Below are 57,671 nucleotides of genomic sequence, written 5' to 3' on the forward strand. Positions count from 1 at the left end.
TCGGGGAAGAGCAGTGGACGTATCATGTGTTACAAGAGAAAGTCGACCGGCTGGCGGCTTCTCTTCAGCAGCGAGGTGTGACGCCGCATGAACCAGTAGGACTGCTCATGGACAGGTCGCCTGAAATGATTCTTGGGGTGCTGGCGATTGTGAAAGCAGGAGGCGCCTATGTGCCGATTGATCCTGAATATCCAGATGCACGCATTGATTTTATGCTGAGAGATACAGGTATTCAGCTGTTACTGACAAAAAATGAATGCCTGAAAAAGGTGTCCATCAGTCAAACCGAACTCATTTGTCTTGATGAAGGATATGAAGAATTTTTATCAGAAGCAGAACTTATACCTGCTGCCCTAAAACCTGATGGACTCGCTTATATCAATTACACTTCAGGGTCAACTGGACAGCCAAAAGGGGTTTTGATTCCGCATCAAGCAGTCATCCGGCTTGTCTGTGAAACAGACTATGTCACTTTTGATGAACATACGCGCATTTTACAAATGGCCAGCTTCTCCTTTGATGCCTTTACGTATGAAATATGGGGAGCTCTTCTAAACGGGGGAAGGCTGATTCTTACCGATCGAAATACAGTTTTATCAATGGATACACTGGCTGACACGCTGACGTCATACAAGATCACAACAGGATTTCTGACAGTGCCGCTGTTCAACCGATTGACGGAGGAACATCCAGAAGCTTTATCTGGATTCGATGCATTGTTGGTCGGTGGTGATGCGCTATCAGCAGCTCATATTCGCAAGGCACTGCCATATTTACCTGAAGGTCTTTTAAACGGCTATGGACCAACTGAAAATACGACGTTCTCTTGTGTGTATCACATTCGCTCATTAGACGAAGAGCAGACGACCGTCCCTATCGGTCAGCCAATTGCTTATTCACAAGCCTATGTATTAGACGACCAGCTGCAGCCGGTTCCGCAAGGTGTCATTGGAGAGATTTATGTTGGCGGAACAGGGCTGGCACTAGGTTATCTTGGAGATGAAGAAAAAACATCGCAATCATTTATCCCGCATCCTTTCTATAAAGGAGAGCGTTTATATAAAACAGGTGATATGGGCCGCTGGCTCCCAAATGGCATCATCGACTGCCTTGGAAGAATCGATCATCAAGTGAAAATACGCGGACATCGCGTCGAATGCGGCGAAATTGAAGCCGCTATGTTGAGTGTTGAAGACATCATAGAATGTGCGGTCATTCCGCATCAGCATGAGAGTGGTCATAAGCGCCTCATCGGTTACTTTGTCCAAAAAGGTGCATGGACCCAGCAAGACCTTCGCCGCAAGTTAAAAGATCGACTGCCAGATTATATGGTACCGAGCCTATTCATAGAGCTCGAGGAACTGCCGCTCACGCCAAACGGCAAGGTAGATCAAAAGCGTCTCCCGCCGCCAGTGTGGAGACAGGAAGAAGCAGACAAACCAGCAGATCAGGCGCTCAGTGAGGAAGAACAAGTACTTGAAAAGGTGTGGACTCAGCTTCTGGGCATTCCTTCAATCGGTGTTCATGATAACTACTTTGAGCTTGGCGGAGATTCTATTATTGTCATACAAATGGTGGCACGCCTAGCACAGGAAGGCTACATCATACAGCCGAGAGATGTATTTGAAAAACAGACCATTTCACAGCTGGCACGCGCGATGAAAAGAGCAGATGTGTCTGTGTCTTATGATCAATCACCTGTTACGGGAAATGTACGTCTGCTTCCAATCCAATCTTGGTTCCTTGAGCAATCGATGACAAACCAAGATTATTGGAATCTATCAGCTCATATTGAAATCAAGCAATCTATACAACCCGAACTGTTAACACAAGTTCTTTCAAAACTTGTCGATCATCACGATATGCTGAGAGCCATTTATACAAAAGCAGCAGACGGCGCATGGATTCAAACCATTCGTGCGCCCGGCATCATTCCTTGTGTCACATTCTTTGATTTGACGGATGTGTCTCACGAGGAAGCGATAGAGCAAATCCGCATGGAGACAAGTGCTTGTCAAGGAACACTGTCATTAGAGAGAGGAGAATTGATCAAATTTATTCTTTTTCAGACAAGTGATCGCACGTCTGAACTCTTCATCGCAGCCCACCATCTTGTGATGGATGGAATATCGTGGCGCATCATACAGGAAGATATCTTAAACGGGTTGAAGCAGGCTGCGTTAGGGCAGGAGATCACGTTTGCTAAGAAAACCGCTTCCTATCAGCAGTGGGCAGAGGCACTCTATGAATATGTACAAACTGATCAATTACAAGAGCAGGTTCCTTTTTGGCAAAAAATCATCGATCAAGAGGAAGAAGGTTCTCCTTTTCAAACACCTGCGCTTTTCAATATAGAAGAACATGCAGAGGTCCTGACTGTTCAACTGACGAAGGATCAAACAGACATTTTACTAAGGCACGCATCACAAGCGTACCGAACAGAAGTGAACGATTTACTCTTATCAGGACTCGCGCAAGCTGTTGGAAAGTCATTACTGATCACGTTAGAAGGGCACGGACGCGAAGATTTATTTGAACAGATGGATTTGTCACGGACAGTCGGCTGGTTTACAAGCTCTTATCCTATTTTTATTCCTTTTATTCAAACCGATGTTGAGAGGCAAATCAAAGATGTCAAAGAAACCTTAAGAGCTGTGCCGCAAAAGGGGATCGGCTATGGCTTACTCCAATACATGACAGCAGCGCGTTTACTTAAAACGGCAGCGCCGCAGGTGAGCTTTAATTACCTTGGACAGTTAGATCAAATAGACGGTGAGGCAAATCTGTATATAGCAGATGAACGAAATGGGCATGTACATGATCCAAAAGCAGAAAGACAGCATTTGATCGATGTGTACGGATACGTTGTCAATGGGCAGCTTCAGATGAATTTTATGATCAATCGTGAACTGCTTCAGGAGGAAGAGGTGCGTCAATTACCTGACCGATTTAAAGAAAAAATGGAGGATATTCTGACGCATTGTGTAGAGACAAAAGGCGGCTTTACGCCATCTGATTTTCCTATGGTCCAGCTGACGCAAAAGCAAATAGATGAGCTCCCAGACAATGTGGTAGATGTGTATCCACTATCTCCGATGCAGCAAGGGATGCTGTTTCATGCACTGTTAGATCAAGCGTCACAGGCGTATTTTGGTCAGGTGCATATGACGCTCGAAGGTTTAACGGACGGTGAAGCCTATGAAAAAGCATGGAATCTGCTTGTAGAACGTCATTCGATTTTACGGACAAGATTTGCTTGGGAGGGGCTAAAGGAGCCTGTCCAATTGATTCAATCAGAAGGAGTCATTCACCTCATTCAGCACGATGTGCGCCGCCTGAGTGAAATGGATCAGAAGAAAACCATTGAGCAGTATTTACAAACCGATCGTTCAAAGGATTTCGAATTAGAAGATGCGGCTGAACCGCTCATTCGTATCGCTCTATTCCATCGTGATGAGAAAACGTGCACGTTTGTTTTTAGCTTTCATCATATTTTAATTGATGGCTGGAGCCTGTTCGGCTTGATTGAGGAATCCTTTTCAATATATCGCTCGCTTGTGGATGAACGAGAGATGAACCTTCCTGCTGTGCGTCCATATAAAGATTTTATTGAGTGGCTGCAAAAGCAGGATCAAAAGAAGGCGCAAGAGTTCTGGAAACATTACATGTCAGGAGTAGAGGAAGCCACACCACTACCAGGAGACGGAGAGCAAGCTTCGGAAAAAGGAGCAGGTATTGATCAAATTAGTATCAAACTGACACCTGACATGCAGCAGAAGCTGGAGAAAATGACAGGGACACAGAAGGTCACGATGAGCACACTGCTTCAGGCGGCGTGGGGTCTGCTCTTGCACCTTCATTCAGGCTCAGAGGATGTTGTGTTCGGTGTCACAGTATCTGGCCGGCCGGCGGACTTACCAGAGGTTGAAAGCATGACAGGTCTCTTTATTAACACCTTGCCGCTCCGTTTGCCGATCACACGAGACAAGACCATTGCCGAGCTGCTGACACAGACGCAGGAAACGGTTTTCCACATGAGAGAATTCGAGTATACCGTACTGCCAGATATTCAGCAGATGACCCAAATTCCGAATGGAGAATCATTGTTTAACAGCATTGTCGTGTTTGAAAACTATCCGATTGAATCTGTAGAACCATATGGTGTACGGATCTTAGACATAGCCAGTCATGAAGAAACAAACTATGACCTGACCCTTGTGGCTGTCCCGGGAGATACGCTGGAGCTTCGGGTCACATACCGCTTCAATCAATATACAGAGAAACAAATACAATCACTGATGCAGCAGCTGGTCCATACACTTGAAGCCATGACAGAACAAGTGGAGACACCACTCTCTTCCTTCACGATCGTGACAAATGAAGAAAAAGAGCGGATGATCACCGATTGGGCGAAAAATGCACAAGTCAGCGTGCTGTATCCAGATCAAGAAGAGGTCTACTCAGGTGTGCATGATCCTTCGTGTGAGACAGAAATCTATGTCCTGAGCGAAGAGCATCAGCTCATGCCAGTAGGATTTCCTGGAGATATTTTTATCGGTGCAGAGGGTATCAAGGCACTTTGCGGAGAGCTTGCCGATTGGATGGAGACGCATAAAATTCCGCATCCATTCAAACATCAAACAGGTGAATACCTCTATCCGACAGGGGATGTCGGCGTTTGGACTGAAAAAAACAAGATTCAGATTTTGGATTGGGTGTAGGAGGAGAAGAACGATGTTAATAAGTAGAAGAAAAGGCCATGCAGCAAATCATATCGTCAGAATCAACGGAAAACGAATCGATCTCAAAGCATTAGAACAGGTCATGATGCTTCATTTTCCGCTAAAGGAATGTGCATTCATCCCGAAGAAAAATGAAGAAGGCAGCCTCTCGCTTGTGTTATTTGCACAGGCGAAGGACCCTTCGCTGACAAGAGAGGATCTGATGACAGGCGTGCTTCACCCTGATGAAGTGCCAGCCGCTCTCGTCTTATTGCCTTCCTTGCCAAGGGCAGAAAGTGGAGCAGTCGATACAGAAGCACTGCTTTCGATCGACATCATGGATGAAGAGAGTTTGAGAAAGATAGAAGAACGTACGAAAGCCATAGATGGAGTGGATGAAGCGGCCGCTCTTATTGAAAGCCAGACAGAAAAACAAACGCCTTATCACCTAGATGATCTATTTCCTAATCGGCAGCGTGCGCAAGGGAACGTATCGATCTCGAAGGGTGAAGAGGGCGAAATAGTGCAAGCATCTGCCCATGAAAAGCCGCCCGCACTAGTGTATGGCGGGGATGTCATCAAAAAACCAGGCACACCTGTCACACTGACAGAGGTGTTGATTCGATCAGCCTTTATGTCACCTGAACGCGGGGTAACCTATATCAAAGAAGGCGGGCGCACGTTGACCCAAACCTATCCTGAGTTACTCACAAATGCAGAACGGATTCTGTCTGGTTTAAGGAAAGCAGGGCTGACAAACGGTGATCAAGTGTTACTTCAATTGAAAGATCATCAAGATTTCATCACTGTGTTTTGGGGCTGTATTCTCGGTGGCATCATTCCGACCCCAGTCTCTGTACCGCCTGTTTATGATGAAACGAATCAAGCTGTGAACAAGCTGAAAGGTGTGTTTCAGCTTCAAAATGAACCGTTCATTATTACGAATGAAGCAAGTGCTGAGGACATTGCTGGGCTGCGTGAGGCATTTGAAGCAAAAGACATGCCTATTTTAACAATCGAAACATTGCTCTCGTGTGAGCCGGATGAACAGCATTATGAGCCAGAGCCAGATGAGCCTGTGCTTCAGTTGCTCTCTTCAGGAAGTACGGGTGTGCCAAAGTGTATCCGTCACAACCATCAAAGTATTTTATCTAGAATCATCTCCTTTGAGCAGACAAATGGCTTTACGCATGAGGATGTGTCGCTTAACTGGATGCCGCTTGATCATGTAGGAGGCATTGTCATGTTTCATGTGCATGACGTCTACTTTGGCTGCCAGCAGATTAGTCCATCCATTGATCAATTTATCGAACGGCCGATGGTGTGGCTAGATTGGGTAGAAACATACGGCGTCACAAGGACATGGGCACCGAATTTTGCTTTTGCGATGATGAATGAATATGAGGACGACATCCGCAAGGGGAGATGGGATCTCTCTACACTGACTTATATCATGAATGCAGCTGAAGCAGTTGTACCAAAAGTGACGCAGCGCTTCATGCATATGATGGGTCAGCACGGATTAAGCCGCCATGCGATGGTGCCGGCGTATGGCATGTCTGAAACATCTTCAGCCATTGTTCAATCAAAGAAATTCATGCGGCATGATGATCAGGATGGACAGCTGACGATTGATCAGACTTCGTTAACAGGTGAGATCCAATATGTGGCAGAAGATCATCCGCACAAAATGACATTTACAGAAGTCGGCGCACCGATTCCGTCTGTATGGATTCGGATTGTAGACGAGCATCATCATGTGCTGCCAGAAGATCAGGTCGGGCGCTTGCAGGTGAAGAGTCCGACGATTATGATGGGCTATCATCAAAATGAGGAAGCCAATCAAGAGGTATTTGCGGAAAACGGCTGGTTTCACACGGGAGATTTAGGGTTTATTCACGAAGGGCGTCTTGTTCTGACAGGTCGAGAAAAGGACATCATCGTCATCAACGGAGCCAACTATTTGAATTACGAAATTGAAGCAGTTGTGGAAGAGGCGGACGGGGTAGAAGTCACCTTTGCCGCTGCGTACGGCATTTACAATCCTGAATCAAGCAACGACACACTTGCCGTCTTCTTTGTCACACAAAAGGATTCGCTAGAGGAACAAATCACGATGATTCAGCAGATTAGAGCAGCCATCATTCGTAAAATTGGCATAGAGCCTGATCACATCATTCCAGTGGAAAAGAACCAATTTCCGAAAACAGAAAGTGGAAAGATCCAACGTGCTCAGTTAGGTGCGGCGCTAAAAGAAGGGGTATTCCGTGACATTGAAAGGGCACTGGACCTTGCTTCTGAAAATGAACAAACACTGCCAGATTGGTTTTTCAAACGCACTTGGGCAAAGGAGCAAATTGGTCCGTATCAGCCTGCTGCTGATCATGTACTCGTTTTCGAGGATGAAAAAGGGCTTTACCAATCACTTTACGCCCAATTGGAACAAAGAAATCAACCCTATGTTTCTGTGAAAAAAGGACATGAATTTTTGCGTCTGTCCAAAGGGATGTACCAGATGAACCCGAGAATCAAGGGGGATTATGTCAGGCTCGTTGCAGCACTTGAAGCAGATGAATTAAAGACAGGGTGTATACTCCACCTGTGGAATGTGACAGACAAAGAAGCCATCGTTGAGCCTGCGCAGTTCACAGAAGTGCATGCGAGGTCCAATCAATCGATTTTGTACTTGTATCAAGCATGGAGGCAAGAAAACAAAGAGACAGTCCGGCTTGTTATCGTGACAAAGGGTGGTCAATTTGTAAGCCCTGAAGACGATCTTCATGTGGAGAAAACATCGCTCGTTGGTTTGTTAAAAACCATCCCGCAAGAATGGGAAGGAGCAGAGGTGTCCCATATAGACATTGAAGCGGAGCAAGTGGAACAGGATGCAAAGAACATTGTTGATGAGCTGTCGGCGATTCATATAAAAGCAGAGGTAGCATACCGAAAAGGGCACAGGCTCGTACCAAAGCTGGAAAAAGTCGATATGATGCAAGCACCTCAAACAGAAGGATTTTTAGAATATGAAGGACTTTATTTGCTGACTGGAGGACTTGGCGGTATTGGGTTTGAACTGTCTAAGCAGATGCTTCAATTTGGCCTAAAGCTTGTATTGATTGGAAGAACTTCTCTGGAAGCCAACATTGAAAAGAAAGAAGCGTTCTCACAGCTAAAAGACCTCGGTGATGTCATCTATGTACAAGCAGATGTGACCGATTTAACTGACGTCGAGCAGGCGATTTACAAAGCAGAAAAACATTTTGGGCAATCCATCAGGGGCGTGCTGCATTTAGCTGGAGCGGGCAATGTGTCTGAGCATTTTCAGCAAACGAATAAGTATACATTGGCGCATACGTCAGAAGAGGATTTTATGAAGGAATTGTCAGGGAAAGCAGACGGAGCGTTTGTCCTGCAGGAAGCCTTCAAGCATGACCCGGCAGTACCACTCGTCTTTTTTGGATCAGTGAATGGCTTTTTTGGCGGCACAACATTCGGGGCTTACTCTGCGGCCAACAGCTTTTTAGATGGGCTTGCGCACACGCTCACCTTTCAAGAAGGAAGACGGGCGATCTCTTTGAACTTCAGTATGTGGGATAATCTTGGTTTGTCAAAGGGACATACCGGCGCAGCCCTTACCGTCCGAAAGGGATTTCAATTGATTGGAAAGAAGCAAGGTCTCCATTCATTCTGTCTAGGTGCTCGGCTGAATGAAGCGCATCTATTTGTCGGCCTAGACGGAGCCAACCCAGAAATCGCAGCGTATCTTCAGCCAGCGCCAATACCGACTTTTGAGAAAAAGCTTTTTTACACAGTTCAGCCTGGCAAAGAGGTGCATGTTGAAGAAATCGCAGGTGGAACAAAAGGTGACTGGGATATTCAGCAAGTACAAGAAATACCAAAAAAACTAGATGGCACTATTGACCATGAAGCCCTCAAGCTGAATCATCACAAAAATGGACAACCTCTTGAAAAACAATTGCCAGAAACGACAACAGAGCAATTGCTTGCTGCCATATGGGAGGACATTTTAGACGTTGATCGTGTATACAAAGAGGATCAATTCTTTGACCTTGGCGGACATTCATTAAAGGCGACTCAAACCATTTCACGGATCAATCATGAGTTTTCAATCAAGGCGCCTTTAAAAATATTATTTGAAAGCAAGCATTTGGCACATTTGGCGCAAATGGTGGATGACATCAAAGAGGCACCGGCTGTTCAGGAAGCCAATATCCCAAAGCTGGAAAAGCGAACAAGCTATGAGCTGTCACATGCTCAGAAGCGTATTTGGTTCTTATCCACATTAGAAAAGAGCCATCATTACAATATATTAGGTGCTTGGAAGCTGACAGGACAATTGCACATTCAAGCGTTAACAAAAGCGATCGGTCTATTAACGAAACGTCATGAAGCACTGCGTGCAACTTTTCAATCGCTTGGCGGCAAGCCGGTTCAACTGATACGTGAAGACCTTCCGCCATCCGTCACAGTTGCGAACTTCTCATTATTTAATGAAAAAACAAGAACGAGAAGACTCAAGCAGCTTATTCAGCAAGAAGCGAATCGCATTTATGATTTAGAAAGAGGGCCTCTTGCGCAGTGGACGATTGTAGATATGGGCAATGAAGAATTTTATCTTCTTTGCGCGCAGCACCATATCATTTCAGATGCATGGTCGCTCAGCCTGCTCATTCAGGAATTAGAAGCGGCATATGATGGGCTTCTTGCAGATGAATCGCCGCAGCTCCCAGCGCTGGAAATCGAATGGACAGATTATGTCCATTGGGAAAATGAGCAAGTAACGCATCATCAAGCAGACCAAGCCTATTGGCTCGATCATTTACAAGGTGATCTTCCAGTGTTAGAGCTGCCGTTTGATCGTCCTCGTCCGCCAGTTCAAACATTTAACGGCGCTACAGAGCAAATCGTTTTGGAAGATACGCTTATCCGTCGTTTGCAGGCTTTGTCCAAGCAGCAGGGCACAACGCTGTTTATGACGATGCTGTCGGCGTACTACGTCCTGCTTCACAAGCTGTCTGGACAGACAGATATCATCATTGGCTCACCGATCGCAGGGCGGGATGCCAAGCAATCAGAGAAACTTGTTGGAATGTTTGTGAATACACTCGCACTGAGACAGGATATCTCCACATCAGCTACGTTTGCTGATGTCATAGAAAACGTGAAAGAGATGACATTAAAAGCATTTGAGCATCAGCGTTATCCATTTGATAAGCTTGTCGATGATCTTTCGTTAGATAGAGATTTAAGTCGATCACCTATTTTCCAAGTGGCCATGGGGTATGTAACAGATTCTCTCCATGTCAATCTCAAAGGGCTGACAAGTGAACATGTGATGGTCCATCATACAGTGTCTAAATTTGATCTCACCTTGCATGTATTTGAACACGGAGATCAGCTGTCCATCCATGTTGAATACAATACAGATTTATTTGATCAAGAGACCATTCATCGGTATATGAATTATTATCTTCATCTGCTAGATAGTATGACGGCTCAGCCTGAACGTACATTTTCTGATTATTGCTTAATGGATAAAGCGGAACAGGCTGCGATGATTATTGGGAAAAACCAAACGGCTACGCCATATCCAAAACGGACCATTCAAGAGCTGTTTGAAGAACAGGTGCAGCGTGATCCGCACCGCATTGCCTTGTCTTATTTGGAAGAGCACATGACGTATCAAGAGCTGGATGAGAAGGCCACACAGCTTGCTGCTTACTTGCAGTCAAAAGGAGTTGGACCGGGTTCACTTGTACCGATGCTTTTTGATCGTTCCTTTGACATGATTGTCTCAGTGCTAGGCATCGTCAAATCTGGTGCTGCATATGTTCCGATGTCACCAGAATATCCAGATGCGCGAATCCGACTCATTGTTCGCGATACGCAAAGTGATGTGATCATCACTCAGTCTCATTTAATAGAGCGTCTAGTAGACTTTACAGGTACAAAGATTGACATGGACAAGCCATTACCAGAAACAGATGCAGTGTATCAAGGAGAACAATCAATCATTGGAGAAGACCAGTTAGCCTATGTCAACTACACATCAGGTTCAACAGGTACACCAAAAGGCGTCATGCTCCCTCATGCAGGAGTTGTCCGTCTGGTGAGAGAAACAAATTATATGAAACTAGGTCCAGATGATAAGATGCTTCAGCTCTCAAACTATGCTTTTGATGCCTTTACATTTGAGTTATGGGGCATGCTGCTGAATGGCGGTCAGCTCATTCTAATTCCGAAATATGCCGCACTGAATATGGATGAATTATCACGGCTGATCAAAGCATATCAAGTGACAGCCAACTGTCTGCCAACCGCTTTATTCAATCGGCTGGTAGAGCACGATCCAAAAAGTGTAGCAGGCTACCGCACATTACTCGTTGGCGGAGAAGCGATGTCCAGCGAGCATGCACGAAAGGCACTGCAGCATATGGAGGGTGTACTCATCAATGCTTACGGTCCTACAGAAAACACGACCCTAGCCACAACACATCAAGTCACGCACATGCCAGAGGAAGCAAGGTCAGTTCCAATTGGTGTCCCAGTATCGAATTCAACTGTCGTCATACTAGATGATGCGCTCAATCCAGTGCCAGCAGGCGTCAAAGGAGAAATTTACATCGGCGGCACAGGGCTGGCAAAAGGCTACCTTCATGATCCAGAGCGGACGCAGGAACGGTTTATAGACAATCCATTCCCTGAACTAGGGGGAGACAGGCTGTATCGTTCAGGTGATCTTGGTACATGGCGTTCAGATGGCACCATTGAATATCTCGGCCGAAAAGACAACCTCGTGAAAATTAGAGGCTACCGGATTGAATGTGGAGAAATAGAGACAGCTCTCCTCAAACATCCACAAGTAAAAGAATGTACAGTCATCGCCAAAACGTATGGCAGCTCAAAACGGCTGGCGGCCTATCTTGTCACAGACGGAGAGAATCCTGATCCAGGGTGGAAAGCATTTTTACAGGAAAGCCTGCCAGGCTACATGATTCCAAGTTACTTTATTGTCATGGACGAAATGCCAGTCACAACAAACGGAAAGGTTGATCAAAAAGCACTGCCAGAGCCGACAGAAACGATCTCTCATTCTCAGGGAGATGACAAACCAGTCACTGAAACGCAGGAACAAATTGTCACAGCTTTCAAGGATGTACTTGGTGTTAAACAAGTAGGCATACATGACTCATTCTTTGATTTAGGCGGCGATTCAATTATGAGTATCCAAGCCGTAGCCAAATTAAAAGAAAAGGGGATTCGGATTGATCCAAAATGGATTTTCATGCATCCAGCACCGGCTCAGCTAGCCGCACATGTGGACGCAATGCCAGAGGACGGGGAGCACGCCGAAAGGTCTCCAAAGGACTATGTGATTGAGCTGAAAAAAGGCGATCCAGCCGAGCCGAGGATTTTCTTTGCACCGCCTGCCGGTGGAACGGTGATGGGCTATATTGATGTGGCTAAGCTGATGACACATCAAGGTGCTGTGTACGCCTTGCAGTCTCCTGGCTTATATGAGGATGAAGAACCGCAATTTCTTCATTACACAGAGCTTGTGTCTATATTTGTTGAAGCCATTGAGACCTTCTATCGACCTGGTGTTGACTATCTAGCAGGGCATTCAATGGGCGGGCACCTAGCCTACGGAATGAATCAGCGGCTCTGCCATGCAGGAAAAGCGCCGAAAGGACTCATCATTTTAGATACGGTCCCGGTGTTAAGAGATGAGGCTGATCAGGCGCTCCATGCGGATATGAACGAAGAAGAAGTAAAAATGCTTGCACTTGTCCTTGGAATGGGAAATCTCGTCGGTATCCAGCCAGAAGCATTACAAGGGCTGAGCTTCCAAGAAGTGAAGCAAAGAATACTCAAAGAGGCAGAAAAGGATGAAGTGGTTCATCAATTTATGAATGATCAGTATTTAGATAAATATTTGCAAATGCAAACGCATAATACGATCATGTCACAAGCCATTGAATTAGAAAAAGAACCATTCGATGTGCCATTTTATATTGTACAAAGCAGTGATCACGCCATTGATTTCCAGAAGAAGTTCTCAGATTGGGAGGCTTATACGAAAGGATCGTGCTCGTATTATCACATCAAAGGAGACCATGTCACCATGATGAAAAGGCCGCAGGCGGATGAACTGGCACGAATTCTTCAAACGATGATAAAGGGGTAAGAACGTATGAATCATTTATTTAAAACCTTTGAAAAAAAATCAGACCTTATTCAGCTTATTTGTTTTCCTTTTGCAGGTGGTTATTCCGCTTCGTACCGCCCGCTTTTTGAACAGCTAAAAGACACCGCTGAAGTAATAGCAGCAGAACCACCAGGTCATGGAACCAATCTCATGCCGCTCGAAACGAGCATTGACCGATTGGCTAATATGTACAAAGAAGGGCTTTCGGGCAACCTGAACCGTCCATTTATCCTGTTCGGACATTCCATGGGAGGACTTGTCGTGTATAGACTGACGCAGCTGTTAGAAAAGGAAGGAATTGATCCTGCAGCAGTCGTGATCTCGGCCATTCAGCCGCCGCAAACAAAACGACAGATCTTGACCCATTTATCGAATGAAGCATTTGTTCAGCATATTGCCGAAATGGGCGGGATACCAAAGGAATTATTAGAGAACAAACCAATGATGGATTACTTTACGCCATCCTTACGTGCAGACTATCAGGCGCTGGAAACCTTCCAGCACAAAGATCAATCCATCATCGAAACACCTGTTTATTTATTCAATGGAACACAAGATGAAAAATGCATGCAAGATGCAAACGGCTGGCTGCCATGGGCAAAAACCATCGAACGCACCAATTTCGAAGGAGGGCACATGTATATCAACACACACCTCAAGTCCTTTGCAGAACAGATGAGACATGTGATCGACCTTGCAAACAAACCACAATTAATGAAACATTAAAAGAAAGCGGTCCTCCTTAAAGGGACCGCTTTTTCTTATGAATTCCGCTTCTTGACTACATTCCCGCCAATCACTCCGCCAATGACCAGCACACCTCCGATGAGATGATACCAATCGATTGTTTCATGTAAAATGAGGACCCCAGCGGCGACTGTAATAAACGCAGATAAATTGTTAAAGATGCTGACCTTTGCCGCTTCAAGCTGAGAAAGGGCATAGTTTGATAAATATGCCGTGAGAAGTGAAGAAAGAATGCCTAAAAAGAGCATTGACCATACAAAGGATGGTTGTGTAAATGGGCTGAAAAATTGCAGCGTTGTTCCGTTAACTGAATGCCGGATGAGCGCAGCGGCATTGAAGAAGACAAATCCAAAGAATGTCATCACGAAAGTGAGTTCAATCACATGGAAGCGCCGTGTAATCACCCGGGCAAATACACTGTATGCACTGGAAGATAAGGCTGAAAGCAATATCAGCACATAGCCGGCCATGTGTGTATGTTTTACATCAATTCCCTTCATAACGAAGAGAAGCATCACTCCGCACACCGAAAGAATGGTAAACAGCACTTGGATCCATGTCGCGCGTTCTTTTAAAAACCACGCGGCCAGCACCATTGTCAAAATAGGAATCGTTGCCTGAATAATACCAGCCTCTGACGATGAGGTATACATCAGCCCCCATACTTGAAAAGCAAAAAACAACACAGGGTAAAGCAAGGAAAACGGTACGATGTAGAGAAGATCACGCCATTGAATGGAGAGGCGGATCTTCTTTCGTAAAAATGGAAACAGCAATAGTGCGGCTGCAAAAGAAATGGTAAAGCGATGTGCCAATAAATCAATCGGGTTTGCTGATTCTAATGCAATTTTGACAAACAAAAATGAAAAACCAATGATCGTCGCGTAGCCTATCGCGGCAGCATACGCCTTCTGTTTTGAAATGTCCACAAGATTTGACTCCTTATACGAGCATGCATGCTTCAGATGAATTGACCGGTTCTGTTCTTCTATCGTAATCGGATCATCTAAGGTGTACAATAAGAGAACATGATAACTGTACCGGTACAAGGGGGAAGCGGTGTGAGGAAATATGATCAGCTTGTTCTCAGCTTAAAAGAGAAGATGACGTCTGGTGAATACCATGCAGGCATGAAGATCCCTTCTATTCGCCATTTGGCGGCTCAATATGCAGTGAGTAAAAGCACTGTCATCAAAGCACTAGACACATTAGAACGTGAACATCTGCTGTATTCTGTAGAGAGAAGCGGCTATTATGTCGTGAAAACAAAGCAGTCAGCTGGGAAAGAGGATAGCACATGGATTGATTTTGCTTCATCTGCACCTGATCCCGTCGTGTTTCCATATGTTGATTTCCAGCACTGCATCAACCAAGCCATCGATCTGTATCAAAATGACTTGTTTATTTACGGCACAACCAACGGATTACCATCGCTGCTGCCAGTCATTTCTAAGCGATTAATGGATTATCAAGTGTTTGCAAATCCAGAACAAATCGTCATGACTTCTGGTATTCAGCTGGCGTTATCCATTTTAAGCACCATCCCTTTTCCGAATGGCAAACAGACCATACTAGTCGAACAGCCAGGCTATCACCTATACCTTCAATATTTAGAAAAAAATCAACTGCCTGTGCGGGGGATTCAGCGGACGGAAAAGGGAATTGATCTTCAAGAATTGGAGCGCATCTTTCGAGAAGAGGAGATTCGTTTTTTCTATACGATGCCAAGGTTTCAAAACCCGCTTGGAACGAGCTTGTCAAAACAAGAGAAAAGAACGATTGCAGCTCTTGCCGAAAAATATGATGTCTATATCGTTGAAGATGATTATATAGCCGATTTAGAATTCGATGCAAAAAGAGACCCAATCTATTCATACGATCAGGCGGGGAAGGTCATTTATTTAAAAAGCTTCTCCAAAATCATTTTTCCAGGACTTCGAACAGGTGCGGTCGTCTTACCCGAGGAGCTGATTAGACCTTTTAGCGAACACAAACGGCTCATTGACATCGACAGCTCCATGCTGTCACAGGCAGCCTTAGAAATATACTTAAAAAGCGGGATGTTTGAACGGCATCGAGACAGAATGCAGACAACCTATCGCAACCGATCCAAACAGCTAGTGACATGCCTGAAAAGCGATCAAATCGCTTATCAACTAGGAGAAGAGGAGCCAGCTACTCATACACATGTACGTCTCGATCGGTCAATTCCGATGAACCAGCTCATTCAGCAGCTGAAAAAGGCATCTGTTTCCATTCAGTCAATCGACCGCCATTATCTATCGACCTATCAAAAAGACCCCATTCTTCAGTTGAACATTTGGCATGTGAAAGAAGAGCAAATCACACGTGGAGTCGATTTGATAAAGACAGCATTTCAGCAAATTGGGCGATATTAAAGACGAGACAGCACATCACGGCAAGAGAGGATCTCAACTCGTTCAGCCGCAGAAGGCTTTCTTGTACACACCGCCATTTGGTAGGCAGGATCAAGTGAGTATGTTTGAACAAAGCAGGGCGCTTCATGATCAGGTAATGCAAGCGTCGCCTGTCCATCCTCTGACAAGCGGGCTGTAAAGGAAGAAAGACCATAGGATAATCCCTTTCCAGTCAGCTTGATAAAGGCCTCCTTCATTGACCATAAATGAAAGAAGTAGGCTTCCTGCCGTTCTGCCGGTTGTGAAAGTAAATCCTCATACTCATCTGCTGAAAAAAATCGTTTAGCAATCGCTAGATCAATCGGTTTGATCTCCTCAATATCAATACCTACGGGTGCATCGTCTATTGCGCATACGACCCAATCACCGGAGTGAGAAAGATTAAAATGAAAAGAAGGAATGTGCCGCACGACAGGCTTGCCATTGCCCTCTGTTTCAAAATCGATCTGATCAAAAGGCAGATCGTACATATCATGGATCACCTGACGAACCAGCACCTCACCTAACAAGGTCCTTCTTGCGTCGATTAAAAAACGAAAGCGCTCAGCCGCAGCTCGCTTTTCAGGTGAAACAAAGGGTTTCAGACGCTCTATTTGTTGTCGTTCATTGATTTCATCTAAGTGCTGTAATTGAATAGCAAATATCTTCATAACAAACCTCTAATTTTTTACATTGATTGTACCATTGGAGAGCACCGTACAAAAGGGAAATCCTCTTCACAAATAGTAAGTCCTTCTACGTCTGTTTCAGGATATGAACCCCATTCGGATCTTTCGCATCTAATCCATCGCAATCAGTCATGATCACGTTAAGTAAGGAGAGGCGTTCTCCTTTTTGCCAGTGAATGGGCTGATTCAAAGAAAAAAGCAGCTGATCCACTTTAAGTGTCTGTGACAAATCAGGAACAGCAATTGTCATGGCTTGAAGCATAGCGTTCCCAGTCTCAATGACATCTGTACGCCGCTGTAATTCAAGTCTTAAACGAAGAGGTGTTGAAAGAAACGTTCTTCGTTCTCCTTCTTGAACCGGCCAGTTGAGCTCTTTTGCCTGTGAAAGCAGCTTCTCATATTCTTCGTCTGAGACAAGAAAGCCAATATGATCAAAAAGGACTTTTTTACTATAACCGACAGTGATATTGATTTGTCCCTTTCTCATTTCGACGATTCGGAAGGTCGGCTGCTCTTCTCTAAAATCATCCCATGTGAGCGGCGGATGAAAGGAGCCATCCTTTGTGAAACGCGCCTTTACTTCAAAGCCTAACAAGCGATACGACTGCTCAGTCTCTTCAACAAATGGTGTCCAGTAATGATAGTGGAAAAGTTGCATGAGGTCTCAACTCCAATAATAGAATATTCTGTTTATTTATTTTAACACAAGAAAAGCCATTCTTTTTGTAGAATGGCTTGTTCTTATCGGATAAGTGTCTGAACAGGTTTCTCTGCTGTTTTTGTAATAAGCAGCTGCAGAAGCCGTGTCGATTGCGGCAAGGAGAATCGAAGGACGAGACCTGTGAAAATAGCCGTCAGAATCGTGCCAACGCCAATTGGTCCGCCGAGCATCCATGCAAATAAAAGCACGGTTAACTCAATGCCATTTCGCACCCACTGCACGTTCAATCCTGTTTTCGCTGAGATGAGCAGCATTAATGAATCCCTTGGTCCGGCTCCAAGATTCGCTGAGACATAAATGCCAACACCATAACCTGAAACCACAACGCCCGTAATAAACACATATAAAGCGGGTAAATACCCGTGTGGTGCAGGCAATACCGCATTAAAGAAATCTATAAACATACCAATCAGCACCATGTTCAGTAATGCGCCGATCTTTGGAAATGATTTCGTAAAAACAGAAGTCAGTGTCACAATGAGTGCACCAATAATGATGGACCACTGTCCAATTGTCAGTCCAAAATGCTGAAACAGTCCGTAGTGGAAAGCGTCCCAAGGACCAATCCCAAGAATCTTTCCTTTCACTGTCAGCGATAGTCCAAAAGCTAGTACGATCAATCCAACAAAATAAAAAAACCAACGTAAAAGATGTTCCCGCTTCAAAAGCTTTCCCTTCTTTCTTAAACAATCGAATTCAATCGTAACATACTATCACACCCCTTTAAATGACTTTGCTTAATTGTAATCGCTTACTTTTAAAAAGATGAAAAAAGGCTGTCCTCATCACGTGAGAACAGCCTTTTTTCATCATACTGGATTCAAAATCCGGTTTAAGAATTGTTTTGTTCGTTCTTCCTTTGGTCGTTTGAAGATTTCTTCTGGAGGACCTTGTTCGACGATGACGCCGCCATCAATAAAAATTACTTCGTCTGCCACTTCTTGTGCAAACTTGATTTCATGTGTGACGACCGCCATGGTCCAGCCTTCCTTCGCTAGATCCTTCATGACCTTTAAGACTTCCCCGACAAGCTCAGGGTCAAGTGCTGAGGTTGGTTCATCAAAAAGCATGAGCTCTGGCTGAATAGCAAGTGCACGGGCAATACCGACACGCTGCTTTTGACCGCCTGACAGCTGGAAGGGATACAAATCTTTTTTATCCTCAAGTCCTACCTTTTGCAGGAGCTGAATGGCTTCTTTTCGCACCTCTTCTTTTGGCCGGCGCTGAACTTGGACTGGACCTTCCATCACATTCTCAAGAACAGTACGATGCGGAAACAGGTGATAATCCTGAAACACCATTCCTGATTTCCGGCGAAGCTTCAGCAGATCAGCTTGTTTATTTTTTTTAGAAAAATCAATCGAGAAATCATCGAAGGTAAAGGAGCCGGCATTTGGAATTTCAAGCGCATTTAAACAGCGAAGCATCGTTGTTTTTCCTGAACCTGATGGACCAAGAATCGCCACAACCTGCCCTTTGTTGATCGTAAAATCAATCGACTTTAAAATTTCATTTTCACCAAAGGATTTGTTTAAGCCTTTGACTGTTAGCATGTCGTTCCCTCCTTACCTTGCGACATATCGATCAAGTCGTTTTTCAATTTGATGCTGAACGAGCGATAGAATGAAGCAGAATACCCAATAGATCAGGGCTGCTTCCATATAAATGAACAAGATCTGATCCAAGTTCGCCGCAGCAATTTCCTGTGATTTACGGAACATCTCTGCCACGAGAATTTGGGAGGCAAGGGATGTATCCTTCACCAAACTAATGAATGAATTAGATAGTGGCGGAATCGATACACGCACAGCTTGCGGTAAAATTACACGTACGAGCGTTTTACGATGCGTCATCCCAATTGAATAACCAGCCTCCCATTGTCCTTTAGGAACAGACAGGACGGATGCACGGATAATTTCCGATGCATACGCACCTACGTTTAATGAAAAAGCAATAATGGCACTTGGATATGGATCTAGTGTGATATTAAATGTCGGAAAGAAATAGAAAATAATAAACAATTGCACAAAAAGCGGCGTTCCACGAACGGCCGACACATAGATGGAAAAAATCCATCTGAGGGCTTTGATTTTAGACATTCTAGCAAGAGCTGTCACAAGCGCGATAAAAAGACCAATAATAAAGGCAATGATGGCGAGGGGGATTGTATAATAAATCCCCTGCATCACCATTGGCCAAAAAGATTGCTGAAGAAGATCCCAAGGAATGACGACTCCCAGGGTATTACTTTGTAACATCTTCACCAAACCATTTCTTAGAAATCTTAGCAAGTGTACCGTCTTTTTTCATTTCTTTTAATGCGCCATTCACTTTGTCAACGACTTCGCCGCTGCCTTTTCTGAATGCAAAGTAAGTTTCTTGAGGATCTCCCGTTTCAAATGCAACTTTTAGGTTTTTGTTCCCGCTTGTTTTCAAGTAATTCAATACAGCCAGCTTGTCATTGAATGTCAGATCAGCACGTCCTTGCTGAATCAATTGAATCGATTGTGCAAGACCTTCAACGCCTTCAATTTTAGCACCAGCATCTGTTGCTAGTTTATTGTAGTTACTTGTTAATGATTGTGCTGCTTTTTTGCCTTTTACATCAGATAGTTTCTTGATGTCGTTGTTATCTGATTTTGTCACAACAATGGCTTGAGACGTTGTGTATTTATCAGAGAACTCGTATTGATTTTCACGTCCAGTTTTACCAACTTGGTTCGCTACAACGTCAAAACGTTTTGAATTCAGTCCAGCAAACATGCTGTCCCATTGTGTTTCTTTGAATTCAGGTTTTAAGTCAAGGCGTTTTGCTACTTCTGTGATGACTTCTACATCGTAGCCAGTTAATTTATCTGTCTTTTTGTCATGGAATGTGAAAGGAGCATAAGTACCCTCTGTTCCGATCGTCAGAACACCTTTATCCTGAATGGATTTCCAAAGGTCGCCTGATTCCTTAGACCCAGTTTGTTTATTCGCGTTGTCGCTTGCACCAGATCCACATGCAGTGATCAATGCAACACAAACGCCTAACATAATGGCAAAGAACATTTTTTTCATTTTATTCCCCACTTTTCTTGTTGGTATTTACAACATATGATCTTACAGAGAAGCAACCTAAAAGTAAAGCATTTGAAACTAGCTTGAGCGAATCTCACCAACTTTATGCCCGCTGCCCATTTCTTTCAAACCTCTCACGTCTACAAAGCCTTTCATCTTTTATTTGTGCGAACATTACTAAAATAAAGACTTTGAGACAGTGACCATAGAAGGAAGCATATTTATTATAAAAGATGTATAATTAGTAGGTTGTTTTGAAAATGGAATGAATCACATGGAGGCATGTTTTGATAAAAGAACATCTTAGAAGAAGGAGGGCATCATTGTGGATGTTGGACAAAATCAGCCTGAGCAATTGAAAAGGGCGATGACCTCCCGTCATTTATTTATGATTTCACTTGGCGGTGTCATTGGGACAGGCTTTTTCTTAGGAACGGGCTATACGATTGGACAAGCAGGGCCAGTTGGAGCCGTTCTTTCTTATATTGTGGGCGGATTGATTATGTATTTAACCATGCTGTGTCTTGGAGAGCTGTCGGTCGCACTACCTGTGTCCGGGTCGTTTCATACGTATGCGACGAAATTTGTCAGCCCAGCAGCGGGTTTTGCGGTTGGCTGGATTTATTGGCTTGGCTGGGCAGCAACGGTCGCCCTAGAATTTTTATCAGCAGGACAGCTGATGAGGCGCTGGCTTCCGCAAGTGGATGTGTGGATTTGGTGTCTCATATTTGGACTGTGTCTTTTCTTATTAAATGCCCGGTCGGCGAAAGCGTTCGGGGAGTCGGAGTTTTTCTTTTCAACCATTAAAATTATTGCGATCTTACTCTTTATAGGTGTAGGCGGCGCGGCGATGTTTGGTTTTATTGAAACAACGAGCGGTGAACCTGCCCCTTACTTCAGTCATTTTGTGAGTGATGGGCTGTTTCCAAATGGATGGCTCGCCGTGGTGGTCACGATGATCACTGTGAACTTTTCATTCCAAGGAACAGAGCTGATCGGGATTGCGGCAGGAGAAAGTGAAAATCCTGAAAAAACCGTTCCCCGTTCGATTCATCAGACTGTTTGGCGTACACTCGTCTTTTTCGTCCTATCTATCTTCGTCTTAGCAGGTATGGTGCCTTGGAAGGAAGCGAGTGTGCTGCAAAGTCCGTTTGTTACTGTATTTGAGAGAACGGGCATTCCTTTTGCGGCAGACATCATGAACTTTGTCATTATCATCGCTTTATTATCTGTTGCCAACTCTGGCTTGTATGCATCGACGAGAATGCTTTATTCCTTATCGAAAGAAGGAATGGCAGGAAAAGCATTCAGACGCGTGAATCAGCGTGGTATTCCGATGAATGCCTTACTGCTCACGTTCCTGTTTACAGGAATTTCGCTATTATCCGGGTTCTTTGCAGAGAAAACTGTATTTGCTTGGATCGTGTCCATTGCCGGTATGAGTGCCCAGACTGGCTGGATCACCATTACCTTATCACAGATGCTTTTCCGCAGAAGATATCTTCAAGCAGGCGGAAAGCTGGAAAACTTAAAATTTAAAACCCCTCTCTATCCGGTGCTGCCGATTGTTGCGATCACGCTGAATACCATTGTTTTGGTCAGCCTTGCCTTTGATCAAGAGCAGCGCATCGGATTATATGTCGGCGTCCCTCTCATGATCATTGGGTATGTTGTCTATCACCGCTATGTGAAAAAGCATCAGGCGAAAAGTGAACCGCTTAAGCTGCAAATTCATGGAGATGATGAGATACGGTTTTAAACTAGAAAAAAGAAGCCAACCCAATGGGGAGGCTTCTTTTTTTATTTAATGAATACCTTTCATCGCTTTCTTAATCACTGGTGTTAAGAGCAGCATTACACCGCATAAAACGATGGCGAGCAACCCAATGATACCGAAATAAACGGTTTCTGGCACTTTATCAAACAGTTTGACCACTTGCGCGTTGATCGCCTGTGCCATCGCATTTGAAAGGAACCAAAGGCTCATTGTTTGTGCTGAGAAAGCAGCAGGTGCAAGCTTTGTTGTTGCTGACAGCCCAACTGGTGATAAGCAGAGCTCTCCGATCACGACAAGGAAGAAGCTCAGAACGAGCCATAATGGACTCACAAGTGTATTCGGACCAGACATGTAGGCAGGAATGATCATGATGATAAAGGATAATCCTGCAAACAGAAGGCCAAGTGAAAACTTAATCGGGGTAGACGGCTGTTTCTTTCCAAGTCTGATCCACAACCAAGCAAATACAGGAGACAATAGCACAATAAAGATGGGGTTCAATGATTGGAACCACGAAGAGGCAAGTGTCATCCCAAGGAAATTCAAGTTTGTTCGTTGATCTGCATATGTGGCTAAAATGTTTGAGCCTTGTTCTTGAATTGCCCAGAACATCACGGCAGCAAGAAACAATGGAATATAAGCGAGGACCCTGGATTGCTCCACTGGGCTCGTCTTTTTACTGAAATACATGACGATGAAATAGACAATCGGAATGAGCACCCCAAGAACACTGACAAACCAAGTGAATAGATTAATCGTGAGTGCGCCTGTTTGAATGCCAATGACGACAAAAACAGCGAGTACAATGGCAATTAATGTTCCGAAAATTTTGAAGTTCTTGCGTTCAGCAGCTGATAACGGATTTGTCACATAAGTACCGGCAAGACCAAGGTTCGGTTTTTTCGTGATCACAAATGTAATTAGACCAATAAGCATCCCAACGGCAGCAAGTGAGAATCCGAGGTGGAAGTTCACTTTTTGACCGAGTGTTCCGACAATTAATGGGGCAATAAAACCGCCCATGTTGATCCCCATGTAGAAAATACTAAAGCCAGAATCCCTGCGTGGGTCTGTTTTGGAATACAGGTCGCCCACAATGTTTGAAACGTTCGGCTTCAGAAGACCTGTCCCAATAATAATCAGTCCCATACTAATAAAGAGCGCTGTTGCTCCGCTTGGCAAAGCCAAAATGACATGTCCAAGCATAATGAACACCCCGCCATAAAAGACCGTACTAGACGAACCGAATACCCGGTCGGCGAGCCATCCTCCAATAATGCCTGACATATAGACAAGCGCACCATAGACAGACATGATCGAATTGGCTGTCGTCTGATCAAAACCAAGACCGCCTTTTGTCACCTCTGTGTACATATAATAAATAAGCAGTGCACGCATGCCGTAATAGGAGAAACGCTCCCAAAATTCAGTGAAAAACAGTGTGTAAAGTCCTTTAGGATGTCCAAAAAACCCTTTTTGAGGAACGCTTTTGACAATTTTATCGTGGTCAATTGTAGACATGGCATAGATCCTTTCTTAAAAAAAGAGATATGAGAAAAATGATATTCTTGTATAGTTCTTGTGTCAATATAAAACTATTCTAAAACAGGAAAAAGTTAGTTCAATAGGCATAAAGTCTCAAAAATATGAAAAATTCTCTCAAGTGAGAATGGTCAGAAAGTTATATCGAAAGAATTTATTTAAAATTTGAAGGATTGTACAAGCAAACCTTTTACACATGCATAGGATGACAAGAGGATATGTGTGAAAAGGAGGGGTTTAGGTTGGGGGAATTGAATGAATCTGATCTAAAAAAGCCTGTTGTCAATGTACAAGATTTTGGTGTAGTGGCGGATGGGAAAACGGACTGTACAGCGAAGCTTAATGAATGCTTAGAATGGACGAAAGCACAGGGGTATTCCCACGTCTGGCTGCCGAGCGGCACGTATGTCATCGATGCAGTGTACAGAGGAGATCAATTTTTTCCTTTCCGGGGTGCGGGTATACGTGTGCCAAGTCATATAACCATTGAGATGGCACAGGATGCCGTCATTAAGGTGAAACCAAATGATTCGTGGGGGTATGCGGCCTTTTATATAGGAAAGGTTCAGCATGTAACCATCCGGGGCGGGCGAATCGAAGGGGATCGTCATGAGCATGTGTATAAGTCGCTTCCCCCTGAACGAAAAACCCATGAGTGGGGTTTTGGGATATGTATTGAAGGGGCATCTGATGTAGATGTGAATCGTGTGCAAATCAAAAATTGTACGGGAGACGGCATCATTGTCAGTCCCCACGGTTTATTATCACAAGCTGAATCGTACTCGCCTGCTTCGTCGATCCATATTGCTGGTTGTCACATTACAGATTCAAGACGAAACAATATCTCGATCACAGGCTGTGATGGGGTCATTGTAGAGGACTGTCTGCTGGAGAGAGCAGGAGTAAACGGAGTCGAGCCAAAAATGGGCATTGATATTGAAGGCTACGGGGAAAATGCAGTGAATATGGAGGAACCGCTGAATATTCAAATTCGAAACAACATTGTGAGAGGTGGCGCCGCAAGCTCCATTTACAACTTCAATGGCTATGGTGTCATCATCGAAGGCAATCATACAGATAGCAGCATCTCCTATGGCTTTGCCACGGAAACAATCATTGCCAATAATTTGATCCGTGCAGTAGGAGGAGGCGTCACAAAAGCAGGAATTACGAGCTTAGGCATCTCTCTTGGTCAAACGGAAAACAATGTGATTATTATTGGCAATATGATTGAAGGATTTGAAAAAGGGATTGATGTGAGGGGCGACAGTGTTCACATTACAGGGAATAAGATCAGTCTGTTTGAAGATGCGGCTTTGTCCGTTTATATGGCGAATCGTATTCTAATAGAAGGAAATCATATTGAATCGGGGACGAATACAGGGCAAAGAAGCGTAGCACTGCGTATCTATCAATCGGATAGCGTCGTCTTTTCAAACAATACCATTTATTCGGTGATCGATGGGGCGATGGTGAGAGGAACGAATATCCTGATCCAGCACAATCAGTTCAAAGATTTCAGTAGAGGGATCTGGGTGCAGGAAGGGGAAGCTGGGATCAACGGCAATCACTTTATTCAAGAAGGACATCCAGAGCTTGGGTCTTCGTATACGATCAGTGTCACTGGAAATGCAAAGGCTTTCATTTGGCATAATCGCTTTAAGCACTACCAAAACTACGCCGTATACAGCAGCACGACGGGGCCATTAGAAATCAAAGACAATTCCTTTGAAGAATCATCTTTATATGTCGTGATGTATATTAAAAACGGTTCACCACAAATCGGAGATAACCGCTTTTATTTAAATCGTTCATTCGGACAACCGACAGCGATCTTTATTGACCAGGCTGCCTCAGCCCGTGTGCTGCGCAATAACATCATCAATGTATCACCTCAAAAAGCGATTGCCATCCGCACCGCAAACTCCACTCATTCCGTAATCGCCCATAACATGCTGGAACGCAGTCAAATGGTGACACATACTACAGACCGGCTCATCGGAAATATTGAAATCGATACACCGTGATAAATGAGTAAAATCCCTAATTTTGGAGGTTCAGAAGGCGGTTGACAATCCTGTAAAAAGGGCATATAGTAATAATTATTTTTCATTTTTCGCAACATTTGCCCTTTTTTTATTGATAAAACCGATTAATTCAATCAGAAAAATGTATCTTCTGAGGACTTCAGTTTGATACAACAGGATATAGAAAGGATGAAGAACAAGTGTCACAGCCAAAAAGGAAGCTCAAGCTAGGCGTATTCATCGCAGGAACTGGACATCATGTTGCCTCTTGGAGACATCCGAACGCCGTATCAGATGCAGCCATGAACCTGGATTATTTTAAACAATTAGCGAAAAAAGCAGAGGAAGGAAAGCTGGATTTACTCTTTTTAGCTGACAGCTTATCCATTAACCAAACCTCTCATCCGAATGTACTCACGAGATTTGAACCGCTCACCCTGCTTTCGTCCATTGCTGAGTCTACTTCATCAATTGGTTTAGCAGCAACAGCATCCACTACATACAGTGAGCCTTTCCATATTGCAAGACAGTTTGCTTCCCTTGATCATTTATCAGGCGGAAGAGCGGCATGGAATGTGGTCACATCTTCTATTGAAGAAACAGCGAAAAACTTTAGCGGAGAAGAGCATTTAGCACACCATAAACGATACGAGCGAGCAGAAGAGTTCGTTGAAGTCGTCAAAGGTCTTTGGGATTCTTGGGAAGAAGACGCCCTTGTCAGAAACAAGGAAACGGGAGAATTCTTCGAATCTAGTAAGCTGCATGAGCTCCAGCATAAAGGGGAGTTCTTCTCAGTACGAGGTCCTCTCAACGTATCACGCACGCCTCAAGGGCAGCCAGTGATCATTCAAGCAGGATCATCCGAAGATGGTCAAAAGCTTGCAGCGAAAACAGCTGAACTCATTTTCACAGCACAAAACGATCTCAAAAAAGCGAAGGAATTTTATCAAAGCTTAAAGGAGAAAGTAGAGGGTGCTGGTCGTGCTAGAGAGGACGTCAGCATCATGCCGGGGATCTTCCCGATTATTGCTGATACAGAGGAAGAAGCCAAAGCGAAATATGAAGAATTACAGGAGCTGATTGTTCCTGAGATTGGGCTGAGCATTTTGCAAAACTACTTAGGTGGGATTGATTTGTCTCAGTATCCTTTAGATGGTCCGCTTCCAGAGATTGATCCAAGCGCGTCCAATGCGGTAAAAAGCCGTTTTGATCTCGTGATGAATATGGCGAGAAAGGATAACCTGACCATTCGCCAGCTCTATCAATCGGTTGCCGGCTCTCGTGGTCATAATATTTTCATTGGCACACCGCAGCAGCTCGCAGATGTGATGGAAACTTGGATCAATGAAGAAGCAGCAGACGGCTTTAACGTCATGCCTCCGCTATTGCCAGAAGGGCTGGACATGTTCGTAGACCGCGTCGTCCCAATCCTTCAGGAGAGAGGCTTATTCAAAACAGAATACACAGGAAAAACCTTGCGAGAAAATCTTGGATTAACTGAGCCAAAAAATCGCTACACGACATAAAGGTGAGGTGACTAACGTTGGGATACACGTTTCGTCTGGCAACAGAGGCAGATATAGAGGCACTGCTTGAACTGACAACAAGAGCCTATGAGCCAATTCGTGAGCTCGGCATCCAGTTCCAAGCAGCACATGCTGATTTTGCTCTCGTTCAGAAAAATGTACAAAAGAATCTCTGCTATGTGATGGAAGAAAACGGAGAGCTTCTATCCACCTTGTCACTCCGTATGCCTTGGGGAGAACAGCCAGGCCCGCTCGGCGTCCCTCACATTTGGTGGTTTGCCTCAGAACCATCCGCCCAAAAAGGGACAGGCTCTATCTTGCTGGAGTGGGTGGAAACCGAATTGCTAAGGGATACCTTAAAGGTGCCATACGTATCTCTAGGTACAGCTGATAAGCATCCGTGGCTCATAGACATGTATGAGCGCAAAGGCTACGTCAGAGCAGGAGAAAAGGATTTAGGCAAGGGACACATCACGGTTTATTTGAAAAAACAACTAAGATCAGATATTACACAACCATAAGAGGAAAGAAGGGTATACGAACATGAAAAACAAAAAGTGGCTAGTCGTTCTATTTGCAGCAATGCTGGCAGTTTTAGCAGCTTGCGGCGGGGGCAATCAGAGTGAAGGCAAAGACGAAAAAGTGTTAAAAGTAGGTGCCACAGGGCAAAGCTATCCGTTTGCTTATAAAGACAATGGCAAGCTTGTTGGCTTCGATGTTGAAGTAACTGAAGCTATCGCAAAAAAGCTAGGCTACAAACTAGACTGGCAGCTGAGTGAATTCAGCGGACTAATGGGGCAGCTGACATCTGGTAAGCTGGATACAGTGTCAAACCAAGTCGCAGTCACAGATGAGCGTAAACAAACGTTTAACTTTACTGATACGTACGCATATGCAGGAACACAAATCATCGTGAAAAAGGACAACAATGACATCAAAGGTCTTGATGATTTAAAAGGAAAAACAGTGGCGGCAGTTCTTGGCTCTAACCATGCCAAAAACTTAGAGAGCAAAGATCCGGACAAAAAAATCAATATTAAAACATATGAAACGCAAGATGGTGTCTTAAATGAAGTGGCAAATGGCCGCGTAGATGCTTATGTCAACGGACGCAGTGTATTACTTGCTCAAATTGAAAAAACAGGTCTGCCGCTCAAAATCGTCGGCAACCCAATTGTGTATGAAGAAGTAGGCTACCCATTTGCCAAAGATACAAAGCATGACAAGCTAAGAGAAGAATTTAACAAAGCAATCAAAGAATTAAGAGAAGACGGGACACTGAAGAAATTGTCTGAGAAGTATTTCAAAGATGATGTCACGGTGCCAATTAAAAAATAACGACAGCGGCGGTGAAGAGCAGACATGAACAAAATTGATTGGCAGTATATGGTGACCGTTTTTCCGACATTGATCCAATACTTGCCGATAACGATCTTCATGGCGATTGTCTCCATGGTATTTGCCATTATCATTGGTGTGGTATTCGCTCTCATTACGAAAAACCGGATACCTGTTTTGTACCAATTTGCCAAGCTGTATATTTCTTTTTTCAGAGCGGTTCCAACCTTGGTTCAGCTCTTTCTCATTTATTTTGGTCTTCCGCAGCTATTCCCTGCGATGACCTCAATGGATGCTCTAACAGCGGTCATTATCGGATTAAGTATTAAAAACTCAGCATACTTAGCAGAAATTTTCAGAGCTGCCCTCAACTCTGTAGATGAAGGGCAGCTGGAAGCTTGTCTATCTGTCGGCATGACAAGATGGCAGTCTTACGTCAGAATTATTTTCCCGCAGGCAATTCGAAACGCGATTCCAGCGACGGGGAATACCTTTATCGGTCTTTTAAAAGAAACATCTCTTGCCTTTACGATTGGTGTGGCAGAAATGTTTGCACAAGGGAAGATGATTGCGTCGGCGAACTATAAATACTTTGAAACCTATTTAGCCGTAGGGATTGTGTATTGGGTGATGACCATCATTTATAGCTTCCTTCAAGACCTATTCGAACGAAAAATTAGCAAACCTTACCGGAATTAAGGAGGTGTGGACATGATTAAGCTCACCAATTTGAAGAAATCATTCGGCGACCTTGTCGTCTTAGACGGAATCAATCTCGATGTGCAAAAAGGGCAGGTTGTGGCCATTATCGGACCTTCTGGCTCCGGTAAATCCACCTTGCTGCGCTGCTTAAATTTATTAGAAATACCAGATGAAGGCACGATTGAAATTGGCGATGCGAAGCTCGATGCGTCTAAATATACACGAAAAGAAGCCCATCACCTGCGTCAACAAACGGCCATGGTGTTTCAAAACTACAATCTGTTTAAAAACAAGACAGCACTGCAAAATATCACAGAATCACTGCTTGTGACGAAAAAAATGACGAAGCAGCAGGCAAATGAGATTGGAATGAAGCTGCTGAAGCAAGTAGGATTAGAGCAAAAGGCTGACAGCTATCCAGTCACGTTATCTGGCGGACAGCAGCAGCGAATCGGGATTGCCCGCGCATTAGCGGTTGATCCACATGCGATTTTACTCGATGAACCAACGTCAGCACTTGATCCAGAGCTTGTCTCAGGTGTGCTTCAAGTCATTAAGTCCATTGCGATTCAAGAAACAACGATGATCATCGTCACACATGAAATGGCGTTTGCTAGAGAAGTGGCAGACCATGTGATTTTCATGGCGGATGGTCATATTATTGAACAGGGCACACCAACTGAGCTATTTGATGAAACGAAGAATGAACGGACAAAACGATTTATCCAAAAAGAAGCAGCGGCTGAAGAAGCATAAGCTGCTTTTTACTCTTTAGAGGGGTGAGTATCAGTGAAATCATTAGGAAATGAAGCATTAAACAAACGTTTAATTAACATTCGCCGAGCGCTTCATGAGCATCCAGAGCTGGCGTTTGAAGAATATGAAACGACAAAAAAACTGCGCCGCTGGTTAGAGGAGGAGGGGATCACCGTACTCGATTTTCCAGCTCTTCAAACAGGTGTTGTCTGTGAAATCAAAGGAGAACAAGAGGGACCAAAGATTGCCCTGAGAGCTGATATTGATGCACTTCCGATTGAAGAAGCATCTGGCGAACCATTTTCCTCAAAGGTACCGGGAAAAATGCATGCTTGCGGTCATGATTTCCATACAACTTCTATCTTTGGAGCAGCTCTTTTATTAAAAGAACGAAAACACGAGCTCAAAGGAACGGTCCGCATTTTGTTCCAGCCGGCTGAGGAAGTCGCGCAAGGAGCGAAACATGTCATAGAGGCAGGCGTTTTAGATGGAGTGGATGCCATTTTTGGTATGCACAACAAACCAGACCTGAAAGTTGGCACTATAGGCATTAGAGAAAAAGCATTGATGGCAAGTGTAGACCGGTTTGAAATCGATATTAAAGGAACGGGTGGTCATGCAGGTATTCCGAATCACACGGTAGACCCGATTGCCATCAGCGGGCAGATCACAAGTGCTCTTCAGCAAATCGTCAGCCGCCGCATCAGCTCTTTGCATCATGCAGTCGTCAGCATTACACGCATTCAAGGCGGTACATCATGGAATGTGATTCCTGATCGTGTTGAGATGGAAGGAACTGTTCGGACGTTTGAGCCTGAAGTGAGAGCGATGATTCCCGAGCTCATGAAACAAATCGTGAGCGGGATTGCCGAAGGGTTTGGGGCAAAAGGCGAAGTGAAATGGCATCCATATCTGCCTTCTGTGTTGAATGACGATCGTTTGACAAAGGTGGTCGAAGAAACGGCAGGTGCGCTGGATCTCACAGTCGTTCAGGCTGAGCAGTCACCGGGCGGAGAAGATTTTGCCCTTTATCAAGAACGCATTCCAGGCTTTTTCGTATGGATGGGGACAAGCGGTACCGAGGAATGGCATCACCCTGCCTTTACATTAAATGAAGACGCACTTCCGGTTGCCGCTGCCTTCTTTGCCGAGCTTGCTGTTCGGGCATTGGAGTCACGATCATGGAATTAACAAAACAATTGGCAGAGGCTGTACTGTCTGCTGATCCACTTCAAGATCAGCGGGCGGTAGAAATGGCTCGAAATGGTCTGTTAGACGCTACGGCAGCAGCGCTTGCTGCGAAAGAGGACGAAGGAATTCAAAAGCTCATGGGACTTGTGGAACAAGAAGGCGGAGCAGCTCAAATTCCTGTCATTGGACAAGGGAAGAAGGTCAGCCGTCAATCCGCAGCGATGCTGAACGGCTACTTGATCCACGCCCTTGATTATGATGATGTGCATTCAGACGTGAGAGGACACCCAAGTGCAGTCATTATCCCAGCCTTGCTTTCCCAGCTAAGAGACGGGGAGGTATATGGGGATCGATTTTTAAGTGCCTACATCACAGGTGTTGAAGTGATGGCAAGGCTTGGCGAATCTATCGGCAAAGCGCATTATGAGCGGGGCTGGCATAATACCGGAACCCTTGGAGCCATTGCGGCAGTATGTGCGATTGGATATTTAAAACAAGTCTCGCAGGAAGAGCTGATGAAGGCAATCGGCTTTGCTGGAGCGCAATCTGCCGGAATGCGAAAGCAGTTCGGCTCTGATATGAAACCATTACAAGCTGGCTTAGCGGCTAAAACAGCCGTCTCGTCTATGGACTTAGCTTGTTCAGGTTTTGGCGGCAATGACTCGGTTCTTGATGGCGCACTTGGTTTCTTTTCACTCTACGGAGATCTGGAACTTGCGGAAAGTCGTTTACTAGAGGGCTATGGTTCTACATGGCGTATCGTTTCACCAGGGCTGTGGTTCAAAGTATATCCATTCTGCTCAGCTGCCCACCATGCAGCAGATGCGATCCAATCCTTAATGAAAGAGCGTACTTTCTTACCGGAGCAGGTGAAACAAGTAGATGTCCTGTTCCCGCCTGGCGGAGATGCAGCGCTTATTGAGCGGGCACCTTCGACTGGAGAAGAAGGACGATTCAGTGTCGAATACGTGATCGCACTTGCCGCGTTTGGACAGTCGCTGACGCTCGATGCCTTTACGAAAAAACACATTCCATCACACATGTGCACTTGGATGAAACGAGTGAAGAGAGAATATGATCAAACGATAGAACCCCATCCAGACGCTGTCCCAAAAGGTCGCTTTACGATTGTGAAGCTCACCTTATCTGATGGCACCATCATTAGCAAACGAGTCGATATTCCGCGAGGCGCACCGGGCCATGCACTATCGACAGAAGACATCATGCAAAAATTAAACAGTGTCACAGACGCATCACATGCACAGAAGATTGTACAAGTTATTGAAGACGGAAACGATTCTTCTTATTTGCAGCTGTTGGCATGATTTAAAAAGAAGAAAAGGGCTAAAATTGATTTAGCCCTTTTTGTGTCTATCATTTCTTATTCCGTTTTGGTAAATGTTAAGCCAATATGAGCAAGTGCCTGCGGCAAGTCTTTCCGAATGGTGATGTCTTTAAATGATATATTCGATTGAATCGCACTTAAAGCAAGATCTTGCTTAATCCCTGTTAAAACAGCCGAAATCCCTAAAAGTCTCAGCGTTTGTGCATAGTTGACCAGATATTGAATGCTCTGTTCATTCAGGCGTTTTGTTCCTGATACATCAATGACCAAATGAGAGAGCGACAGCCTGTAGCTTTCCTGTAAAATGGTTTCTAATATATGCTGAGCACGTGTCTCTTCGATATCACCAAGTAGTGGAAGCACGGCGACACCGTCAACAACTGGGACGATCGGTACAGATAATTGCTGAATCTGCCGGTTGGCACGGTCTAGTTCAAGGACGTAGCTTAATAGAGAAGCCATCGTTTCAAACATATGCACATGCTCTTCTGTGAATTGCTGCGGCCTTAGATCAAGCCCGCAGATCGTTCCGTAGTTCGTACCATCTGTAAAATCAATCGGCACTCCGATGAATGATCCGCCTTGAAGACGTTTCGTGACTTCTAAGGATTTAGAACGATCATCCAATGATATATCAGGGATCACAAGCGTATCGTGATGATCGACCGCCAGCTTGCAAAATGTCTTCTCGTAAGGAATTTCTTCCCCTTCTTCAAGAAGCTGCTCGTCATGATTTAACACCTTTACAATCTGATTGGTGGTTTGATCGTTTTTAGCAATAAACAGTGTATTCACATCAGTGAATTGACTCATCATATTTAGAATACTCGTAGAAGCATCATGAAAGTTGCGAAACTGTTTTAATAGTTGTTGACGAGGCATTGTTTTAGGACTCCTTGTAGCTCCGCTCATAGGCCGGAACAATAGTTGGTTTGTCTCTATCATACAAAATCAAACGAGAAATAGATACACTTTAATGCGTAAATCCATGTGAATCGGGTGAGAACAAAAAAGACTGCCGATCCTGAGATCTGACAGCCTGCTGATTAAAGAGAGACAGGGACGGTAGACATAGAGAAAAATTCCTCATACAACGCTTGAACGGCTTCTTTTTCTTGAGCCGCTTTGACGCCAAACATCATGCTGACCTCTGAAGATCCTTGATTGATCATTTCAATATTGACCTTCGCTTTTGACAGCGCTTTTGCTGCTCTTGCTGTGGTGCCAACATTGTGGCGCATCGCTTCTCCTACAACCATAATGAGGGAGAGATGCGGTTCTAACACGACCTCATCTGCATCAAGCACATCCTTCAAGCGGTCGAGCAGCTCTTGTTCAATATGCTGCTCCTCCAGCTGATCCTGCCTTAAAATAATGTTCATATCATCAATGCCAGAAGGGACGTGCTCATACGTAAGCCCATATTCCTCTAACGTTTGTAGCACTTTGCGTCCAAAACCGACTTCTCGGTTCATCAAATATTTACTAATATAAATGCTGCAAAATCCGCTGTCTGAAGCGATTCCGACAACAGGTCCATTAGTATGATCCCGCTGGTTCACAATTTTGGTGCCTTTTGCCGAAGGATTATTGGTGTTTTTAATCTGTACTGGAATGCCTGCACGGAAGGCCGGAATGAGTGCTTCATCATGGAACACAGAAAAACCAGCATAGGAAAGTTCGCGCATTTCCCGGTACGTAAGCTCTGTAATCTCCTTTGGCTCATGAACGATCGTTGGATTGACAGCATAAACAGCATCCACATCTGTAAAGTTCTCGTACACATCTGCCTTCAAACCGTTTGCCAAAATGGAACCGGTAATATCGGAGCCGCTGCGAGAAAAGGTGACAATGTCCCCCGATAGACTAAAGCCAAAAAAGCCAGGGAATATGATGATGCCAGAGCGCTCTCTTAATTTATACAAATGATCATATGACTCCGGTAGGACTTGCGCTTGACCAGGCTCATCGCTCACAAATAAACCAGCTTCCTTTGGGTTCACATAGTGAGCTTCGACACCTTGATAGCGGAAATAGGCGGCAATGAGTTTTGCGTTATTGTCTTCACCGCTTGCTTTGATGGCATCAAGATATCGCTCAGGATGAGACGTATCAGCCTGTAAGAGGGCATCTAGATCTTGCCGGATGGTGTCAATCACGTCATGACTTAATCCGAGTTCATCCGCAATGGAGGCATACCGTTCAATGACGGCTTCCTGTAAATTGTGTGCTTCGCCTAAGCGTAAATATTGCTCACCACAGCTAATTAATAGATCGGTGACCTTCGTATCCGTTGAATGCCGTTTTCCTGGTGCGGAAACAACGACTGCTTTTCGAGCTGGATCTGCTGTTACAATGTCAAATACCTTTTGCAGCTGCTTGCCAGAAGCAAGTGAACTGCCACCAAATTTAACGACCTTCAATGCATACATCTCCTATAGTAAAAATTTTCTCACAAATTGAATAGTTCCTATTATCAACTCTTTTCTTCAAATTATCAAGGTTTTTCTTCACTATAAATACAAATGTATTTTCGGGGAGGACGGTATAGCGTGAGTATATGAAAAAAGAGCCGGCCATATGCCGAGCTCTTTTTCTTATGAAGAAGATGAGGAGGAAGATAGCTCCTGCTTCATCACTTTATTATTGCGTTTTTCCTTTAAGAAAAAGGAGAGGACAAGCCCAATGACCGCAATCAGACCAGAAATGAAGAATGACGTATTCATTCCATGAACGGCTGATTTTAATGGGCTGGCCAATTCTGCATTTGCAGCAGAGCTGCTCATGATGGAGACAAGCACTGCTGTCCCAATGGAACCGCCCATTTGTCTCATCGTGTTATTCATCGCTGTCCCATGCGGGATCAAATGAGGTGGTAAAGAGTTAATACCTGCTGTTGTCAGCGGCATCATGATCATCCCAACCCCGATTAAGCGAAGCGTGTACGCGACCGTAATGAGGGCGATGGATGAATCAAGGGTGAGCAGCATAAATGGCAAGGTCGTCACGGTAAGTATCGTAAACCCGCCTAATGCCAGCCCTTTTCCGCCGACTTTATCAAAAATCCGTCCAATAATTGGTGAGAGGAGCCCCATAAAGAGAGCACCTGGCAATAAGATCAGTCCTGTATCAAGAGCAGACAACCCTCTCACATTCTGCGTATAGAGCGGCAGAATCGTCTCTGTCCCAATCAATAAAGCAAAGACAAGCATCCCAAGAAAGGTCGTCAAGCTAAAGATTGCAAACTTAAAGACACCAAATTCAAGCATCGGTCTTGTCAAATTCGACTGGCGCAGAATAAAGAAGAACAAGCTCACAGCGCCGACAATCAGCGAAATGAGGACAGTGGCACTTGTCCAGCCGTATGTGCCAACACTAGAAAATCCGTAAAGCAGTCCGCCGAAACCGAAGGACGACAAGATGACAGATAAAACATCAATACGTGTCTCTCTTTGCTGCGTTACATTTTTCATTAAGAAGAAAGCAAGAATAAGATCAATAATACCTATAGGAAGAACAATATAGAACAAGAACTTCCAGCTGAAGGAATCAACAATCCAGCCGCCAAGTGTCGGCCCAAGAGCTGGTGCGAAAGATATGACAAGTCCGACCATGCCCATTGCCTGCCCGCGTTTTTCTTTCGGGAAAATGGTTAAAAAGATCGTTTGCATCAGCGGCATTAAAATCCCTGCACCGGCTGCCTGCACAATACGCGCTGCAAGTAATACAGGGAAATTCGTTGCAAATGAAGCAAGAATGGTACCGACTGTAAAGATGCTAAGCGCCGTTAAAACTAAAGAACGGCTTGAAAATTTCTCGATTAAGAAAGCCGTGATCGGGATGAGAATCCCGTTTGTCAGCATAAAGGCTGTGGTGAGCCACTGCCCTTTGCTGACATCAATATTGAATTCCTCCATGATATGTGGGATCGCTGGAATGAGCAATGTTTGGTTTAAAATTGCGACAAATGCCCCAACGAGGAAAATCCCCACAATCACAGATCGATTATACGATGTTGTAGATTGGTTCATGTTATCCCTTCTTTATCTATAAGATGATGCTTTTCAGCTGTGACACGTTTTGTGATAAAACGCTGTTTTTCCCTAAATAATCGAGTAGTGAACTAATTAAAAAGGTTCTCGGTTGGTCCTTTGATAATTCTTCACTTAGCAGTTCAAACGCAGAGAGGAAATCGTCCTTTTCTTCACCGTTTGACAGTGTGTGAAGCTCTTGTTTGATCTTCGTTAAGTACGAGATGACAAGCTTTTCTTCATCGTATTCGTCCTGTGTGGAAAGCAAATAAGAGTCCATCAGCTGATCTGTTAGCACAGGCTCAATAGAGCAAGGCTTTTTCGACACACGGTCCATCACGCCGATAATCATTTCGGCGGCATTTTCTAATTGGATGTTCTTGCGCTCAATCGCCAGCATTAAAATGAATTCTCTCATTAATCCGTTGAGGACAATGACAAGATCCCAGACGTAAGGCGCAACAGAATCACCATATGTGCTTAAAATAATGTCTCTGTGCCGCTGCATGATAATGGAGCGTGTCTCACGTAAATGCTTAATGACAATGGGCGAATGCTGTGAAAAAGCTTCAAAGGACAGCATATTCAAAAATTTATGATTCTCTTTAAACTCTTCAAGCTCAAGCTTGATCTTCTTTGTGAATTTTTCCTTTTTGGACAGCGTCGTTTCTGAATGAATGATTTGAGAAATCTCTCTCATTTTGCATTGATTGTATTTAATCAGTTCTAATAGAAGAGCTTCCTTTGAATCAAACAGTTTATAAATAGACGCTTTTGATATTTTACAGGCATCGGCAATTGACTGCATGGAGACACTCATATAGCCTTTTTGAGAAAATAATTTCTTTGAAACCCGCAAAATCTCTTCTTGCTTTTCGTTCATCTTCATAAGTCCTTTCCGAATCGGCAAAACCATATGGTCACAATGGAAACCGAGTGGTCACTTTTGCTATGATAACAAAACCAATGACCTATGACAAGAAAAGAAACTTAAAAAAACACCTATCTGATGACAGGTATTTTATCCTTCCGCATGTGCGGCATATATGATGATCTGTCCGTTAAGTTCGGCGATTAAAAGGTCTTCTCGCTCCTTTACAGAGTAAATCGCTGTCCCTTTTTTCAACTTGGAAGCTGTGCCGTGATTAAAATGTTCGGCAGCTGTTTTCTGAATCACACCTACTTGCTGATCTTTAGTGACGGTTAGTTGATGGGCCCAATCTACATTTGCTTCATAGACCGTTTCTTCCCATTGAAATAAATCTGCCTGTTCATCGAGAGCTAATACCTCTTCTGCACTAGGTGGTTTAGATTCGGCATACCGGACGGATTGGCATCCACATAAGCAAATGGTGAGTAACATTAAACATAAGTAAGTCCAACATTTTCGTGTCAAATGAGATCCTCCCCTTCACAAGAAAGTTATTATATAGTCATAGTCGATTCCGAAGGATGTATCGTTACTTTGTGAGGCGGGTAAGGAGATTGTATGTTGGCACGAAATACGATACATTTATCGTATGAATAATCCAATCCATCCAACCCAAGAAGACATGAGACTGATTTCGGTGCTACACGCATTGGCCGATCCCATCCGGTTAGAAATTGTCCGCTGCTTAGCTGAAGCAGGCGAGAGGACATGCGGCACGTATGAGATGAATATTGCCAAATCCACGCTGTCACATCACTTCAAAGTGTTGAGGGAGGCAGGCATCGTGAAAGTGAGAATTGACGGAAAACACCGCTATTATTCTTTAAGAAAAGAAGACATTGAGACCGCTTTTCCTGGTCTCGTGTCATCCATTTTAGCCGTAGATAAAGAGCGGTGGTAAGCCAGCTGTCTAGAAAAGCAGCTGGCTGTTTTATTTTCCATAAATCGATTCATACAGTCTTTTTACCGCTGGCTCTATATCCTCTGGTCGCATATGAGAGAAGCCAAGAACGAGTGGAACAAAGCCTTCCTGATGCCCCGGTAATTGCTCATCAAGGGTAAAACGGTCCATCCCATACATTTTGAGCTTTCTTTCTTTGGCACGCTGTAAAATCTCATGCTGCGTGCGGTTTGAACGGAACTCTGCGATAAAATGAAGTCCAGCATTTTCCCCAATAATCCGCACATTGTCAGCAAAAACCGTATTGAGCTCTCCAATGAGCTGCTTCCGTTTTTCCTCATATAAACCATTCATTCTTTTAATATGCCGTTGATATGCTCCATCTTTTATAAAATGAAGAAGGGTGTATTGTGTAAAGAGGTTGGCTGTTTGAATGAAGAAGTGTTGTTCTTCCTTATAGCGTCTCAATAAATGCTGCGGGAGTACCATGTAGCTTAGCCTTAAGCCTGGCAGCAATGATTTTGAAAAGGTCCCCATATAAATGACTTTGTCATATCGATCCAAACTTTGCAGCGCTGGAATGCTGTCAGTTCCATACTTGAATTCACTGTCATAATCATCCTCAATAATATAACGGTCTTGCTCATCGGCTGCCCAGTTTAAGAGCTGAATCCGCCGGGAAATTGGCATAATTACCCCTGTTGGAAATTGATGTGAAGGGGTAATGATCAACACACTTGGCTCTTTCTTCTGAATATCACTCATCCGTACTCCTTTTTGATCAATGCCAATCGTTTCAATTCGGTGATGATTGTTTTTCAGCATTTGATAGAGCCGGCGGTAGCCAGGGTTTTCTAACCCGTATACTTGATCGGCTGGAAGAATGCTTGATAACGAATGAATAAGTGACTGCGTGCCTGCACTTAAAATGAGCTGTTCTGGATAGCATTTGACTCCCCGTGCAAGCCCGATTAACCGGGCAATTGTTTCCCGAAGCTCGTACACGCCTTGTGGATGCGGAAGCTCACCAAATGCTTCTTGGTGGAGACTGATCGCCTTTTGTTCACTTTTCAGCCAGCTTTTAAACGGAAAATTGGCTGTATCAACAGAGATATGTGAAAAGGAATACCAATCATCTCGTGCAATCGGCTCTTCCTTTAAATCTGCTGGGAGAGTAGAGGGTTTCAGCTGACCTGATTCATGAAACGTTTCGAGTGATTCCACGAAAAAACCTTTGCGTTCAACCGAATATAAATATCCCTCGGCAAGCAGCTGCTGATATGCGCCATTCACTGAATTGACGCTGACATTTAATGTATCGGCTAACTCTCGTTTGGACGGTAATTGATCGTGCGGCTGAAGGTTTCGATTTAAAATTTCACCTTTAATTTTCGAGTAAATTTGATGATAAATAAATCCGTTTGCCCCTGTTTGATCTAGTTGAATTGTCAGCATCTCGTCATTCCTCCCTCTCTGGTACCATGAAAAAAATGATATTGGTACTTTCTATCATACCAAAAAATATTCAGAATAATAAAAAAGACATAAAGGGGATGGATGACAATGAGTCAAACGACTACAAACCGTTTTTCAACAGAAGAATGGCAGGGGAAAAGAGATCAATACGTCGCAAGAGGCGTGAGTAATGGCAACCGTCATCTTGCAGCAAAGGGGAAGGGTGCCGAGCTGTTCGATATCGATGGGAAACGTTTTATCGATTTTGCTGGCGCAATCGGTACGTTAAATGTAGGCCATTCACATCCAAAGGTTGTGGAAGCCGTCAAAGCACAAGCAGACAGCCTGATTCACCCAGGATTCAATGTGATGATGTACGAATCGTATATCGAATTGGCAGAGAAGCTATGCCGCCTTACACCAGGTGACCATGACAAGAAAGCCATTTTCCTTAATTCAGGTGCAGAAGCTGTTGAAAATGCGGTGAAAATTGCACGTAAATATACGAAAAGACAGGCCGTGGTCTCGTTTACAAGAGGCTTCCACGGCAGAACGAATATGACGATGAGCATGACGAGTAAGGTCAAGCCATATAAATTTGGGTTCGGACCATTTGCGTCAGAGGTGTATCAAGCGCCATACCCGTATTACTATCAGAAGCCAGAAGGATTAAGTGATGCAGCCTACGATGAGTACATCATTGATCAATTCAATCAATTCTTCGTCGCTGCCGTTGCACCAGAAACCGTTGCGTGTGTGGTCATGGAACCAGTCCAAGGGGAGGGCGGATTCATTGTACCATCGAAGCGTTTTGTTCAGCATGTAGCTTCATTCTGTCAGGAGCACGGGATTGTGTTTGTTGCAGATGAAATCCAAACTGGCTTTGCAAGAACAGGTAAATATTTTGCCATTGAGCACTTTGATGTGGTGCCGGACTTAATCACTGTGTCAAAATCTCTTGCTGCTGGGTTGCCGCTAAGCGGTGTTGTCGGCAGAAAAGAACTGCTTGATGCGGCAGATCCAGGGGAGCTAGGGGGAACATATGCAGGAAGTCCATTAGGCTGTGTGGCAGCGCTAGCGGTTCTTGATATTATTGAAACAGAACAACTGAATCAACGATCTGAACACATTGGACAAGTCATTGAGGAGAAAGCAAATGATTGGAGAGTGGCGTATCCATTCATTGGGGAAGTCCGCCGGTTAGGGGCAATGGCGGCAATCGAAATTGTAGAAGATCAAACTACGCGTACACCAGATAAGAAAACAGCCGCAGCGATTGCATCATATGCAAACGAGCACGGACTTCTCTTATTAACGGCAGGGATTAATGGGAATATTATTCGCTTCTTAACACCACTTGTCATCACAGATGAGCTGCTTCATGAAGGACTAGGGATCATCGAGGACGCCTTCAAAGCACGCTAAACAACAAAGGGGGATGGTTGTATGCAAAAACAACAAATGGCTAAAACCATGTCGCAGTCTGACGTACTGTTTTTATCCATTGGTGCAATGCTTGGATGGGGCTGGGTTGTACTTTCGGGAGATTGGATTTTAACAGCTGGATTTTTAGGCAGTGTGATTGCCTTCGTTATAGGTGGTATTCTCGTCATCTTTATTGGACTGACGTATGCTGAACTTTCGTCTGCGATTCCAGAGACGGGAGGAGGGCTTGTCTTTGTCCAGCGGGCATTTGGGATGAAATCCGCTTTTGTCTCGGCATGGGGCGTGTTGTTTGGCTATGTTTCGGTCATTACGTTTGAAGCAGTCGCACTGCCAACTGTTATTGATTATGTTATTCCAACACAGCATGTTGGCTTTCTATGGAATATAGGGGGATGGGACGTTTATTTTACATGGGTGTTGATTGGATCTGGCGGTGCTTTATTTTTAACAGCGCTTAACTACATTGGTGCCAAGCCAGCCGCTATTTTTCAATCTGTTTTTACAGTGGCCATTATCCTGACAGGTTTTCTTCTTTTAGGCGGCGCCACATTTAACGGAAATCTAGCAAACCTTGAGCCGATGTTTCAAGGCGGGGTTGGCGGTCTCATGGCAGTTTTAGTGATGATTCCCTTTTTATTCGTTGGCTTTGATGTCATTCCTCAAGTGGCGGCGGAGATCAATGCGCCAAAGAAAATCATTGGGAGAATTTTAATTATCTCTATCGTGAGTGCGGTCGTATTTTATCTGCTTATTGTCTTTGGAGTAGCTGCGGGGCTGTCAAAAGGACAGCTTGAAGCCTCTTCCTTGGCGACAGCAGATGCCATGGTGCAGCTTCTCGGTCATCAAGCATTTGGGACAGTGCTTGTCATTGGCGGTGTAGCAGGGATTGTAACGAGCTGGAATGCTTTTATCATCGGTGCAAGTCGTATTTTATACGCGATGGCGGAAAGAGGCATGATTTCCAAATGGTTTGCGTATATTCATCCAAAGTATAAAACGCCGACAAATGCCATTTTATTTCTTGGTGCTTTGGCCTTTTTCGCTCCATTATTAGGGCGCCCTGCCCTCGTATGGATTGTCAATGCAGGCGGTGTCGGGATCATCGTCGGCTACTTAATTGTGTCCATTGCTTTTATGAAACTTCGTAAAGCAGAACCAGAACTTGAGCGTCCATACCGCATTAAATATTGGCGGACGACAGGCGTTTTAGCCATCGGGCTGAGTCTCCTTTTTCTTTCATTTTATTTTCCAGGGATGCCGGCCTCCTTATCATGGCCAGCTGAATGGATATTGCTTTTAGGTTGGGCACTCATTGGGTATATACTATATGTAATGAATCCAAGAACGAAGGAGACGGTAGAGCATGACAAACGAACTCAAAGTGTATAATCCTGCAACAGGAGAAGAAATTGCTTCAGTTGCTCAGCATACAAAAGAACAGATTGAAGATGCGATCACTCGCTCACATAAAGCATTCAAAACATGGGCAAAAACGTCAGCACATGAACGTGCCAATATCATTCGCAAGTGGTTTGATCTCATGATTGAACATAAAGAAAGGCTCGCAAAAATCATCACTGAAGAAAACGGGAAGCCGTATCAAGAAGCATTAGGAGAAATCGTTTATGCGGCTGGATATATTGAATGGTACGCAGAGGAAGCCAAACGAATCTACGGCAGAACCATTCCGTCACATACGGCGAACAAGCGCCTTTTTGTCACAAAGCAGCCAGTGGGTCCTGTTGCGGCCATTACACCGTGGAATTTCCCCGCAGCCATGATCACGAGAAAGGCAGCACCAGCACTTGCGGCGGGCTGTACCTTTATTGTGAAGCCTGCTGAAGACACGCCGCTGACGGCTATTGAACTTGTGAAATTAGGCCACGAAGCCGGAATTCCAGAGGATGCTCTGCAATGGGTGGTTGGAGATGGAAAAGAAGTCGGTGAAATATTCACAGATAGCCCATTGATTCGCAAAATCACGTTCACAGGCTCAACGCCAGTCGGAAAGCATTTGATCAAAAACAGTGCAAGTACAGTCAAGCACGTATCAATGGAGCTTGGCGGTCATGCCCCGCTCATCGTAGACAAAGATGCCAATCTTGAACTAGCTGTCAAACAAGCAGTGGCATCTAAGTTCCGTAATGCAGGACAAACCTGTGTCTGTGCCAACCGCTTAATTGTGCATGAAGACATTCATGAATCATTTGCGCAAGTCTTTAGCAAAGAGGTCGAAAAGCTGAAAGTGGGAAATGGCTTTGAAGAAGGCACATCCATCGGCCCAATTATCAACAAGCGCGGCTTTGATAAAATTGTCAGCCAAATTCAAGATGCAGTCGAAAAAGGGGCGAAAATCCTTGTCGGCGGAGATACGCATTTCGATGATGACAAGTCGTATTATTTTGTCCAGCCAACGGTTCTCACACATGTGGACCCTTCGATGAACATCATGCATGAAGAAACCTTTGGGCCAGTGGCACCGATTACGACGTTCAAAACGCTAGATGAAGCGATTGAATTAGCGAACGATACACCGTTTGGTCTTGCAGCTTATTTCTTTACAGAGAATTATCGAAACGGCCTCTACATCTCAGAGAATCTTGATTACGGGATTATTGGCTGGAATGATGGCGGCCCATCGGCTGTTCAAGCACCATTCGGAGGAATGAAAGAAAGCGGAATTGGCCGTGAAGGCGGCATCGAAGGGATCGAGCCTTATTTAGAAACCAAATATGTATCCATTGGTTTAGACGAATAAACGTGAAAGACACTGCCTGAGGAATCTGGCAGTCTCAGCGTGTAGACAAACCCTCGCATTCGGTGTCAGGTCTGCGCTTCGGTGCTCACGAATGTCAAATTCGCTCCGCTCCGGTGCTCGTCCTTCCTAGCCTGCAAAGGTTTTCTATCACGCTGAAAAGAAGACAAAGGGCTAAAATCAAGATCATTTTAGCCCTTTGTCAACAATTTGAGACTGCCTGAGGAATCTGGCAGTCTTTTTATGTTAAACAGCCGGCGGAAAAAGCTGCTCAACCGTTTCTTTTGTTTCTTTCAGAATTTCGTGGATGTAATCTGCTGGTGCCTGCTCCATGCTGCTGAACAAAAGTCGTTCAACAGGCTCAATACCAATAAAATTGAAGACATCTGTATCCGTTGTCATGCGATGGGAGGCGGGAACGATTCGGTTAGCGTCAAGAAAGGATCTTGGAGCATCATGCGTGTTGATAATGACACCTTTTTTGTGTCGAAGCAGGTTATCAATAGCCCCGTGCTCATTGATTTGATAAGCGAAGCCCTCAGAAAAAACGCGTTCTACGTAGCCCTTTAGCATAGCGGGTAAGCCTGTCCACCAAATGGGAAAAATAAATGTTAGGACATCTGCCTTCTGAATCAGCTTCTGCTCTGTTTGAATGGCAATGGGGACATCACCCCGTTTGATCGCAGCCTTTTCCAAGATGCTTAGTTCTGGTGAAAAACCAAGAGCATAAACATCACGAACAGTCACTTGATGACCATTGTTCAAAAGAGTGCTGACAACAAGATCTAATAGGGTTTGATTTAAGCTTTGCTGGGGATGAGCAAATATAATTAGATGGTTCATCTTATAGCCTCCTAGGTGGTCATGTGTCTCATTATGGCATGCGTCATCATCCTATTCAATCCTATGTTGGTAATAATAGGTTGCGGAAATGGGAGTTGATCGTCCTAGCTTGCATTTCGTGTTCAAGCAAGGTGGAAAGAAATAAAGCGATCGTTTCCGTGAAAACGATCGCTTACAAATAAATTATTTCTTTCTAAAAGCAAGCACAAGCGCAATCAGTGCTACGACTAGAGCAGCAATGGACAACCCTAGCACAAGTGGTGAAGGAGAATTAGAGGCTGTTTCAGATGCCTTTTCTTCTTTTGGTTTTTCTTGACCATGGGAATCCGTTACCGTATTAGATGCGACAATGTTTGTGATCGAATGCGGCTTATCAGCATCTTTATCGCCAGTCCATTCAACGACCGTTCCATCCTTATAATATTGATATGCATCCCATGCAGCTTCACCTGATTTTTCAGGGTTTTTTGCTACAAAAACGAATTGCTGGAACTGTCCGGCAAGCACGCCTTTACCAGTTGCTTCCCAAGTCACTCTTGTTACCTTGCCATCTTTTTCTTCAGTTGACGTTTTCCATCCAGGGACAGGCTCATATTGTTGGAATTCTACGCCTTTAGGTATTGTCACGACAACCTTAGTCGTTGGACTGTCACTCTCAGAAGGGACTTTTAACGTATAGGTTTCCCAAGCATTTGTCGCAGACGTATCAGGTTTGACTGTGACGTGAGCACTCACAGGAATCGCCAATAAAAATGAAACGAGAAGCATTGGTAATAAAGCTTTAACATATTTTTTCATATGGTATGAACTCCTTTTAGTTTCTTCTAATAAATGTGGTATCGATATTTTCAAAAGAACCAGTTAACGCATGGATTTCAATTTTCCAAGTACCTTTTTCATTTAACAAGAGGTTTTCAGCAGAGTAATGACCATTTTTTAATCGTTTCAGCTGAAATTCACTCGGTTTCTCTTCACCGAATAAGGCGACTTTATGGATCTTGGCTGACACAGATTGAATATCTGTAATCGTTTGTCCATCCTTCTTTGTAAATGCGACCTCGAATGTGTTTTTCCCCGGGGCATTCGGGGTAATGCTCATGGACACAATGTCACGATGTTCCACTTGGTTTGCACCGAAGAACGGCTCAGGTGCAGGCGGAGGAGGGCTCGGAATATTGGTGAATACAGCTGTTAATAACAAAATAGCGATTCCGATGATCCACTCAGCTCGTAACGAAACGTTTTGTTTCTGTTTCTTTTCCCATCTCAGCATCAAGTAATGGACAAGCCCAAGAAGGCCCATCAAGATAAATAAACCAAGCTTGATTAAAAAGGTTCGACCGTATGCTGATTCGAAAAGAGCATCAAACGATTGCAAAATAAAGATCGCATTCACAAATCCCGAAAACACAATGAGTCCAACAGAGAGCAGTGCCCAAGGGTGAAACGCCTTTAACGTATTCCGTATGAGCGGCTGATCTTCATTTGGCAGCTTCTTCAACAATAAAAGCACAATGGCTGTTAAACCACCGACCCAGATCGATGCGGAAACGAGATGGATAAAATCAAGTGACGTTGTCAGTATTTTATTATCAGTTGCCGCTGGATGTCCGATTTGTGCCTTCAGCCAGAGAAGTACTGCGAATAGGAGCAGTGGAAACAACCATACCCGAAAAGAAGTGAAATCCCCTTTTTTCATCGCAACGATGCTCCAAATGGTCAGAAGAACAAATGACACCATGAGCATCATCCACAAACTACCGCCAGAAGTCGATGCAATGGTTTCTTGTAAAAGCGATGGCTGAAATGCTCCCAAAAAGGACACGTCTGCCGCTGATTTTGTTTGAATCGGCAGCTGGAACACGAGTGCTCCGCCCATCATGATCAGTGACAATGTCAACAGCCGTTTCATTCGTTTCGCTAATACAGGTGAAATCGCTGCCCGAAACCAAAACAGTCCAAACAAAATGGTCCCGAGAAATAAGCTAAACGACGTATAAAGAAAGGCTTTGTCTATGGTCGAGGCAATATCAATCGATTCATTTGGTTGACCTTGATCTAATTGGTCAAAACCGCCATCCGCTTTGCCAATACTAAACGGGATCATGCCAGAGACAGAGTGTCCGTCTGCTGATACCGCATTCCACTGAATAGTATAAATCCCCTTTGGTAAATCCTTTTTTAAAGCAGCTTCCATGATTTTTTGATCTTTAATGACCGTATCTCCTTGATCCACACGATCCCCTTTTGCATTTAGCACCTTAATGGCATGAAATCCACTTTCGATTCCTTCACTAAATGTGATAGAGACCGAAGGAGGCTGCTTCTCCAGCTCTTCATTTGCTGCTGGATTCGAGCTGACGACGTATGCATGGGCAAATGCTTCCTTTGGAATGAAAAAAGCGAACGTGACGATAAGAAGCAGAAGCCACTTACTATGTTTCAACAAGTGTATAACCGCCTTTCTACCTATGAAAATGTCTCATGTATCAGAAAGAAAGCGGCAGTAAACTGTGGGTCACAGAAAAAACCGCTCCTCCTATTGTGCCGCTCACTCTAAAAGGTAAACGAAACAAACAGCAAGATGGTTCACTTTTTCTGTGTCGTGTCTGCGCAGACATTCTTGATTGAATAGGTTTGATCAAGTATAAGCCTATTCGATTTAAGAAGAGGAAACAAGAAGTGACGATTTGAAAATTGTGAAATTCCAATGAATTTTGCGTCAAAACCACGGCACGTTAACCTTTTTACCCCGATTGCCCTATGTTCTGACAGAGAATTCACATCATATTTCAATTTTGTCACACACTAAGTGACAAAGTGACATTTAGTTTCAATTGAAGGGAAAGTGAAAGCGTTTTACGATAGGGATAAGGGCTTCACTGACACTTGTTCTTATATCTTTTGACCTATAAAGCCCTGAATAAAGGGAGAGAAGAAAGGAGTTTTCATAGATGCAGGAAAAAAGCGGATTCCGCGTAAAAGTACAGCGCTTTGGAAGCTATTTAAGCGGCATGATTATGCCGAATATTGGCGCATTTATCGCTTGGGGACTCATTACGGCATTATTCATTCCGAGTGGTTATTTGCCAAATGAACAATTAGCTTCACTTGTTGGCCCAATGATTAACTACTTACTGCCGCTCTTAATCGGTTACACAGGCGGTAAACTCGTATACGACCATCGAGGCGGGGTACTCGGTGCAACCGCGACGATTGGGGTCATTGTCGGTTCGGACATTCCAATGTTTTTAGGTGCCATGATCATGGGACCACTTGGCGGTTACTTGATTAAGAAAATTGATCAGCTCTTCAAAGATCGAATTAAATCGGGCTTTGAGATGCTTGTGAATAACTTTACGGCAGGGATTCTAGGTGCCATTCTTGTCGCAATTGCCTTCTATGCTATCGGACCAGTTGTACTTGGTCTAAATAAAGCCCTTGCGGCAGGTGTAGATATCATTGTGAATGCACATTTGCTTCCGCTGGCAAGTATTTTCATTGAACCAGCGAAAGTCTTGTTCTTAAACAATGCGATTAACCAAGGGATCTTAGGTCCGTTAGGGGTAGAGCAAGCGGCGAAGACAGGGCAGTCTGTTCTGTTCTTGCTTGAAACTAACCCAGGACCAGGTTTCGGTGTTCTACTTGCATACATGTTCTTCGGAAGAGGGAATGCAAAGCAGTCTGCACCGGGTGCGATTGTCATTCAATTTTTAGGTGGTATTCATGAGATTTACTTCCCGTACATCTTGATGAAACCAAAGCTTATTTTAGCGGTAATTGCAGGGGGAGCGAGCGGCGTTCTGACCTTTACCCTGTTAAATGCAGGCTTAAAGGCTGTGCCGTCACCAGGAAGTATTATCGCCCTTATGCTGATGTCACCAAAAGGCGGACACCTTGCTGTTCTAGCAGGTGTCGTCGTGGCAGCGGTCGTCTCATTCCTTGTCGCTTCTGTGATTTTAAAAGCCTCAAAAGCAGTTGACGAGGATTTAACGGCAGCAACAGAAAAAATGCAGGACATGAAAGGGAAGAAAAGCGCAGCAGCCGCTGCTCTTACAGCTCAAAAAGAAAACGCTGAAGCAAACGAGCAAGCAGCATCTCCAAGTGATGTCAATCCAGATGATGTGAACAAAATCATCTTTGCCTGCGATGCAGGAATGGGCTCAAGCGCGATGGGCGCATCCATCTTAAAGAATAAAGTCAAAAAGGCAGAGCTTGATATTGATGTGACAAACACATCCATCAGCAACATTCCAAATGATGCCGATGTGGTCTTCACTCATAAAGATTTAACAGACAGAGCCAAGGCAAAACTGCCAGGCGCTGTGCATATCTCAGTCGATAATTTCTTAAACAGCCCGAAATACGATGAGCTGATTGAGAAATTGAAAAAATAACATGACGAAACGGGTTGAGTTCAATTTTTCTTCATTGAACTCCCCGTTTTGGTTGTTTTCTAGATTTTCCATTCTAAAAAAGGTGTGTGATCATTCATGAAACAAGTACTTTCAAAAGACAATATTTTTCTAAATGAACAAGCAGGCTCAAAAGAAGAAGCCATTAAAAAAGCAGGCGAAGTTCTAGTGGCAAATGGCTATGTCACAAGTGATTATGTTGACAAAATGTTTGAAAGAGAAAATATTTCGTCTACATTTATGGGCAACGGGATTGCGATTCCTCATGGAACAGAGGATGCGAAAGCAGCTGTCCTTCATTCTGGGATTTCCATCATTCAAATTCCAGATGGCGTTGAATACGGCGAAGGAAATATCGCCAAAGTCGTCTTTGGCATCGCAGGTAAAAACAACGAACACCTCGATATTCTTTCTCAAATTGCGATTGTTTGTTCAGAAGAGGAAAATGTAGAACGCATCATCCATGCAAAGGATCAGGATGAACTGATCGCCATCTTTAACGAGGTGAACTAGCATGAAGGCACTTCATTTTGGAGCAGGGAATATTGGCAGAGGGTTTATCGGATCTTTGTTAAAAACATCAGGCTTTGAGCTTGTCTTTACCGATGTAAATGAAGCGGTCATCAACGAGCTGAATGCACGAGGAGAATACACGGTTGAACTCGCAGCACCAGGTCAGAAGCAAGAAGTAGTCGGCCCAGTGACAGCGATCAATTCTGCACAAAACCCAGCGGCATTAACAGAGGCTGTGGCATCAGCCGATTTGATTACAACAGCTGTTGGACCAGCTGTTTTGAAGATCATTGCTTCATCTATTGCTGAAGGATTAAAACAGAAAAAGCCTGACCATATCATCAACATCGTGGCATGTGAAAATATGATTGGAGGCAGCTCTCATTTAAAAGAAGCCGTTTTCTCTCATCTAACAGAAGAGGAACAAAAAGCATTGTCACAAACAGTTGGTTTTCCAAACGCTGCTGTGGACCGCATTGTCCCGATTCAGCACCATGAGGATATTTTAAAAGTATCAGTCGAGCCTTTTTTCGAGTGGGTCATTGATGAGACTGGCTTTATTGGAGACGTTCCTCAGATAGACGGAGCGACCTTTGTACAAGATTTGACACCTTATATTGAGCGCAAGCTCTTTACTGTCAATACAGGACATGCGCTAGCAGCTTATGTCGGATATCAGCAAGGCGTTCAAACGATTAAAGAAGCCGTCGATACACCAGAGATTCGCCAAGTGGTTGAAGGTGCACTTCACGAAACGGGCCGTTATTTAATTGACACATATGGTTTTGAAAAAGAAGAACATGATGCGTATATTCAAAAAATCATCAAACGATTCGAAAATGCTTTTATCTCCGACGAAGTCACTCGTGTCGCACGCTCTCCTCTTAGAAAGCTGGGAGCAGATGACCGTTTAATCGGTCCAGCGAAAAAGATCAAGCAGCCAGTGTACTTAATCAAAGGCATTGCTGCAGCTCTCGCTTATGACTTTACCGAAGACGAAGAAGCGGTTCGTTTGCAGGCATTAAGAAAAGAAAAAGGCATTGAAGGTGTACTGAAAGAAGTATGTGGCCTCACGCCAACAGACGATCTCTACCAAGCCATTCTTAAAGAAACAGCTCGATAATTAGAAAATCCCTTTCCAACGAGTGAAAGGGGTTTTTTAATGACCTTTTTAATACTTTACCCCGTTTGTCGATATATGAAGTAAGGGGGAATTTGTATATGAAAAGGAAAATGTTTGCATCAAGAAGTGTCTTTTTTCAATTAATGTCTGCCATTATCGTCATCACGATTTTAACGGGCGGACTTGTTGGAACAACGGGGTATTTGTTAGCGAAACATGTCTTAATTGATGCGGGAAAAGCAGATCTAAAGCACATCGTCAGCGGAGCAATGGCTACACTTGAACAGTTGAATGATCGTGTAGAGAAAAAAGAACTGACGCTTGAACAGGCACAGGAACAAGCCCGTATTTACTTGAGCGGGCCCAAAAATGACAACGGGAAAGGGTACCAATTTCAAAAATCAGATTTTATTTATAAAAATAAAGGCTATCTTGTCGCATATGGAGCAGATTATTCCTCTCAAGTCCATCCTGTCAATGACATTGGCGTCATTCCAGATAACACGACCAATCGTGAAAAAATGGTCGCTGGAGCCAAATCAGAAGGCGAGGATGCACACTATGTGACCTATTTAGATAAGGACGATGCCACTGGGGAAGAAAAGCAAAAGCTTGCCTATATGAGCCAGTTCACGCCCTGGAATTGGAGTATCGGCATTGCCGTCTTTCAGGATGAATTTTATAAAGAATTAGAGCAGATGAAGCTCTATATCATGCTCATTACAGCAGGTGTCGCTCTTCTCAGTCTTGGCGTCTTTTATTTAGCTGCTCGAGGAAAGGTCAGACTGCTCAAACAAGTCACTGCTGCTTCAAAAGAAATTGCGGCGGGGAATCTTGAACGCACAAGTTTAAAAGAAACAACAGATGAGATTGGACAGCTGGCAAAAGGTTTTAATCATATGTCAGGAGAACTCCGGACACTTGTCAGCGGTCTACAGGAAACGAGCAGTCAACTCGTCGAATCAGCGACAGATTTATCAGCAATATCTGAAGAAACCTCAGCCAGCAGTGAAGAGATTGGACGAGCGATTGGTGACATATCGACTGGAACACTTCATCAGGCATCTGACCTTGATGTAGCCAATCAACAAATGACCCAGTTCAATCAATCGATTGAGAACGTCAAAGAACAAAGTGACCAAATTAAACAAATCTCTGACCAATCGAGTCAATCATCTCAGCAGGGTCAGCAAATTGTTCAGCAATTAAAGCAATCAAATGAACAATCCATTCAAACATCTCAAGGCATTAGAGCAGGCATTGAGCAATTAAGTACAAAAGTACAGGATATCTCTAAAATTACAGATACGATTGAAAGCATTTCAAACGAGACGAATTTACTTGCGCTGAATGCCAGCATTGAAGCAGCACGCGCAGGAGAGCACGGCAAGGGCTTCTCGGTTGTGGCGAGTGAAGTAAGGAATTTAGCTGAGCAAACAAAACAATCAGCAGTGCAAATTCAGCAAATGGTACAAGGCATTAAAGAAGAAACGGCGGCAACAGCCGGCATGATGTCAAACACAATGGATCGTTTCGCTGAGTTAGATGAAGCGGTACATGCGACAGAACATGAATTCAATGCCATTTCTACGTCGATTTCACAAACCATCGTTGAAACAGACGCCATGGCAAAAGAGCTGAATGCATTGCTGGAGCAAAACGACCTCATCACAAAAGCCATGCAAGGCGCAGCCCATATTTCTCAAGAAAATGCCGCTGCGATCGAAGAGATTACCGCATCCACAGACGAACAGGTGACAGCCATCTCCAATGTGGCAAAAGCAGCAGAAAGACTCAATGAACTAAGCATACGGTTGAATCACGATATTGCGCGTTATCGTCTATAAACCATTTTGACTGAACGTCTTTTGTCAGGTACTATATAAGGAATCAAAACCTTGCTCACGCAATCGAAAGGAGTGTTCCGGTCATGAAAAAGAAAATATTGATGTTCTTGCCTTGTGGCTATGGATACTCCACTGCTGTTTTCTTTTAGGATAGATAGAAATTGGTGAAGTCTGTCTACATGAAGAGAAGACTAGCAGAAAAATCAAAGTGAGTGAGGGAAATCACATGGAAAAAATCATAAGGAAAAACCCAGAAAGTATGCCGAAGCCCGTTGGCAGCTATAGTCATATCACACGAGTACCAAAGGGCGCGGGATTATTTGTTACATCGGGTCAAGTCGGAACAGATATCGATGGACAAGTGCCATCAAGTTTAAACGACCAGGTAACCAATACGTTTGAAAATATCAAAAAAATTCTTGAATCAGAAGGATTGAATGAAGAGCATGTCATCAAGGTCAATATATGGGCAACGGAAGAAATTGACTGGGATCATCTATATCCTCAGTGGGATACGATCTTCAAAACAGCTTACCCATCAATGACGGTTGCTTATGTATCAGCTTTAGGATGGCCTGAGCTGAAAATTGAAATTGAGCTATGGTGCGCCGATATTTGATCAAAAAAAGAACAGTGCAAACTGTTCTTTTTTACTTGAACCGAAACCGCTTTGTCATCCATGCAGCGATCAACGTAAAGACGGTGTAGATAATGACCCAAATGAGAAAGGATTCCTCCCCGCCAATGTATGTGTACATGAGAATGACGCTGGCTAACAGGACAATCAAAGTCGGCATCCAAACATTCTTCAAAAGCATTGTGCCAAAAATGCCAATCAGCACAGAAAGAATAGGGAAGCCAAATACAACGAATAAAATAAAAACAGCCATATGACGAACTCCTTTTAACAAGTGTTTACATTAAAAAATAAAAGATCGACACTGCCATGTGCGGAAGTGCAAAGATCATCATGAGAAAGGCCGTATCCAGACGCCACATGCGGTGCTCTTTCGTTTCAGAATGATAGGCGGCTCTTGTTTCATCTCCGCTTGTCCAAGCCCCCATTAGAAGCCCAGACATCATGATCCCGATAATAGAGATACCACCACTGATCCATCCTATCCACTCATGGTGCTGCAAAATAATAGCGGCACTGCTAACCACAATCATTGAGCAAACACCGGCGATAAAGGCATGTTTTTTTCTCATACTGGTTCACTCCTTTAAAGAAGATTAGGAGACCGCATCACATATTTCAATGAAATGACCATCAGGATCAGCGACATAAGCGACGGTTTGACCCCATGGTTTTTTTGCAGGTTCTTTAATAATCGAAACCCCTTTTTCCTTCATTGATGCAATGGTTTGTTCCACGTCATCCACAACAAACCCTATCTCGAACGTTTGAGAGGATTGATTGGCTTCTGGGACAGGCAATCCAAGTGCATCTTTGACATCCTGACGTGAGTTAATTGATAGGGTCACATCTCCAGTATCAAACTCAACATAGGATTCAACCCTAAGTTTCATAGGAAAGCCAAGTACATGTTGATAAAAATGAATACTTGCCTCAACATCGTTTACATATAGAATGGTATATTTCATTTTCATGTGAAAAACTCCTCTCTTCATATACGTGTCAAAACCGGAAAGGTTTCCCACTCAGTGTACCATATAGGATATAAAGCATGATTTATTCCAAAAAAATCAATATATTTAGCTCGATAGTCTTGAAAAACAAAAAGTGGTGACATATGATAAAAATGTAAAAATAGAAAAAATAGGGGGATTCTACATGTTGAAAAAAATCATGGTGGCTGTACTGTCTCTAGGTCTTTTACTAAGCGTTACACAAGTCAACACCCACACTGCAGATGCAAAAACAGTCAAGTCCTACAAAAACTGCAAAGCGCTGAACAAAGTCTATAAAGGCGGCGTCGCAAAAAGCAAAAACACGAAAAACAAAGGCGGCAAAACAAAGTACAAGCCGTATGTGTCAAAAGCACTTTACCAAAAAAATAAGCGACTTGACCGTGATAAAGACGGGATTGCATGTGAACGTTAAGCCAATGTGAAGAGACCTGTAACAAGGTCTTTTTTCTGTGGGATCAAACTCGTCCCTTTGTGCCTTCTCCCTCTTTATATTAAAATAAAGATAGTTACAAAAAATGATACAAAGTGGGGTACTCAATTTGTCCATACAAGCTGATAAGAAAGACATCCGATTGATTGCCATTGATATGGATGGCACGCTGTTAAACAGTGAACACGTCATTCCAGAGGAAAATAAACAAGCCATTAAAGATGCTGAAGCAAAAGGGGTCCATGTGGTGATTAGCACAGGGCGCACACTGATGACATGCCGAGAGCTGGTGGAGCCGCTTAAGCTGTCTTCTTACCTTGTGACAGCAAACGGAAGTGAAATTTGGGATTCAAACTTCCAGCTGATCGAACGAGATCTGCTGCATCCTGATCATGTCCAAATGATGTGGGATCTAAAAAATAGGTACGAAACCGATTACTGGGCTTCCACTGTGGATAAGGTGTGGAGAGGTGAATTCCCAGAACGAATTCATGACCATGAATGGTTGAAATTTGGCTTTGATATTCATGATGATAACGTTCGTGAGGAAGTACTCAATACATTGAAAACAAACGAGCATCTAGAAATCACAAATTCAAGTCCGACTAATATTGAAGTTAATGCAGCTGGCATTAACAAAGCGGCAGCTCTTGCAAAGGTAGCAGAACGCATTGGCTGTACGATGGACAATGTCATGTCACTTGGCGACAGCCTAAATGATATGGCTATGATCCAAGAAGCCGGATTAGGTATTGCGATGGGAAATGCGCAAGAAGTGGTGAAAGAAGCCGCTGATTGGATTACAGCTCCTAACACAGAACACGGTGTAGCAAAAGCGATCCATCATTGGGTGCTGTCTAAATAAATAAAAAAAGAGAGGTGATATCCTCTCGTTTTTTTATTTCTCCTAGTTCTATTGTTATGTTTTCTAACAATGTCATGTGCAATCTAGCCAAAATTGATATAATCAATATAAATTCGAATATTCGGACTTCAATTTCCGTTATTCGGAACAAAAAGGGGGGATCCTATGTATCAAGTAGATATCAACTGTGATTTGGGAGAAAGCTTTGGTCAATATACAATCGGTTCAGATGAACAAATTTTAGAATATGTCACCTCAGCCAACATTGCTTGCGGTTTTCATGCAGGAGATCCAACGGTGATGAGAAAAACCGTCAGAATGGCATTGGATAAAGGGGTGCAAATTGGTGCTCATCCGGGTCTGCAAGATTTAGTCGGCTTTGGCAGACGTCCAATGGCGATTTCAGCAGAGGAAGCCTATGATCTCGTCGTCTATCAAATTGGCGCTCTATCAGCCTTTCTTCAGGCAGAAGGCGGCACGATGCAGCATGTCAAGCCACACGGCGCCCTGTACAACATGGCGGCTAAAAATACTGAATTATCTGAATCAATTGCGAAGGCTGTGTATCATGTCGATCCAAGTCTTGTATTATACGGGCTTTCAGGCAGTGAACTTGCGTTAGCAGGTGAGAGAATGGGTCTTCAAGTGGCGCATGAAGTGTTTTCTGATCGGACCTATCAAAAAGACGGGACGCTGACATCGCGCCGTGAACCGCATGCACTCATTGAAGACGATGAACTGGCAGTCAAGCAGGTTGTTCGTATGGTGAGGGAAGGGAAGGTTCATACCGTTCAAGGGGAAGATATTTCGCTTAAAGCAGATACGGTCTGTATACACGGAGACGGCATCCATGCGCTCCAATTTGCCAAAACCATTACATCGAAGCTTAAAGAAGCAAGCATTCATCTCAAGGCCTTTCAATAAAAGTCGTCATCAAAGGGGGAAACAGCATGAAAAAACAGGAAGTGAAGCACAAGAAGGCATCAAAGGGGAACCGGTCTATGCTGATGGGCGCAGCCTTTTTAATGGCGACGTCCGCCATCGGACCGGGATTTTTAACACAAACGACTGTCTTCACGCAGCAGCTTGCGGCTAGCTTTGGGTTTGTCATTTTAATCTCTATTTTGTTAGATATTTTTGCGCAAACCAATGTATGGCGCATTATCGCCGTGTCAGAGAAACGAGGGCAGGAGATTGCAAATATGGTTCTGCCGGGTCTCGGATATGTACTGGCTGTTTTGATTGTCATGGGAGGACTTGCCTTTAACATCGGAAATATTGCTGGTGCTGGTCTCGGTTTTCAGGTGATCACAGGAATTGATCCGCGAATTGGAGCAGCCATCAGTGCTGCCATTGCCATTCTGATTTTTGTGATTAAAGAGGCTGGTAAAGCGATGGACCGTTTCACACAGATAGCGGGCTTTGTCATGATCGGCCTGATGCTTTATGTGGCGATTTCAACAGCACCGCCAGTTGGGGAAGCGGCACTCAGAACCTTTGTCCCAGAAGAAATTGATATTCTATCGATTGTGACACTTGTCGGGGGGACAGTTGGCGGCTATATCGTTTTTGCTGGTGGACATCGTCTATTAGATGCTGGAATTAAAGGGAAGGATGCACTTCCTCAAGTGACAAAAAGCTCTGTTTTCGGCATCCTGATTACATCTGTGATGC

At 44.0% G+C, this 57,671-nt stretch carries 46 protein-coding genes (2 of these 46 only partly in view); 26 read left to right on the forward strand and 20 right to left on the reverse strand.

The annotated features are described in order from the left end of the window. The 3 genes in view from SB660_RS06225 to SB660_RS06235 are tightly spaced (at most 13 nt apart) and all read left to right on the forward strand, a layout consistent with a single transcriptional unit that may run on beyond the window. Window positions 1-4,721, forward strand: the end of a protein-coding gene (locus tag SB660_RS06225; protein WP_410581797.1) for a non-ribosomal peptide synthetase. Its footprint begins 5,410 nt before the window's first position; only the last 4,721 of its 10,131 coding nucleotides appear in the window; its start codon lies off the left edge, out of view; it ends in the stop codon at window positions 4,719-4,721. 13 nt (window positions 4,722-4,734) lie between these two features. Beyond that, window positions 4,735-12,930, forward strand: a complete 8,196-nt coding sequence (locus SB660_RS06230; protein ID WP_410581799.1) for an amino acid adenylation domain-containing protein — start codon at window positions 4,735-4,737, stop codon at window positions 12,928-12,930. Between the two features lie 6 nt (window positions 12,931-12,936). Next, window positions 12,937-13,677 carry a thioesterase II family protein gene (locus SB660_RS06235; protein ID WP_180309594.1) on the forward strand — a complete coding sequence of 247 codons (741 nt, stop codon included), beginning with the start codon at window positions 12,937-12,939 and terminating at the stop codon, window positions 13,675-13,677. 35 nt (window positions 13,678-13,712) lie between these two features. Here SB660_RS06235 and SB660_RS06240 read toward each other — a convergent pair whose 3' ends face one another. After that, window positions 13,713-14,627 carry a DMT family transporter gene (locus tag SB660_RS06240; RefSeq protein WP_180309593.1) on the reverse strand — a complete coding sequence of 305 codons (915 nt, stop codon included), beginning with the start codon at window positions 14,625-14,627 and terminating at the stop codon, window positions 13,713-13,715. A 132-nt stretch (window positions 14,628-14,759) separates the two neighbouring features. Between SB660_RS06240 and SB660_RS06245 the strand changes: the two genes are divergently transcribed. Then, the gene (locus SB660_RS06245) at window positions 14,760-16,097 is read left to right on the forward strand and encodes an aminotransferase-like domain-containing protein (protein ID WP_410581802.1); all 1,338 of its coding nucleotides are present in this window, start codon (window positions 14,760-14,762) and stop codon (window positions 16,095-16,097) included. Here the strand turns inward: SB660_RS06245 and SB660_RS06250 are convergent. From SB660_RS06250 to tcyA, 6 genes are all read right to left on the reverse strand, one after another. Then, window positions 16,094-16,786, reverse strand: a complete 693-nt coding sequence (locus SB660_RS06250) for a 4'-phosphopantetheinyl transferase family protein (RefSeq protein WP_410581804.1) — start codon at window positions 16,784-16,786, stop codon at window positions 16,094-16,096. The genes SB660_RS06245 and SB660_RS06250 overlap by 4 nt on opposite strands. An 85-nt stretch (window positions 16,787-16,871) precedes the next feature. Further along, window positions 16,872-17,462, reverse strand: coding sequence for a hypothetical protein (locus tag SB660_RS06255; protein WP_410581806.1), 591 nt, complete (start codon window positions 17,460-17,462; stop codon window positions 16,872-16,874). Window positions 17,463-17,545: 83 nt separating this feature from the next. Beyond that, window positions 17,546-18,190 (reverse strand): YczE/YyaS/YitT family protein, encoded by a 645-nt coding sequence (locus tag SB660_RS06260; protein ID WP_044140485.1) that lies wholly within the window; start codon window positions 18,188-18,190, stop codon window positions 17,546-17,548. Between the two features lie 144 nt (window positions 18,191-18,334). Continuing rightward, on the reverse strand, window positions 18,335-19,078 hold the full coding sequence (locus tag SB660_RS06265) for an amino acid ABC transporter ATP-binding protein (RefSeq protein ID WP_012008904.1): 744 nt from the start codon (window positions 19,076-19,078) through the stop codon (window positions 18,335-18,337). Between the two features lie 12 nt (window positions 19,079-19,090). Further along, a complete protein-coding gene (locus SB660_RS06270) occupies window positions 19,091-19,783 on the reverse strand; it encodes an amino acid ABC transporter permease (protein WP_017366604.1) in 693 nt (230 codons plus the stop codon). Next, window positions 19,770-20,585 (reverse strand): cystine ABC transporter substrate-binding lipoprotein TcyA, encoded by an 816-nt coding sequence (tcyA, locus tag SB660_RS06275; protein ID WP_061406740.1) that lies wholly within the window; start codon window positions 20,583-20,585, stop codon window positions 19,770-19,772. Before tcyA ends, SB660_RS06270 begins: the two co-directional genes overlap by 14 nt. A 325-nt stretch (window positions 20,586-20,910) precedes the next feature. On the opposite strand from tcyA, the gene SB660_RS06280 reads away from it, so the two are divergent. Beyond that, on the forward strand, window positions 20,911-22,344 hold the full coding sequence (locus SB660_RS06280; RefSeq protein WP_180309590.1) for an amino acid permease: 1,434 nt from the start codon (window positions 20,911-20,913) through the stop codon (window positions 22,342-22,344). 45 nt (window positions 22,345-22,389) lie between these two features. Here SB660_RS06280 and SB660_RS06285 read toward each other — a convergent pair whose 3' ends face one another. After that, window positions 22,390-23,883, reverse strand: a complete 1,494-nt coding sequence (locus tag SB660_RS06285) for a peptide MFS transporter (protein ID WP_061406742.1) — start codon at window positions 23,881-23,883, stop codon at window positions 22,390-22,392. A gap of 263 nt (window positions 23,884-24,146) precedes the next feature. Here SB660_RS06285 and SB660_RS06290 point away from each other — a divergent pair, with 263 nt between their 5' ends. The 8 genes from SB660_RS06290 to SB660_RS06325 all read left to right on the forward strand — a co-directional run bounded on the left by SB660_RS06290 (window position 24,147) and on the right by SB660_RS06325 (window position 32,769). Next, window positions 24,147-25,931: a right-handed parallel beta-helix repeat-containing protein gene (locus SB660_RS06290; RefSeq protein ID WP_339164908.1), complete on the forward strand. Its 1,785-nt coding sequence runs from the start codon at window positions 24,147-24,149 to the stop codon at window positions 25,929-25,931. A gap of 200 nt (window positions 25,932-26,131) precedes the next feature. Next, entirely contained in the window at window positions 26,132-27,457 is a 1,326-nt protein-coding gene (locus SB660_RS06295; protein WP_058015318.1) for an LLM class flavin-dependent oxidoreductase, read from the forward strand. 17 nt (window positions 27,458-27,474) lie between these two features. Next, the gene (locus SB660_RS06300) at window positions 27,475-27,978 is read left to right on the forward strand and encodes a GNAT family N-acetyltransferase (RefSeq protein WP_339164912.1); all 504 of its coding nucleotides are present in this window, start codon (window positions 27,475-27,477) and stop codon (window positions 27,976-27,978) included. 22 nt (window positions 27,979-28,000) lie between these two features. Then, the gene (locus tag SB660_RS06305; RefSeq protein ID WP_058015320.1) at window positions 28,001-28,795 is read left to right on the forward strand and encodes an amino acid ABC transporter substrate-binding protein; all 795 of its coding nucleotides are present in this window, start codon (window positions 28,001-28,003) and stop codon (window positions 28,793-28,795) included. 24 nt (window positions 28,796-28,819) lie between these two features. Further along, on the forward strand, window positions 28,820-29,494 hold the full coding sequence (locus SB660_RS06310; protein ID WP_003214174.1) for an amino acid ABC transporter permease: 675 nt from the start codon (window positions 28,820-28,822) through the stop codon (window positions 29,492-29,494). A gap of 12 nt (window positions 29,495-29,506) precedes the next feature. Beyond that, window positions 29,507-30,253 carry an amino acid ABC transporter ATP-binding protein gene (locus SB660_RS06315; protein WP_012008912.1) on the forward strand — a complete coding sequence of 249 codons (747 nt, stop codon included), beginning with the start codon at window positions 29,507-29,509 and terminating at the stop codon, window positions 30,251-30,253. 33 nt (window positions 30,254-30,286) lie between these two features. Then, on the forward strand, window positions 30,287-31,444 hold the full coding sequence (locus SB660_RS06320) for an amidohydrolase (RefSeq protein ID WP_410581811.1): 1,158 nt from the start codon (window positions 30,287-30,289) through the stop codon (window positions 31,442-31,444). Continuing rightward, window positions 31,435-32,769, forward strand: coding sequence for an MmgE/PrpD family protein (locus tag SB660_RS06325; protein ID WP_061406754.1), 1,335 nt, complete (start codon window positions 31,435-31,437; stop codon window positions 32,767-32,769). Before SB660_RS06320 ends, SB660_RS06325 begins: the two co-directional genes overlap by 10 nt. Window positions 32,770-32,825: 56 nt before the next feature. Here SB660_RS06325 and SB660_RS06330 read toward each other — a convergent pair whose 3' ends face one another. The 5 genes from SB660_RS06330 to SB660_RS06350 all read right to left on the reverse strand — a co-directional run bounded on the left by SB660_RS06330 (window position 32,826) and on the right by SB660_RS06350 (window position 38,216). Continuing rightward, the gene (locus SB660_RS06330) at window positions 32,826-33,671 is read right to left on the reverse strand and encodes a GAF domain-containing protein (protein ID WP_058015323.1); all 846 of its coding nucleotides are present in this window, start codon (window positions 33,669-33,671) and stop codon (window positions 32,826-32,828) included. A 164-nt stretch (window positions 33,672-33,835) separates the two neighbouring features. After that, window positions 33,836-35,212 (reverse strand): aspartate kinase, encoded by a 1,377-nt coding sequence (locus SB660_RS06335; RefSeq protein ID WP_339164921.1) that lies wholly within the window; start codon window positions 35,210-35,212, stop codon window positions 33,836-33,838. 174 nt (window positions 35,213-35,386) lie between these two features. Then, entirely contained in the window at window positions 35,387-36,820 is a 1,434-nt protein-coding gene (locus tag SB660_RS06340; RefSeq protein ID WP_058015325.1) for an MDR family MFS transporter, read from the reverse strand. Window positions 36,821-36,836: 16 nt separating this feature from the next. After that, window positions 36,837-37,703 (reverse strand): TetR/AcrR family transcriptional regulator, encoded by an 867-nt coding sequence (locus SB660_RS06345; protein ID WP_235567074.1) that lies wholly within the window; start codon window positions 37,701-37,703, stop codon window positions 36,837-36,839. Window positions 37,704-37,841: 138 nt separating this feature from the next. After that, complete coding sequence (locus SB660_RS06350; RefSeq protein WP_058015327.1) at window positions 37,842-38,216, reverse strand: hypothetical protein; 375 nt, start codon at window positions 38,214-38,216, stop codon at window positions 37,842-37,844. A gap of 124 nt (window positions 38,217-38,340) precedes the next feature. On the opposite strand from SB660_RS06350, the gene SB660_RS06355 reads away from it, so the two are divergent. Then, entirely contained in the window at window positions 38,341-38,652 is a 312-nt protein-coding gene (locus tag SB660_RS06355) for an ArsR/SmtB family transcription factor (protein WP_058015328.1), read from the forward strand. A 30-nt stretch (window positions 38,653-38,682) separates the two neighbouring features. On the opposite strand, the gene gabR is transcribed toward SB660_RS06355, so the two are convergent. Continuing rightward, the gene (gene gabR / locus SB660_RS06360; RefSeq protein ID WP_339164925.1) at window positions 38,683-40,107 is read right to left on the reverse strand and encodes a MocR-like transcriptional regulator GabR; all 1,425 of its coding nucleotides are present in this window, start codon (window positions 40,105-40,107) and stop codon (window positions 38,683-38,685) included. Window positions 40,108-40,215: 108 nt separating this feature from the next. On the opposite strand from gabR, the gene gabT reads away from it, so the two are divergent. From gabT to SB660_RS06375, 3 genes are read left to right on the forward strand one after another with little or no spacing between them, the layout of a single operon-like run. After that, entirely contained in the window at window positions 40,216-41,532 is a 1,317-nt protein-coding gene (gabT, locus tag SB660_RS06365; protein WP_058015330.1) for a 4-aminobutyrate--2-oxoglutarate transaminase, read from the forward strand. A gap of 21 nt (window positions 41,533-41,553) precedes the next feature. After that, entirely contained in the window at window positions 41,554-42,942 is a 1,389-nt protein-coding gene (locus SB660_RS06370; RefSeq protein ID WP_289406128.1) for an APC family permease, read from the forward strand. After that, window positions 42,917-44,311, forward strand: a complete 1,395-nt coding sequence (locus SB660_RS06375) for an NAD-dependent succinate-semialdehyde dehydrogenase (protein WP_058015332.1) — start codon at window positions 42,917-42,919, stop codon at window positions 44,309-44,311. Before SB660_RS06370 ends, SB660_RS06375 begins: the two co-directional genes overlap by 26 nt. A 243-nt stretch (window positions 44,312-44,554) precedes the next feature. Here the strand turns inward: SB660_RS06375 and SB660_RS06380 are convergent, their stop codons facing one another. The 3 genes from SB660_RS06380 to SB660_RS06390 all read right to left on the reverse strand — a co-directional run bounded on the left by SB660_RS06380 (window position 44,555) and on the right by SB660_RS06390 (window position 47,600). Continuing rightward, the gene (locus SB660_RS06380; protein WP_169057628.1) at window positions 44,555-45,151 is read right to left on the reverse strand and encodes an NAD(P)H-dependent oxidoreductase; all 597 of its coding nucleotides are present in this window, start codon (window positions 45,149-45,151) and stop codon (window positions 44,555-44,557) included. Between the two features lie 183 nt (window positions 45,152-45,334). Then, entirely contained in the window at window positions 45,335-45,949 is a 615-nt protein-coding gene (locus SB660_RS06385) for a YcnI family copper-binding membrane protein (RefSeq protein ID WP_410581815.1), read from the reverse strand. 16 nt (window positions 45,950-45,965) lie between these two features. Next, window positions 45,966-47,600, reverse strand: coding sequence for a copper resistance CopC/CopD family protein (locus SB660_RS06390; protein ID WP_410581817.1), 1,635 nt, complete (start codon window positions 47,598-47,600; stop codon window positions 45,966-45,968). 505 nt (window positions 47,601-48,105) lie between these two features. On the opposite strand from SB660_RS06390, the gene SB660_RS06395 reads away from it, so the two are divergent. From SB660_RS06395 to SB660_RS06415, 5 genes are all read left to right on the forward strand, one after another. Beyond that, window positions 48,106-49,548: a PTS mannitol transporter subunit IIBC gene (locus tag SB660_RS06395; protein WP_410581819.1), complete on the forward strand. Its 1,443-nt coding sequence runs from the start codon at window positions 48,106-48,108 to the stop codon at window positions 49,546-49,548. A 96-nt stretch (window positions 49,549-49,644) separates the two neighbouring features. Beyond that, the gene (locus SB660_RS06400) at window positions 49,645-50,079 is read left to right on the forward strand and encodes a PTS mannitol transporter subunit IIA (protein WP_012008933.1); all 435 of its coding nucleotides are present in this window, start codon (window positions 49,645-49,647) and stop codon (window positions 50,077-50,079) included. 1 nt (window position 50,080) lies between these two features. Then, complete coding sequence (locus SB660_RS06405) at window positions 50,081-51,202, forward strand: mannitol-1-phosphate 5-dehydrogenase (RefSeq protein ID WP_410581820.1); 1,122 nt, start codon at window positions 50,081-50,083, stop codon at window positions 51,200-51,202. Between the two features lie 98 nt (window positions 51,203-51,300). Further along, window positions 51,301-53,049, forward strand: coding sequence for a methyl-accepting chemotaxis protein (locus SB660_RS06410; RefSeq protein WP_410581821.1), 1,749 nt, complete (start codon window positions 51,301-51,303; stop codon window positions 53,047-53,049). A gap of 226 nt (window positions 53,050-53,275) precedes the next feature. Then, window positions 53,276-53,668: a RidA family protein gene (locus tag SB660_RS06415; RefSeq protein WP_058015339.1), complete on the forward strand. Its 393-nt coding sequence runs from the start codon at window positions 53,276-53,278 to the stop codon at window positions 53,666-53,668. Between the two features lie 31 nt (window positions 53,669-53,699). Here SB660_RS06415 and SB660_RS06420 read toward each other — a convergent pair whose 3' ends face one another. The 3 genes from SB660_RS06420 to SB660_RS06430 are packed head-to-tail and all read right to left on the reverse strand — an operon-like array spanning window position 53,700 to window position 54,660. After that, window positions 53,700-53,939 carry a DUF2651 family protein gene (locus SB660_RS06420; RefSeq protein WP_061406772.1) on the reverse strand — a complete coding sequence of 80 codons (240 nt, stop codon included), beginning with the start codon at window positions 53,937-53,939 and terminating at the stop codon, window positions 53,700-53,702. Between the two features lie 25 nt (window positions 53,940-53,964). Next, window positions 53,965-54,258, reverse strand: a complete 294-nt coding sequence (locus SB660_RS06425) for a DUF5316 family protein (RefSeq protein ID WP_061406774.1) — start codon at window positions 54,256-54,258, stop codon at window positions 53,965-53,967. Between the two features lie 24 nt (window positions 54,259-54,282). After that, window positions 54,283-54,660: a VOC family protein gene (locus SB660_RS06430; protein ID WP_003214168.1), complete on the reverse strand. Its 378-nt coding sequence runs from the start codon at window positions 54,658-54,660 to the stop codon at window positions 54,283-54,285. Between the two features lie 184 nt (window positions 54,661-54,844). Here SB660_RS06430 and SB660_RS06435 point away from each other — a divergent pair, with 184 nt between their 5' ends. The 4 genes from SB660_RS06435 to SB660_RS06450 form a co-directional block, all read left to right on the forward strand. After that, window positions 54,845-55,114, forward strand: coding sequence for an excalibur calcium-binding domain-containing protein (locus SB660_RS06435; RefSeq protein ID WP_268467710.1), 270 nt, complete (start codon window positions 54,845-54,847; stop codon window positions 55,112-55,114). 103 nt (window positions 55,115-55,217) lie between these two features. Beyond that, window positions 55,218-55,997: a Cof-type HAD-IIB family hydrolase gene (locus SB660_RS06440; RefSeq protein WP_410581825.1), complete on the forward strand. Its 780-nt coding sequence runs from the start codon at window positions 55,218-55,220 to the stop codon at window positions 55,995-55,997. 165 nt (window positions 55,998-56,162) lie between these two features. Then, entirely contained in the window at window positions 56,163-56,921 is a 759-nt protein-coding gene (locus SB660_RS06445) for a LamB/YcsF family protein (protein ID WP_169057617.1), read from the forward strand. A 26-nt stretch (window positions 56,922-56,947) separates the two neighbouring features. Continuing rightward, a protein-coding gene (locus SB660_RS06450; protein WP_180309561.1) for an NRAMP family divalent metal transporter crosses the window boundary here: on the forward strand, window positions 56,948-57,671 show its 5' portion. 494 nt of this gene lie beyond the right edge of the window; 724 of the gene's 1,218 nt are visible here — the first part of the coding sequence; the start codon lies at window positions 56,948-56,950; the stop codon falls past the right edge of the window.

It is taken from the genome of Bacillus sp. SIMBA_005 (assembly GCF_046535585.1).
Lineage (GTDB): Bacteria > Bacillota > Bacilli > Bacillales > Bacillaceae > Bacillus > Bacillus pumilus.

Bases quoted from the DNA above. Each gene is read 5' to 3' on its own strand.
- tcyA (WP_061406740.1), bottom strand. From the start codon at position 20,585: ATGAAAAAAATGTTCTTTGCCATTATGTTAGGCGTTTGTGTTGCATTG.
- SB660_RS06265 (WP_012008904.1), bottom strand. From the start codon at position 19,078: ATGCTAACAGTCAAAGGCTTAAACAAATCCTTTGGTGAAAATGAAATT.
- gabT (WP_058015330.1), top strand. From the start codon at position 40,216: ATGAGTCAAACGACTACAAACCGTTTTTCAACAGAAGAATGGCAGGGG.
- SB660_RS06440 (WP_410581825.1), top strand. From the start codon at position 55,218: ATGATACAAAGTGGGGTACTCAATTTGTCCATACAAGCTGATAAGAAA.
- SB660_RS06315 (WP_012008912.1), top strand. From the start codon at position 29,507: ATGATTAAGCTCACCAATTTGAAGAAATCATTCGGCGACCTTGTCGTC.
- SB660_RS06340 (WP_058015325.1), bottom strand. From the start codon at position 36,820: ATGAACCAATCTACAACATCGTATAATCGATCTGTGATTGTGGGGATT.
- SB660_RS06375 (WP_058015332.1), top strand. From the start codon at position 42,917: ATGACAAACGAACTCAAAGTGTATAATCCTGCAACAGGAGAAGAAATT.
- SB660_RS06410 (WP_410581821.1), top strand. From the start codon at position 51,301: ATGAAAAGGAAAATGTTTGCATCAAGAAGTGTCTTTTTTCAATTAATG.
- SB660_RS06380 (WP_169057628.1), bottom strand. From the start codon at position 45,151: ATGAACCATCTAATTATATTTGCTCATCCCCAGCAAAGCTTAAATCAA.
- SB660_RS06385 (WP_410581815.1), bottom strand. From the start codon at position 45,949: ATGAAAAAATATGTTAAAGCTTTATTACCAATGCTTCTCGTTTCATTT.
- SB660_RS06305 (WP_058015320.1), top strand. From the start codon at position 28,001: ATGAAAAACAAAAAGTGGCTAGTCGTTCTATTTGCAGCAATGCTGGCA.
- SB660_RS06355 (WP_058015328.1), top strand. From the start codon at position 38,341: ATGAATAATCCAATCCATCCAACCCAAGAAGACATGAGACTGATTTCG.
- SB660_RS06310 (WP_003214174.1), top strand. From the start codon at position 28,820: ATGAACAAAATTGATTGGCAGTATATGGTGACCGTTTTTCCGACATTG.
- SB660_RS06405 (WP_410581820.1), top strand. From the start codon at position 50,081: ATGAAGGCACTTCATTTTGGAGCAGGGAATATTGGCAGAGGGTTTATC.
- SB660_RS06425 (WP_061406774.1), bottom strand. From the start codon at position 54,258: ATGAGAAAAAAACATGCCTTTATCGCCGGTGTTTGCTCAATGATTGTG.
- SB660_RS06435 (WP_268467710.1), top strand. From the start codon at position 54,845: ATGTTGAAAAAAATCATGGTGGCTGTACTGTCTCTAGGTCTTTTACTA.
- SB660_RS06370 (WP_289406128.1), top strand. From the start codon at position 41,554: ATGCAAAAACAACAAATGGCTAAAACCATGTCGCAGTCTGACGTACTG.
- SB660_RS06415 (WP_058015339.1), top strand. From the start codon at position 53,276: ATGGAAAAAATCATAAGGAAAAACCCAGAAAGTATGCCGAAGCCCGTT.
- SB660_RS06325 (WP_061406754.1), top strand. From the start codon at position 31,435: ATGGAATTAACAAAACAATTGGCAGAGGCTGTACTGTCTGCTGATCCA.
- SB660_RS06235 (WP_180309594.1), top strand. From the start codon at position 12,937: ATGAATCATTTATTTAAAACCTTTGAAAAAAAATCAGACCTTATTCAG.
- SB660_RS06445 (WP_169057617.1), top strand. From the start codon at position 56,163: ATGTATCAAGTAGATATCAACTGTGATTTGGGAGAAAGCTTTGGTCAA.
- SB660_RS06270 (WP_017366604.1), bottom strand. From the start codon at position 19,783: ATGTTACAAAGTAATACCCTGGGAGTCGTCATTCCTTGGGATCTTCTT.
- SB660_RS06255 (WP_410581806.1), bottom strand. From the start codon at position 17,462: ATGCAACTTTTCCACTATCATTACTGGACACCATTTGTTGAAGAGACT.
- SB660_RS06250 (WP_410581804.1), bottom strand. From the start codon at position 16,786: ATGAAGATATTTGCTATTCAATTACAGCACTTAGATGAAATCAATGAA.
- SB660_RS06420 (WP_061406772.1), bottom strand. From the start codon at position 53,939: ATGGCTGTTTTTATTTTATTCGTTGTATTTGGCTTCCCTATTCTTTCT.
- SB660_RS06395 (WP_410581819.1), top strand. From the start codon at position 48,106: ATGCAGGAAAAAAGCGGATTCCGCGTAAAAGTACAGCGCTTTGGAAGC.
- gabR (WP_339164925.1), bottom strand. From the start codon at position 40,107: ATGCTGACAATTCAACTAGATCAAACAGGGGCAAACGGATTTATTTAT.
- SB660_RS06400 (WP_012008933.1), top strand. From the start codon at position 49,645: ATGAAACAAGTACTTTCAAAAGACAATATTTTTCTAAATGAACAAGCA.
- SB660_RS06230 (WP_410581799.1), top strand. From the start codon at position 4,735: ATGTTAATAAGTAGAAGAAAAGGCCATGCAGCAAATCATATCGTCAGA.
- SB660_RS06330 (WP_058015323.1), bottom strand. From the start codon at position 33,671: ATGCCTCGTCAACAACTATTAAAACAGTTTCGCAACTTTCATGATGCT.
- SB660_RS06430 (WP_003214168.1), bottom strand. From the start codon at position 54,660: ATGAAAATGAAATATACCATTCTATATGTAAACGATGTTGAGGCAAGT.
- SB660_RS06285 (WP_061406742.1), bottom strand. From the start codon at position 23,883: ATGTCTACAATTGACCACGATAAAATTGTCAAAAGCGTTCCTCAAAAA.
- SB660_RS06345 (WP_235567074.1), bottom strand. From the start codon at position 37,703: ATGAACGAAAAGCAAGAAGAGATTTTGCGGGTTTCAAAGAAATTATTT.